Origin of the sequence: Agrobacterium sp. O3.4 (genome assembly GCF_041414895.1) — a bacterium.
GTDB lineage: Bacteria > Pseudomonadota > Alphaproteobacteria > Rhizobiales > Rhizobiaceae > Agrobacterium > Agrobacterium cucumeris.
Genome location: NZ_JALPZP010000009.1, coordinates 1 through 57,671 on the forward strand (window position 1 = coordinate 1; position 57,671 = coordinate 57,671).

Consider the following 57,671-nt stretch of genomic DNA (forward strand, 5'->3'; position numbering starts at 1 on the left):
TCTCCTTGGCCAGCGCATCTACATCAACGCGCCGATTGGCATAGAGCATGCGGACCTTTTCGGGATCTGCCTTGATATCCCTTTCGTAAGCATCCGCCATTGCTTTCAGCGCCGACCCGGCGTCCGCCTTCTCGACAAGGGAGCCGGTTGCGGCGAGCGTTTCCACGAGCTTCTTGTGATCGCCAGCCTGCAGGGCTTCCACAATGGAAGTCTGCGAAAAATGACGCTCGCTGCCTGCAGAGTCAGCGCCTTGCATTTTCTGGTCATTCGAAGCCATATTTTTTTCTCCTGAGTCTTTGGTCGATCGTTTCTCTGAGACGTTTGAGGGGGCGTTCGTTGACGACAATTCCCAATTTGATCCCGGATCATCTTCCCGGTGCGGTATTGGACCCACTCGGCCATCAGTACCGATGATATGATCGACGTCCGCATACGTCGGTTGAACTGTGTTGGTGACCGAGGTTGCCAGTTTCAATCGTTCGAACAGGGAAGTGATATCTTCAACTTCCTCGGCAGAACTAACTGAGTGACGGGCCATTTTTTTGCGAGAATCGATTTCTTCCTTTGCCGCCGCTCGTTTCCGTTTCTCGATCGCTATCCCCAGGTTTGTTACCGTTGCGATCGTGACTTGGTGGCTTTCGTGGGCTGAGGTGTTAGCCGTCGATTCCGACCCGCAGAATTCCGGTTGCATTTGCTCTTCAGTCGTGATGACAGAAGACTGGAAAACTTCGAAGTCAATGGCGCTCGGGTAAAGGTCCGCGCTTTCCGGCATTTCCACATCCGATGTGGATGGTTCGTGCAGCTGGTTCTCCCCGAAGGAGCTTTCTTGTCTGCCTTGGAAGGAAAGCGGCGTCGTTGGAGAGATTTCCATCTGGTCGAGCGGCCTTAGCAAGTGCGCGTTCGAAACCGACGAGCGCTCTTGGAAGGCAGCAGGTTCGAGCGCTGGGAATTGAATGGAATTATTTGGCGCGCTTTGCTGAGTGAGCTTTGCACTGAGAGCCTCAACATTGTTTGCCACGAGGGGAGAAGCAATGACGTCGAGACGACTGCGATGCCTCGTCAGGCCGACATAGGTCAGCTTATCTGAAAGAGCACCATCACAGAGGAGAATGGCGTGATCAACTGTGGCCCCCTGACTCTTATAAATTGTAGCAGCATAGCCGTAGGTAAAACCCTTAAACTCGCTATCGGTCCAAGTGACGGTTCGTCCAGATCCGTCTAACCTTGCAGTAATGCGAACCCCAGCAGATGTGCCATTCTCAGCTCGGGAAGCTTCTGTGCTATTAAGTCCGACTACAGTTGCAAAAGTACCATTGCGGATGTCCGCTTGCAGACGGTTTTCGCTGAATATAATCCTGTCTCCCAAGACGAGATTAATCCTTTGCTGAACGCGTCTCGACGAACCCTCATCTATTCCAGATTCCGAACTTCCACTATCTATTACGCTTGACCACACACTCATTTGCTGGTCTTGCAATCCGGATTTGTCAACAAACCTCTGATGAAGAGCGATATTGGCGCGATTAACGCTCCTGTTGGAGTGTGCCATCACAAGACGATCATACACCGGATATCGGTCGCAAACTCTATTCATCTCCTCCAGCATGCGGTCAGTGATCTGGTCTGACGCCCTGACGTTTGAGCCGCTAGGAGGAGCATATACGAAATGGACGAGGCCCATTTGTTCGAGCGCTGTGAGATAGTGCCCGACGGCGCTCTTGGCATCGCGTCGTATGTCACGTCCGAGCTTTTCTGTTTCTATTCGCGACCGCGCGTCGAGCTGTCGAAGCGGCTGGACGAGTTCATAGCAGCCGGCTTGCTCCATAATAATCGGAAGCAGATCACCAGGTCCAACAGGGGGCAGTTGCCGATCGTCTCCCACACATATCAGTTTCGGCCTTTCGGTTGGGTGATAGGAAGTGGCATTTGCAACTGTCTCGATTAGTTGCGCGATCTCCTGCGTCTTGGCCATCGACATTTCGTCGATCACGACGATGGTATTTTTTCCGATGGTGCGGTCTTTCGCCTTGAAAGTCGTCGCGACGTCGCGAAGACCTTTCTCACGAAGCTCCTGGGCCGCCCGGTTGGTGGGTACGAAGGCAATCAACTTTATTTTCTCGGTCGGGAGCGCTTCCTCGTTGAACCTGTCCACCGCTTCGTTCAGGGCTCCAAGTACACTTGTTTTTGCGGAACCCGCTACGCCCACCATAGTGGAAGCTCGATTTCGCCTAGACAGATAATGTAATGCTCCTCTGAGCTCCGGTGTGAAAATGCCTCTATCGGCGACCATATCAACAATGGTTCCCGGAACGCCGAAGCTTTCTTCTGCGGAAAGATTGGTGACATGACGTACAGTATTCTGTTCCGCAGCTCTCAGCTCTGTAGAGGTGTAGAGAGGTTGGCCATCTGGAGAATCAAGCCGGGTCAGTTTGTCGCTTGCGACGACCTGTTGGAATAGCAGGTCGATTTCTTGTACCGGCCGTTTGTAGTGCGTGAGTGCCCGAGCCGCCGAAATCTTAAGTTGGTCTTGTCCGAAGCACGCATTGCGATTTGCGGCGTGGTTTACGACCCATTCCACAATATTGCTCTCGTCCAGCAGGTTACTGAACTGGCGAAGATCTGTCTGGAAGCGCGTAGGGACAGACGTGTCAACAGCAGCCATTCCGGGATCGGACATTACAATGTCGTCGGTTGGCATGCTTGCCACTCCTATTCCCCTCGCTTTCCAATCGTGTGTGATCAGCCAGCCAGGATGGAAAGTTCGGTAACGGTGCTGATTTCAAAACTCAATGAGCATCCGGTGCGGTCTCAAAGCCATTGAGGGGACATGGTGTTCATCAAAACCTAGAAGTCAGTTAGATGGCCCGCGTGGCTCCAAGTATATCTGAGGAAGAATTGAATTCCTTAAGCTCAGATGAGCAATCTTTCTATGGTGGATCGATTGCGAGGACTATAACTTGATATCAGGAACGCTTCTACACATGAAAAATTCAAAATCGCTACAAATGAAACTTTGGAAATGTTTACCTTTAAGGGTTACGGTTTGCAGTTTGTAATCATTAACGTTGGGTCGCTGGTTCGATCGAGCCTGTTCGTTGAAACGCGACTTTCATGCCTTTAGGCGAAGCGCGACAACAGTCCGCCGACGTCTGCGTGCTGAACCGTATGCTTCGAGATCTTCTCACCGCCACCTACCGACAATGATGTGACCAACCATGTCGCTCGGCTTAACTCAAGGAACACGAATATTGCACCTCTGTGCGGATTTCGGTCTTATTGTCGTAATGACTCTGGGAAGCTTCATGATCGTCTCCTGGAGCTTGATTGCACCCCGTGCGACCACACTCTCGCAGAGCGCTGGGCGCAGTTCACGCCTGCGGAAGTCCAGAGTGGCGTCAAGCTGGCGAGCGAAACCGGTCAGGTGCTGAAGACCATCGAAGGCTATATCGTCACGGTAAATCATGACGCGGACTCGAGCGCGACGTCGGCACGCGAACAGTCGGTCCGCCTTGCCGAGGTCAATACGGCAGTCAACCTGATAGACCAAATCATCAGCAGAATGCAGCGATGGCAAAGCGAGCAACGCGGCGAGCGCCTCGCGCGCGGGGTGAGGCCGCACGGCTTTGCGATCTCGTCGGCCGGTCGGACCTCTCGCCCGGTTTGCCTCCCCAGCACCGCGGATGGCGTCGGGTGTGACCAAGGCCATTGCCGACAAAGCTGCCGTCAAGCAGGTGGCTAGGCAAGAGTTCCGAGTTGCCCTCCCCGATCCGAACGGTGAACCTTTCGCACTCGGGGTGATTCCAAGAGGCTCGCCCACCGAACGAGAGGGGAGCGTCAGGACAGCCCTCGGTGATCGCGCCTCAGGCTTCATTCTTGCCCAGGGTTCGAAGAGATTTTTGCCGAACTCTCGGCACCCTCCTTAAGCGCCACACCGCTCAACTGCAAGCGCAGCGCCTCCCGGACGATCCAGGCGATCTTATCCGCGGCAATCTCGTAGCCGAGCCCGTCGGCGTGAATATTCGAAATGCAGTTACGCTCGCTGTCGCGCCGTCCTGCCTGGGGGCGGAAGGTGATGTAGGCACCCAGACTGTCAGGCACGCTTAACCCCGGTCTCTCGCCGATCAGGACGATTGCAACCTCCGCACCGAACGCCGCCGCCGCCTCGTCGCCGAATGCTACCCGCGCCTGTTCGCCCAAAATCACCGGGGCGACACTGAAGCCGCCAAGACGCTTCATGCATGCCTTGAAAAGCGGAACGGCATGACGCTCGACCGCCGAGGCGGAAAGCCCGTCCGCGATGACGAACGCGATGTCATGGCTATCCCCTGGCATTGGAAGATCGGCTGCAAGCGGCTGGCGACCCAGATCCGGGCGCGACAAGTAGATGGTACGATCCGTGGCGCAGGACCTGATCCGGATCGTTGATACCGGTGCAAGCTGCTTGGCGAGGGCGACAAAATCCACTTGACCGTGCACGGCGTCCCTGGCCTTCGCATGGGCCAGCTGGAAATCCAGAATTGCCGAGGTCGGCAACGCGTCGCCCGCTCTACCGAGTCCAATCCGGGCGCGTGTCGAATGGCGGAAGCGCTCAAACGGGTCTCGACCCCAACTCATGCGGACACCCCGTAGCTCAAGAGATTGCGAGAGAATTGGCCCGAGGCGCTGGCGGGCGCCAGCCGGCCCGAGTGATCAAGCATGCCCATGCGATTGAGCCAAGCCTCAAATTCGGGCGCCGGCGGACGATTGAACTGATGCCTGAGGCCGACAATATCGTGATAAGACAGGCTCTGGTAGTTAAGCATGACGTCATCAGCGCCGGGCACGGCAATCATGAAACTGACGCCCGCGACAGTCAATAGCACCATCAGATTGTCCATGTCGTCCTGGTCTGCCTCGGCATGGTTGGTATAGCAGACATCGACCCCCATCGGCACACCGAGCAGTTTTCCGCAGAAATGATCCTCTAGCCCGGCGCGAATGATCTGTTTGGCGTCGAACAGATATTCCGGTCCGATGAAACCGACCACGGTGTTGACGAGCAGCGGGCGGAGTTCACGTGCGACTGCGTAAGCCCGCACCTCGACCGTCTGTTCATCCACGCCGTGATGTGCATCTGCCGAAAGAGCGCTGCCCTGACCGGTCTCCAGATACATCACGTTGTTTCCGACGCTGCCGCGCTTCATCGACAGCGCGGCGTCATTGCCTTCCCTGAGAACGGCGAGATCGACGCCGAAACCATTGTTGGCAGCCTCAGTGCCGGCAATCGACTGGAACACAAGATCGAGCGGCGCCCCGGCCTCGATCGCCTTGATGGAAGTGGTGACATGAGTCAGCACGCAGGATTGGGTGGGAATCTCGAACCGCTCGCGCAGCCGGTCGAAAAGGACCATCAACCTGGTGCAGGCATCGAGGTTGTCGGTGGCGGGATTTATGCCGATCACCGCATCGCCGATTCCGTAGAGAAGGCCGTCGAGTGTCGAACCGGCGACGCCTTCTGGATCGTCGGTCGGGTGGTTGGGCTGGAGCCGGCTCGACAGCCTGCCCGGCAGGCCGATGGTGGAGCGGAAGGCAGTGACCACGTTACATTTACCGGCAACGGTGATCAGATCGTGATTGCGCATGATCTTGGAGACCGCCGCGACCATTTCCGGCGTGAGGCCCGTCGCAAGTGCTGCCAGCCTTTCGGTTGTCGCGTCGTAGGAGAGAAGCCAATTGCGAAACTCGCCGACCGTCATATGTGAAACTGGCGCGAAGGCAATTGGGTCGTGGCGATCGATGATCAACCGGCTGACCTCGTCGACTTCGTAGGGGATCAACAGATCCTCCAGGAATGTCTTGAGCGGCATGTCGGCAAGCAGGCAGCGGGCAGCGACCCGCCGCTCGTTGCTTGACGCTGCAACCCCCGCAAGCACATCGCCTGACTTGAGTGGCGAGGCACAGGCCATGACCGATTTCAGGTCGGCGAAGACATGGCGCTCGCGTCCAAGTATGATCGAATACATTTTATCTCCGCTCGTGGGTATCAGGCAGCCCATTTCTTGCGCAAGGGCGAAGCTACCTTCAAGATTGTAAGTCCAGCCCGAACTGGGCAGTGCGGGCGCCATGCCTCCTGAAAGCTATGCACGATCCATGCCACTCCTGGCTTGGGCGCGCGCGGTCCATTCATCGAAGGGCTTGTGCTCCTAAGGTGCCTCCGGACGATGCAAGCCGTGACCGAAGCATTTCGGATCCGCCATGGATCATGAGGCGTTCGGAACTCGATTGCCCGAGGCGGCTTCAACTGACCGTTTGCCCGGCCTTCACTGTCGAGGCTGCCTTTCCAATGAGCCTGGAGAGATAGCTGCCAACCGCAGCTTGGTCATCCGCGGCCACCAGGAGGTCATTTCTCACCTCTATCATGACATTTGGAATACCGTTCGCGATGCCGTGCTCGACGAGCGTGTGCGTGACCCCATCGGCTGGACCGTATGGCTGGTTGCGCATGACGACATACTTGCGATCGGCCCCTTCGAATTCCGCGAGAATTGCATCTGCGAGCGTCGTGTCGCTGTCGTGCAATATCCCGATCTCGACCTCGCGCTTCTTGCCGAAATAGACGGGGGTGAAACTATGGACTGTGACGAGCATCGTCCCGCGCCCCTGGGCCTTGCGAGAGGCGAGAATTTCGGACAGTCCATCACGAAAGGGTAGATAAATCTCGTTGATCCGCGTCAGGCGATCTGCTTCCGGCATGCTCTGATTTCCCGGAACGTCATAGATCTCGCTTTTGCCAACAATTGCAGACACTGCCTCCGGCGGGCGATTGCAGTCGTAAACGAGCCGCGAAAAGCGCTGGTAATAGAGGACCGCATCGAGAGATGACGAAAGATATCGTGCGAGTTCCAGGGCGCCCGGATCCCAGGCGATATGACTTGAACGCGCAGACGCATCAAGGCCGAGGTCGCCGAGTGAAGGCGGGATCAGGTGTGAAGCATGCTCGCATACGATTACAAACTTGCCGAGCGCGGCCTTGTTTTCGATCGCGATTGCAGACTCGCCAGGGGCGAGCAACGACAATTTACCCATAACAGTCTCCGTTGATATCCACACAATAACAACGAAAACAATAAAAGCAACATGATATCAACATTGCATAAAGTAGCCCTCTGTCGCGGTGGAGGTTTCGCCACGTCACGGCCCCTCGTTCGCTACGCCGATTTCTAACTGTTGCCGAAAACATGGGCAAAATGCCTGCAAAATATGCCTTTTTGTAAGGCAGATCCTCAGAGCATTTTATCCAATTCCCATCCTGTGCCGACGCTTGTGCTGTCAGCCGCGATCACTCTCATGGCGATTTTCTTAGCTACGGAAATTGAAAAACCCTCATCGGGTGTGTTGACAAACGCAAAATATCCACATAAATCCACATTCCAAGGAGATCGCAATCGTGGATTTTTCAGTTCTTTCGCTCAGCTCAGCAATTGTTTCCGGCAAGCTCACATCCGAAGCGCTCGTTCAGGAATGCCTGGCGCGCATTGCGCGGCTGAACCCCATCGTCAATGCCTTCAGCCAGGTGTTTGAAGAACAGGCCCTCAAAGAAGCGAGGGCCTGCGATCGCGAGGCAGCCGAAGGTCGGTTCCGTGGTCCTCTTCATGGTATCCCGATGGGCGTGAAGGACCTCTTCTTCGTGGAAGGGCAGCTATGCCAGCGCGGATCTCGTGCCTATAAGGATTTCGCTCCCAAGATGACGGCGCCGATCGTCCAGAGGATGATTGACGCCGGATCTATCATCATCGGCAAGACGACAACTACCGAAATGGGGTGGTCCGGTTCCGGCTTTTCCGAATTCTATGGCCCGACGCGCAATCCATGGGACCCCAAGCTCACAAGTGGTGGTTCGAGCTCGGGTTCGGGTGCTGCGCTCGCGGCCCGAATGGTTCCCTTCACATTGGGGTCCGATGGTGGCGGTTCCGTGCGCATCCCGGCAGCTTTCTGCGGTGTGTTTGCCATGAAGGGCTCGCTGGGGCGCGTTCCGGCTTGGCCCTGGAGCGCGACGGAGATGCTGTCCCACGCCGGTCCGATGAGCGTCACGGCAAAGGATAGCGCTTTCTTGTTCAATATTGCCAAGGGGCCCGATCCGCGAGACCATCAGGCGCTGCCGGACGACGGAGCAGATTACACTGAAACGCGATCGACAAAGTCCCTCCGGATTGGTTTTGCACCAAGCCTCTTCGGGTTCAAAGTCGCGCCGGAAATCGACCGGGTCGTGCGCGAAGCGGTCGATGCGCTCACCAAGGCGCTCACTATCGATGTTCGTTCGGTTTCCCCGGACTGGGAAGATCCGATCCGTATCTTCGAGACACTCTGGGTTGCCGGCCGGGGCGTCGCCTATGGGTCCCAGTCGGATCTTTCCGATTTTGGCAGCGGTTTCCGTGCGCTCGTCGAAGCGTCGGCACGCTACGATCTTAAGGATTATCTCTCGGCTGCGAAAGCGCGCGCGGAATTTGCTGGTCGCGTGCACGCACTCTTTGAGGACGTCGACCTGCTCCTCTTGCCAACCATCCCGGTCGAGCCGTTTGCGGCGGATCGGGAGGCGCCCGAAGGGTTCCAATCGCCCTCGGAAGTCCTCGCGTGGACGGGCTGGACGCCCTTTACATATCCCTTCAATCTTTCCGGCAACCCGGCAGCCTCGTTGCCTTGCGGCCTGACCGTCAACGGGTTGCCCGTTGGCCTGCAGGTCGTCGGCCGTCGCCACGCCGATGCGCTTGTCATGGCATTCTGCCAGCAGGCCGAGGACCATCTTTTCAAAAACAACAATCCTCCACTTGTCGTTGCTGGCGACAAGATGGGGTGGGGAACGCCCAGCAAATCAACTGTGGAGATGTCGTCATGGAGTTCAATAGAAGATCGCTCTTAAAGAGTTCGGCGCTTGCGGGCATCGCACTTGGCATGCCTATCCTCAATACTAAGTTCCTGGTCAACCCGGCCAATGCCGCGGAAAACAAGGTCCTTAAATTTCTCTCGGCCGAAACTCTGACCGGCAACTGGGATCCGTCTTCTCACACGACGCTGGCGCAGATCAACCTTGAGAGCTTTGTGTTCGGTTATCTAACCCGCGCACCGATGACGCCGGAAAAGCCTGACGAGCTCGTCATGGAACTGGCGACCGAGATGAAGCTGATCGACGAGCACACGCTCGAATTCAAGCTGCGCGAAGGCGTCACCTTCCACGACGGCAAGCCGTTCAGGGCCGAAGACGTCAAGGCGACATTCGAGTATGCAAGTCGCCCCGACCGACCGGCCGCCTGGTATCCCGGTCCCTGTGAAGTCGAAGTCGTCAGCGATTACGTCGCGCGCGTCAAGACCGACAAGGCCGGCTACCCCGCAAGCCTTTTCTGGTTCCTGTCCTCCTTCCTGCCGATCATGTCGGCAAAGGACGTCGCCGACCCGAAGACGCTCTCTGCCCGGCCGAACGGCACCGGTGGTTTCAAGTTCGTCAAGCAGGACGGCAACACGACCGTTCTCGAGGCCTTCGACAATTTCTACCTCGGCAAGCCGACGATTCCCGGACTGCATTTCAGCTTCGTCGGCGATGCGACGACCCGGACACTGGCGCTTCTGAATGGCGAGGCCGACCTTATCGAACGCCTTGAAGCCGAACAGGTCGAAACGATCGAAAAGACCGGCGGCTTCCAGCTTCACAAGGCGATCTCGGTCGAGAACAAGTATCTTTGGTTCCGTTGCTCGAAGCCGCCCTTCAACGACTGGAGACTGCGTCGCGCCGTGTGCCACGCGATCGACCGGTCGGTGATCGACGATATTCTCGGCGTTTCCGGTCACGCGTCGAACTGCTACGTGTCTCCGGTCAAGTTCGGCTATGTCGATATCCCGAACTATCCGAAGTTCGATCCGGACCAGTGCCAGAAGCTTTTGGCGGAAGCCGGCTTCCCGAAGGGCGAAGGTCTGCCCGAACTCGAATACATCACGTCGGTCGGCTTCTACCCGAAGACCAAGGAATATGCCGAGGCCATCACGGCGATGCTTCAGGAACAGGGCTTCCCCGTCAAGCTCAACGTCATGGAAGTCGCGGCCTGGGGTGACGCGCTCTACGATCGTCCCGGCGGCGGGCCCGGTCATATGATCGACTGCGGCTGGTCGACGGGTTCGCCGGAACCCGATCTGGTGCTGAGGACCCATTTCCACTCGACGACGCACCGCATCTGCGGCATCCAGGATCCGGAAATCGATGCTGCCCTCGACAAAGAGCGCAACGCCTCAAAGCCCGAGGAACGCAAGAAGGTCATTCAGACCGAGCTGATGCCGTTGCTGGCGGAGAAGACGCCATCATTTTCTCTCTTCACGTCCGTTTTCATCCACGGCATGCGTGATGGCCTGAGTGGTCTCTACATCTACCCGAATGGTATGATGGACGCCAACAAGGCGACATTGGCCTGATCCAGCGCTGCGGCCACTGCCTGGCAGTGGCCGCCTTGGCCCCGACAGACTAGGGTAAGTACATGTTCCTTCTATCATTCCTGATGAGACGGCTTCTGCAGGGGGGCCTGATCATCCTTCTCGTCATATTCATCATCTTCACGCTGTTGCGTGTGGTGCCGGGTGACCCCGCGCGCCTTATCGTCGGCGGCATGGCCCCTGATGCGGTCGTGGCGATGAAGGCAAAGGAACTTGGTCTCGATCGGGCCATCCCGCTGCAATTCGTCTCCTATCTTGGCCATTTGGCGACCGGCGATCTTGGCACGTCGTTCGTCAGGCCGAAGAGCGGGGCGAGCCTGGCCGGCTCGGCCTATAACGACCCGACACGCGAAGAGCGGGCGAAGGTCCTAGATCTCATTCTCGATACACTCCCGATGACCCTGCAGCTCGCAGCCGTCGCACTGGTCATCGCGTTGCTCGTTGCTGTTCCGCTCGGCCTTGCCGGCGGGCTCTATCAGGGTCGCTGGCCCGACAAACTCGCGCTCGCATTGGGGTCGATCTTCGTCTCGACCCCGAACTTCTGGCTGGGCATCGTGCTGACGCTCTTTCTGTCGGTGAAGCTCAGGCTTCTGCCCGCGATCGGCTACAACGGCTTCGAATACACCATTCTGCCCGCGATCGTGCTCGCGGTGGAGATTGCGCCGTTCATCCTGCGTACGTTGACCGTTTCTGTCGCTCAGGTGTTGCGCGAAGACTTCATTCAGCTTGCTGCTGTTAGAGGCCTGAGCCGCGGGCGCACGATCTTCTCGCATGTGCTGGGCAATTCCGCGGTCCCGTTGATCAACTTGCTGGGTGTGCAACTCGGCATGCTTCTGGGCGGCGTCCTCGTGGTCGAGTTCATCTTCGACTATCCGGGCCTTGGGCTCCTGACGATCAATGCCGTTCAACAGCGCGACTTTCCGCTCATCCAGGGCGTCGCGATCTTCATTTCCGTGATGTTCGTGGTGATCAACATCCTGGTCGATCTTATCGCGATGACCATCGATCCGAGACTGGAATACTGAGATGACCGATATCGTAGAATTGAGCGCCACCGAGCGCACCGTCGTCAAGCGCGGCACCACACCGACCAGACGCATGTTGCAAATTGCCGTGGGGCGCCTCGACTTTCGCATTGGCCTCATCGGCTTCGGATTGCTGCTTGGACTTGCGATTCTCCTGCCATTTGTCAGTTCGGTTGATCCGCTCAAGATGGCCTACAGCCACAAGTTTATTCCGCCATTCCCTTCCGAGGGCTGGCAATGGCCTTATGTGCTCGGTACCGATCAACTCGGCCGTGACGTTCTGATGCGCTGTCTCGTCGGACTGTGTTATTCGCTGTTCATCGGCGTGACGACCGTGGTTCTGATGTTCATCGTCGGCTGCAGTCTCGGTCTTCTTGCCGGTTTTCGTGGTGGTTGGCTCGATACGGTCATCATGCGGCTGACCGATGCTCAGCTGTCAATTCCGATGATCATTCTTGCCATCACCATTCTCGGCGTGTCACGCCCGACCGTGCCTGCGATCATCCTCGTGCTTGGCCTCTCCGGCTGGCCGCTCTATGCCCGCGTCGCGAGATCCGTGGCGCTCGGCGAACGCAATCGCGGCTATGTTCTCGGTGAGAGGGTTCTCGGTGCCTCGGACCTTCGCATCATGCTGTTGTTTGTGGCGCCTGTCGTTCTGCCTCCGATCGCCTTCGTCGCTGTGCTCGATATCGCCCGCATGATGATCTTCGAGTCGATCCTCGGCTTTCTCGGTCTCGGGGTTCAGCCGCCGACACCGACATTCGGCAACGTGATCGCGGATTCACGAAAGTATCTGCTGAACGCATGGTGGATCGCGACGATGCCCGGTCTGTTCCTGCTGATATCGCTGACCTGCCTCAATCTGATGGGTTCGGCGTTGGAGCGCGCGCGCAATGCGGTTCTGAGAGGGGATGCGTAAATGAGTGATCCAATCCTAGCTGTCTCCAATCTCTCGGTCGATCTCCTGCGGGATGGCGGCAAACGGCGCATCGTCGACAATGTGGACTTTGCGCTCCAGCCAGGCGAAGTTCTCGGCCTCGTCGGCGAAGCCGGATCGGGCAAGTCGGTGCTGGCGCGTGCCATGGTGAACGCCATTCAAGCACCGCTGGAAATCTCTTCCGGTCAGGTGATTTTTGAAGGAAAGGACGTCCTCTCCCTCGATGCGCGGGGTCTTCGGTCGATCAGAGGAAACCGCATTGGCTTCATCGGTGCAAACCCCATGGGTTCGCTTGATCCGAGGCTGCCGATCGGCCATCAGATCGTCGAGAAGCTTCGATCTGTCCGGCCTGATATCGGTAAGGCGGAAGCGAAGGAAAAAGTTCTCGATCTCCTTGGCCGGGTGCATATTCCCTCACCGCGCTCTCGCTTCCACGAGGCGCCCTTCCAATTCTCCGGCGGTATGATGCAGCGCGTGATGATTGTCGATGCGCTCGTTTCCGAGCCATCGCTTGTTATCGCCGACAATATTACGCAGCCGCTCGATGTAACGGTCGCAGCCCAGATTATCCGGCTTATCGACAGCCTCAGGCAAAGCCTCGACACGGCGTTCCTGTTTATCTCTTCGTCGTTACCGGTGGTGTCACAGATTGCCGAGCGAACGCTCGTCATGCAAGGCGGCCGCATCGTCGAACGGGGCAAGACTGCCGATATTGCTGCCAACCCGCAGCAAGCCTATACGCGCGCCCTCCTCTCGCGCATTCCATCGATCTGGAAGAACGTGTCGGCGCCGGAAGCAAAAGACGGTGAGGCTGTCCTGACCGTCGAAAATGCAACCCGAACCTATAGCGTGCGCCGGCGCGATGCGTTCAATGCCTTCAACGAAGTCAAGGCGGTTCGGGACGTGTCCTTTACCGTCAAGGCGGGTGAAAATTTTGGCATCGTCGGGGAAAGCGGTTGCGGCAAATCCACGCTTACGCGCCTGCTTGCCTGGCTCGAACAGCCAAATGCCGGTCGCATTGCGTTCCTCGGGAAGAACCTCTCGAGTCTCTCTGCTCGTTCGTTGACGGAGATGCGCAAATCGTTCCAGCTTCTGCTGCAGGACCCCTATGGATCGCTGCCGGCGGGCATGTCGATCATACGCATGATCGAGGAGCCGCTTCTGATCCACGGCGTCGGCCGGCGTGATGCCGAGCAGCGCGCGCAGGAGGCCATGCGCGAAGTCGGCCTTCATGCGGACCTCGCCGAACGATTGCCTGTGGGGCTTAGCGCCGGGCAGCGCCAGCGCATCAACATTGCTCGAGCCCTGGTGCTGAAGCCGCGCCTCTTGATCCTTGACGAGACCTTGTCGGCGCTCGACCAGGTCGAGCAGGCCGAGCTCCTCGATCTCTTCAAACGGCTCCAGGCGGCACACGGGTTTTCCTACATTTTCATATCTCACGACCTGGCGCTGGTCCGTCGTATCTGTCACCGCGTGGCGGTCATGTATCTAGGGCGCATCGTCGAACTGGCTGACAACACGACGCTTTTTGAACATCCGCACCACCCGTATACGCGGGCGCTGCTGAGCGCCATGCCGACGCTGGAGGAAAACCGTTTCCCGGGCGCGCAATATCTGCTCGATGGCGAGCCCCCGAGCCCCATTCATCTTCCGGTCGGCTGCTCGTTCCGTTCGCGCTGCCCGCGCGCGCAGAGCGACTGCGAAAAGACCGATCCGATGCTTGTGGGTTCTGATGGCGGGAATTACGCAGCCTGCCTGCATCGGCATGAGGACGAGGCGGTCCATGTCCAGTGAGATCCGCAAGGAGATCATCCTGGAGCGTCTCGGCCGTGATCAGCGCGTCAGCGTTGTCGAGCTTTCAGCAGAGTTCGGCGTTTCGGGCGAAACCATTCGCCGCGATCTGAAGAACCTCGAAGCAGAAGGTGCTGTGCGCCGCGTGCATGGCGGCGCAATTCCAGCCGGCCGCACAGCCGACACGCCGATTACCGAGCGCATCAAGCTCAACTCGACTGAGAAGGATGCGGTTGCCGGCGTGGCGCGCAACCTGATCAATGACGACTGTGTGATCTTCCTCGATACCGGCACGACGACGCTTGCGCTCGCGCGCCGGCTGATCGGCTTCAAGAAGCTTCGGCTCTACACGAATTCCCTGATGATTGCACAAGCCGCCTGCCAGCATTTCGGCGTCAGCGTGCACGTGACGCCTGGAAATCTGCGACCGGTCGAGCAGGACCTGGTCGGCTATGACACGCTATCCTACATCCAGCAGTTCCACTTCGACATGGTCTTCATGGGTGCCGCGGCAGTCAATGTCGAATATGGCTTCATGGACTATGAAGAAGACGAGGCGCGAATCCGTCAGATCCTCATAAAGCGGTCCTCGCGAAGCGTCATGCTGGCCGATCATTCGAAGTTTGGAAGGGTCGGCAATGTGATCACCGCTCCCTTCGGGCAAATCGGTGCGCTTGTGACCGACCGGCGTCCGCCGGAAGACATCCTCGGCGCCGTTCGGGCAGAAGAACTGGAGATCATCCATGCTTGACGCGGCGACGACACGGCGGACGGATTTCGATGCGATCTTCGACCGAATTTCTGCCATCGGTGCTCATCCCGGAGCGGGAGTGACGCGCCTCGCGGCGAGCGCCGAGGACGGCATGGCGCGAGGTGTTTTTGCCGTGTGGATGGAACAGGCAGCCGTCCAGATCGCGAATGATGCGATCGGCAATCAGTTTGCCTGCTTCGATTGGGCCGGTCAGGATGCGCCCTGGATTTTTGCGGGCTCGCATCTGGACACCCAACCCCGAGGCGGTCGTTTCGACGGCACCTTGGGTGTCCTGACTGCCGGACAGGCCGCGCTCGCTATTCACGCCGAGGTGCAACGCGGACTGTGCAAACCGCGCTACAACCTCGCGGTGGTCAACTGGACGAATGAGGAAGGCGCCCGCTACCAGCCGAGCCTGACCGGCAGCACGGTCTTCTCCGGCGCATTGGCGCTTGGCGATGCATTGGAACTACGCGACGGAGACGGCGTATCCCTCAAGCGCGCGCTCGAGGCCATAGGCGTCAGCGGCAGTTCGGGAATTGTTCCCCCTCCCCCGAAAGCCTATGTCGAGCTGCATGTCGAGCAGGGACGGAAACTTCTCGAAGCGGGCCGAAAGATCGGCGTCGTCGAAGGAACCTGGGCGGCGCGCAAGAAGACCGTCCGCTGGATCGGCCGGGCAGCGCATACGGGTCCGACGCCGATGGCCGATCGCCGAGATGCGCTTCTCGCCGCAGCAAGAGGAATTGCCGCCTTCGAAGCAGTCGTCGCGGCCAGCCATCCCCTCCTCCACCGCTCCGCTGCGCGCCTCGTGGTCGAGCCCAACTCGCCGAACGTTGTCGTCGACCGGGCGACTGTGTGGTTCGAGCTCAGGGGGCCTGACGTGGCCGAACTCGACATGGCAGGTGAGCTCGCCCTTGCCGCGCTCGAAAAGGCGGCAGCCGAAACCGGCACGCAGCTGGAAATCGTCGCCGATACTTTGCGCGATCCCGCCAGCATGGACAGGCGGTTAATGGCACTCGTCGATCGCACGGCACGTTCTTGCGGTTTCGAGCCATTGACCATGCGTTCGGTTGCAGGCCACGATGCTGTCGCCTTGCAAAACAGTGGTATCCCGTCGGCGCTGATCTTCATTCCGAGCGTCGATGGCATCGCCCATCATCCCGACGAACTGACCGAGCCACAGGACGTGCAGGCGGGGCTGGCGGTGCTGACCGCCACGCTTCGCAACATCATTGAGGGAGAGTTCCATGCAGGATGATGCTGCAGTTCAGGCTGCGCTCGACGCGGTCGGCCTTTCCGGCGCCACCCTCTCAGCTCCGATTGGCGGAGTGGTGTCGCCCATTCACCGCGGCGTCGAAAATCTCTGCTTTTTCGCAAGCAAGGCGGATCAGCCGCGGGTTTTCGTCAAACGTCTCCACGATGACATGTCTCGGTTTGTTGCCCTGAACCATGTGGCGGAGGCCAGCCGCAAGGCAGGCGAACTGGGCATTGCCCCGCGGCTCATCCATGCCGCTCCCGAGGGCGGCGTCCTGGTATTCGAAGCGCTTGGCGAGGAATGGGCGTGGGGGCATGCCGATGTCCTTCGCCGCCCGCGGGTTCTCGAAAATCTTCTGACGGCAAAACGCAGCTTCCATCAGGCTGAGAGGCTTGGCGAAACGCGCAGCGTTTTCGAGCTCGTTGCCGCCTACCGGCAGCTTGCCGAAGGAGCGGATGTGATCTTGCCAGCACCGGTATTCACCGTCTCTGCTGCCGTCGAGCGCATTGCCGGCGCCATCGGCGCCGCAGGTGTCGATACGGTCCCGTGCCACGCGGACGGCATCTCGTCGAACGTCATGGTCGGACCGGACGACGGAGTTCGGCTGGTCGATTTCGAGTGGGCGCGCCAGGCGGACCCCGCGTACGATATCGGAACCGTGCTGGCCGAACTCCTCCCATTCGATGGCGAGGCGCTGCTGGCCATTGAAATCGCAACCGGAAAGCCGGATGCGAGCGTGCTCGCGCGGGCACGCCTTTATGGAGCGGCCGACGATCTCATGTGGGCGCTTTGGGGCTTCATCAATGCCGCACGCTCGCCGCGCAAGCATGTTGAATTCTTCAAATACGCCGAATGGCGGCTTCTGAGAGCCCGCACGGTCATCGAAGGACCACGCTTTGAAACATGGCTGAAACAGGTCTGATGGAGAGAGCGATGAGACTGAGATTGGGTGAAGGCGCATCGCAGGCCGAGCAGGCGATCGAGCAGGCCATCATAGCCGTGGCGGACTGGCGAGGCCTCGAGGTTTCCTACGAACCAGTACCCGGGGGCATCAGCAATCCCAACTGGCGGGTTTACGTCGAAGGTGCGCCGCACAGCTTCTTCGTGAAGATACCCGGCGCTGGGACCGAAATGTTCATCGACCGGAGAACTGCCAACGAAGCCGGCCGCAGGGCGCACGAGGCGGGCGTCGGCGCCCGGATCATCGAGTTCTTCCCCGAAACGGGGGTCGAGGTGAGTGAATTCGTCGAGGGGCTCAGAACATCGACAAACGCCGATTTTCTTGATCCTGTCATCCGCCTCAACGGTCTTCGTGCGCTGAAGGCCTTCAACGACACCGCACCGCTTTCGCAGCGAAAGACCACCTTCGACATGATCGACGAACATTTCCAGCAGGTCCTGGAGCTTGGCGGCGATTTCCCGAGCGACTTCGGCTGGATGAATGCGCGCTATCGCGAGGCGCGAGCTGCGCTCGAGGCATCGGGTCTCGATCTCGCGCCCTGCATGAACGACACACTGGCCGGCAATTTCCTCCTTCATTCCGATCGCCGGGTCATGCTTGTCGATTTCGAATACGCCTCCACCAATGATCGGGCGGCGGAACTCGCGCTTTGGTTCTGCGAGATGTGCTTCTCGCCGGAGACCGAAAAGGAACTGATCGAGGAATATTATGGCCGGGCGGATCCGGGCGTTCTGGCGCGGATCGCTTTGTTCAAGGCTCTCGTCGACCTCAAATGGTCGACCTGGGCGATGGTGCAGAACGAAGTCTCGCGTCTTGACTTCGACTTCTTCAAATATGGGTTCTGGAAACATATGCGCGCGCGTTTCGCAATGAGCAATTCGCTGTGGCCGCAATGGCTGAAGGCGGTCTGACACATGCAAAGCACTGAAGAGGTGATCTCTCCCGATTTTCTTCGCCGCCTCGCGGCAGTTGCCGCCCGCGAGACATTGCCCCGGTTCCGGTTGCCGGGAGCCGTCGTCAACAAGATTGCCGGCGGGTTCGATCCGGTCACCGAAGCCGACCGCGAAACGGAGAAAGCGCTTCGAGCGCTTATCCGTTCGGAATATCCCGATCACGGCATCCTGGGCGAAGAGTTCGGCAATGAAGGCGCGGATGCGGGCCTGGTCTGGGTCATCGATCCGATCGACGGAACCAGGTCGTTCATATCAGGTATCCCGCTCTGGGGCACGCTTGTCGGGCTGACCAGGGATGGTGATGCGGTGGCCGGCATGATGGCGCAGCCTTTTATCGGGGAATTGTTTTATGCGACGGGCAACGGCGCATACTACGAGGGCCAGCACGGACAAACGCGGCTCGCAACCAGCGCGACGAAGAACCTTGCCGACGCGACGCTCTTCACAACGACGCCGGCGATCTTCGAAGCCGACCGGAGAGCAAGCTACGACCGGCTCGAAAAACAAGTGCGGCTCGCGCGTTACGGGACCGATTGCTATGCCTATTGCATGCTTGCGGCAGGGCAGATCGACTGCGTCGTGGAAGCGGGCCTCTATCCCTACGACATCGTTGCCCTCATTCCGATCATCGAGCAGGCCGGCGGCGTCGTGACGGACTGGGACGGGGGACCGGCAGAAAATGGCGGCGGTATCGTGGCGGCGGCAAATTCCTCCCTGCATGCGCAAATCATGGCTTTCCTGCACGGGGATTGACCACGGGGCTTCCTCAGACGGCGGACACCGGTCTGACGCTTTCGGTATGGTCAACCGTGGATGATTTCGAGGTCGCCCCTTTTGGCGGCCGCCAATATATTTGCCGGGGGACGTTGATCGGTGACCAATGTGTTAACGCTGGAAAATGCGGCGGTAATGACATTGCCCGTCTTGCCGCACTTGGAATGATCGGCCAGCATGATGCTTCTGGCCGTCTGCTTCAGCAGAGCCTGGCGAATTCGCGCTTCATCCTCTTCATAGTCCATGAAGCCATACTCCGCCGCGATTGCCGCCGCACCCATAAAGACCATGTCAAAGTGGAATTGCTGGATGTAGGACAGCGTATCATAGCCGACCAGATCCTGCTCAATCGGGCGGAGATTTCCCGGCGTCATTTGGACCCGGACGCCGAAATGCTGGCAGGCGGCTTGCGCGATCATCAGGGAATTGGTGTAGAGCCGCAGCTTCTTGAAGCCAGTCAGGTGGCGCGCAAGGGACAGGGTGGTGGTGCCTGTGTCGAGGAAAATGGCGCAGTCGTCGGTTATGAGGTTGCGCGCCATCTGCGCGACCGCGTCCTTTTCGAGCGCATTGAATCTGATGCGGTCGGTAATCGGCACATCCGCGGTTCGGCCGGCCGGTATAGCGCCTCCGTGAACGCGCCGAACGGCTCCCTCGGCCTCCAGATCCTTCAGGTCGCGCCGAATGGTTTCACCCGAAACACCGAACTCTGTCGAAAGCTCCAGAACGCTGACGCGTTGATCACGATCGAGTCGTTCGAGAATGACTTCTTTGCGAACTTCACTCGACATTGACAGCTTCGTCCTCGGGTCGGTGCGGGGGTCGACAGCAACGCTGATGCTGACAATCCCTTAAAGCGGCAGATCTATCTCGCAAGCCTTCGGAAAAGGTTGCGAGATGCTTGTAAGGATGACGGTGAACCGGGAAGTCGACGACGTTGTCCTTGGATTTGTGTATTTATGTGGTGTTTGCGGATCTTTCAAACAAATTACGCGATCTTCCACCGCGCAATGACCATCCCGCCCGCGCGAGAATCGCTGCCTATGTGATCAGCAACGCGCTTGCCTTCCATACAAAATGAACCCTTCGATCGAAATCCTGGTCCGGAGTGAATGCGATTCTGTCCCTGCTCCATGTGGGAATGTTGGAATATTGAGGGCATATCACCGGAGAATTGAGCTAAAATCCACAAAAGCAACATCTGAAAACCTCAAGGTTCTTGAGGGCGTGCCTAAGCAACATATTGAAAATAGAAAGAAAGTTATGACCCGTAACGGATTTTTCAGAACTGTCGTCGATGATGATTAGCAACTGTTTGACTCGAAATGGATTCAAAATGCAGATTTTCCACAATGCTTTGCAATTGTCCCACCGCATGCGATCCATTAAGGCCAAGTTTGCCGTGGTGATCATAGGGACAGCGATCGTCTCTTGCGCGTCTGTCGGAGCATTGAGCTACCAGATCGGAAAGAACGGTTTGATCGAGGCGAGCAAGATCCGCCTTGAAGCGATTGCAGCCAATCAATCGAAGGCGCTCCGGGCCTATGATGAACGGGTCGAGCAGACGCTGACCGAGATCGCGCAGAGCCAGTCGCTCGGAGAGATGACGGAGCAGGCCGGAAAGGCCATCGCAATGTCTGATGCCAAGATAAGGGAGGCGTTCCAGGACATGTCGAAGAGCCCCGCACAAAGAGCGGCTTTCGACGGATCGACCGTCAAGATGCTCTATGCCGTCAAGCATAGCTCGGTGCATGGGCCACTCTTCAGCGCCTGGAAGAATGCCGATCTCAGCGATATCTTCGTCATCGATAACAATGGCCAGGTGGTCTATACGGTCACCAAGGGACCCGAGTTCATGGCGGCCGTCCAGGATTCGCAGAATGCCGCCCTGAAGTCCCTGTTTGCCTCATCCATCGCCGGACCGGCCGACCAAGTGTATCGGACGGGGTTCGTTTCGTTCAAAAGCGAGGAAAGCGATGTTTCGGCTTTTCTTGCCAAACCCCTTGCCAACGTTGTCTGGGGCTCTGTCGTCAAGCGCGGCACCGTCGTGATCCGTATCGCGCCGGCAAAGCTTTTGGCGCTCATTTCGCCCGAGGGCTTGGGACGGAGCGTCGACGAGGCGTTTCTGATTGCCGCCGACGGCACCTTGAGAGCAGGCAACGTCGCAGCGGAAAATGGAGTGCCGCCGGAGCTGCTCAAGGCCGCGAACGAGCAGAAGAATGGCTCCGTCTTCGCTGATGGGGCCCATGGTTCAAATTTTTACTCCTACGTCCCTGTCACCCTCTTTGGTCAGCCGCACCTTCTCGTCATCGGCCAGAGCAAGGCTAATGTCGTCTCCTCGGCAAACGAGCTTGCAAAGTGGGCCGCGCTGACCGCTCTCGCCGTCCTTTTCGGAATGGGTATCGTCGGGTACATCTTCTCCTCCCGTCTTACGAAGCCGCTCGCGGACATCACAGGCCTGATGAACCGCCTGAACAATGGCGATCAGGCAATCGAGATCCGGTCCGTCTCGCGTTCTGACGAAATCGGCATCATGGCGCGGGCGCTCGAATCCTTCCGCCAGGGGGCAGTCGACAAGGTGCGAATGGAGGAGGAGGCGATCCAGCGTAACCGTCAGATCGAAGAGGAAAGGCAACTCCGCGAGACGGACAGGGAAAAAAGCGCGGCCGAGCTGGAACATGCGGTCTCGGCACTCGCCGCCGGCCTGAAGAACCTGGCCGACGGGCGGCTCGATCATCGCATTGCGACTCCTTTCGCGCCCTCCCTCGACCAACTGCGGAAGGATTTCAACGGCTCGATGATGCGGCTGCAGGCGACGATGCGCCAGATCCGCGACAATGTCGAAATGATCCAGGGCAATGGCAACCAGATGGCCGAGGCGGCCGAGGATCTTGCCAAACGGACTGAGCAGCAGGCTGCTTCGCTCGAAGAAACGGCAGCCGCCGTCGACGAGATCACCGTCACGGTTCGCTCGTCGGCGGAACGTGCCAAGGATGCCGACCAGATCGTCCGCCAGGCCAAGCAGAGCGCCGACGATTCAGCCATCGTCGTCAACAATGCGATCGATGCGATGGGCCGGATCGAAGAAGCCTCCCGCCAGATCGAGCAGATCACCGGCGTCATCGACGAGATCGCCTTCCAGACCAATCTGCTGGCGTTGAATGCCGGCGTCGAGGCGGCACGCGCCGGCGATGCGGGCAAAGGCTTTGCCGTCGTTGCCCAGGAGGTGCGTGAACTGGCGCAGCGCTCCGCCAAGGCGGCCAAGGAGATCAAGGTCCTCATCAACAAGTCGACGGCCGAGGTCAATACCGGCTCGCATCTGGTCCAGGAAACCGGTTCGGTCCTTGCGAAGATCAGCTCGCAGATCGTCACGATCAGTCAGCATGTCGAGACGATCGCCCGCGGCAGCCACGATCAGTCGAGTGCGCTGCAGGGGGTCAACTCGACCGTCAATCAGATGGACCAGATGACACAGCACAATGCGGCGATGGTCGAGGAGACGACGGCCGCGAGCCGCGAACTCGCCTCCCAGGCTGACGGCCTGTTGGCGCTGGTCCAGCACTTTCAAATCGGAGGCGAAGATGAAGCGGCGTTGGCCCACAGTCGGGCGGCGTGATTTGCCGCAGTTGACATCGATTGACGCGGCGTCCCGTTCTTTCAAGGCCTCTTCTACGGCCGGTCCCGCGCATGTCGGGCTGGGATGGTGGCGGTGAACCCAGCCGCCACCACGGTCTTCAACTTTCCACCATGAAACGGGAGATGAATGGCAGGCTTGCAGCACCGACGGCCTTCGGCGTGTTCAATATGCCGCTCGGCATCACGGTCACTTCGGGAACCAGCTTTTGCAGCGAGACGCAGATGTTCCGATAGACGACATTCGGCACGAATGAAGAAACGATCACCGCTTCGAGCTCGACAAATTGCGCGAGCGACTTGACGATGCCCTGCATCTTTTCCGCCAGTTTGCCTTCCCATTCGAGAACCAGACTGTTCTCCGGCCATGGTGCGAGCGGCTGCCACAGGTGATCCGTTGGCGCGCCCACGGCGGTCAATACGGATTCCAAAGATGCCACGCCGACATCGAAACTGACCACCGAATTGCCGTGGTGGATCTGGTGGTTCAAGACCAGGCGGCTGTGGAGGTTCGCGCCGATATAAAAGTAGAGATAATCGGAAAACGGCTTGGCGACACCGAACATGCTTTCGCCGCTGGCCGCAGCCGTAATGTCGTTCTGCACGAACACCGAGTAGCCGGTAAGCTCCTCGACTTCCTTCTGGAGCGAGTCGAAGTAGGCCTTTTCCTCACGCCCCTCCGAAGCGCTCGACGGAAGCGCAAGGCCAATGCCGGCTAGACGCTTTTGAGCATTCTTGGGGACGATGTTCACCGCCTGACGAATGGTCTCGATGAACATTGTCTGGTTGCTGTCGCGTTCGGGCTGCGGATTAGGCAATTGCATATGATAGCGAACGGCGCCGGCAAAATCGATCAGAACGACGTCGGTACGCTTCAGGCCGACACTGATGCCGATCGAAAAGGCCCCTTCCGGATTGAGGGCAACCGGAACGGTCGGAGGCCCGACCCGTCCCTTCTGGGCTTCCCCCTTCGCAACCAGTCCTTCCTGCTCCAGCGACCTGACCAGCACCGAAATAGTCTGGGCTGAAAGGCCCGTCCGTTCGCCGATCTCCAATCGGGTGATCTCGCTGTTCTGAAGCAACAGCGACAGCAGCAGGCGCTCATTGTAACTGCGCACGCTGACCGCATTCAGGCCGGTTGCCCGATCGGCAATACGCAAGGGATTGGGTGGTGCAAAACGCATATCAGGCATCAATGCAATCCTCTTGGAGTAAGGCATAAAGATGTACTGGCATCCATTCGTAACGTCGCTGCGGCAATATCATCATCTCCAACCGATCGCCTCGACTTCCCTGGCGAGCGCCGTTCCCAAGGCTTCATGCGCTTCCCGATTGATGTGAAAGCCATCGCGCGGATCGCAAGCCGCGACGGTGGCGGCGTCAAAAAAATGTACTTCGAGCGAATCGGCAATGATTTCGAATTCGAGGGCGAGACGCCGGGATTTCTCCTGGGCGCCGAAAAATATGGGTTCCCATTCCTTGATATCGTCCAGCATCGGCGGTGGAGCAACCACCATGATTTCGGGGGGCTTGCCGGCCGGACCGGGCGCCAGCTCCCGGATATCGTAGACCAGGCAGCCAATCCCCATCGCCACTTCGGAGGGAGGCTGGTGGAAACGGGCTTTCAGGTCGTTCGTCCCGAGCATGATGATGACGAGATCGAGGATTGCGTGGCTCATGAGGCATGGCCGGAGGTAGGTTCGGCCATTCTTCATCGGGCCTTCGATCGGATCGTCTCGAACCGTCGTACGGCCGCTCAAGCCCTCCTCGACCACATACCACTTGCTTCCAAGCTCCCGTCTCAAAACGCCTGGCCAGCGCTCGTCCGGCCCATATCGATCGAGCGGCGAGCCGCCCGGAATCTGGCCATGCGTATTCGAGTCGCCGTAACATAAGACTGACCGCATTTCCTCCCCACCTTTATGGCAAATCATAAAGACGCATGAACATTCAACGGCGATTATGGCCTTTGTCGATCCATGGTGCAAGTTTATTGATATTCATTCAGTCTGAATAATTATTGACAGCCGTTTATCCGTGTGGCATTTCTATGAATGGGAGAGCAAGATTTTCCAGGAACTGAACATAGCCAGCCCAGTCATCCAATGGCTTTGGCCCGCGATTAAAGCCGCTTCAGCGGCCTGGATAAATGTGTCTCCGTGGCAATGGAGATCCGACGTCGAGAGGACGACGGTGTTTGAGCAAGGGAGGAAATCTCGTGAACGGCTATGTGAAATCTATCCTCGGGGCTACGCTTTTGATGGCGTCGACCGCGGGCCCGCTATGGGCGGATGAAGTCAAGTTTATGGACGGCATCACGCCGAAGGCTGGCGACAATCCGCAGACGGAAGCCGGGAAGTACAAGAAGGACTGCGGCTGGGTTATCGGCATGAGCGATTTTGGCGTCAACGCCAACACTTGGACCGTTCAGGTTGCTCACGAATCGGAAGCGGCGGCCGCAGCCAACAAGTGCATCAAGAAGTTCATCCTGCTCGACGCCGGCTTTGACCAGAAGAAGCAGGTTGCCGACATCGAAGACCTGATCGCCCAGAAGGTCGACGCGATCATCGTGCAGCCGGTCACCTCCACCTCCGCAAACGCCTCCATGAAGAAGGCGATTGCCGCCGGCATCCCGGTCATCGTTCATACCGGTCGCGTCGAAACAGAAGACTACACGACCGAGATCCAGGGCGGCGCCGAGCACTTCGGCAAGGTCATGGGCGACTGGCTCGTCAAGACCGTCGGCGATAACGGCAAGATCTGGGTTCTGCGCGGTCTCGCCGGTCATCCGGAAGACACCAACCGCTATAATGGCCTTCTGGAATCCCTCAAGGGCACGAACGTGAAGATCGTCGCCGAAGAGCACGGTGACTGGCAGTACGACAAGGGCAAGAGCGTTTGCGAAACGCTTTACCTGAACAGCCCCGATGTCGATGGCATCTGGTCGTCGGGTGCCGACATGACGCGCGCCTGCGTCGACGTCTTCAAGCAGTTCGGCGCCAAGATCCCGCCGATCTCCGGAGAAGGCAACAACGGCTTCTTCGGCCAGTGGATCCATGACGGCTTCCAGTCGATCTCGGCTGAATATTCGCCGGCCCAGGGCGCCGAAGGCGTGCATGCCGCTGTCGCACTGCTGGAGGGCAAGCAGCTCTACAAGCACTACGACTACAATCCTCCGGGCTGGGACCTGGAGAAGGTCAAGAAGTATTACCGCGACGATCTCTCGGCGAACGTCTGGTGGCCTTCCCAGCTCTCCGAGGACGACCTGAAGAAGTATTATACCAAGAACTAAAATAGCCTCCCAAGGCGCATCCGCCGGTTTCATTCCGGAACCGGCGGATGGTGACCGAGCGGAGCTGCATGGATTGGGAGGAACGAATGGCCAACCTTATAGAAATGTCGAACATTTCAAAGTCGTTTGGCGGAAGTCTGGCACTGGATAGAGTGTCGCTGGAGCTCTTGCCGGGTTCCGTCCATGCCCTGATGGGCGAGAATGGCGCTGGCAAATCGACGCTCATGAAGATCCTCGCGGGCGTTCACCAGCCTGATAGCGGCGAGATCTTCAAGAACGGACACAAGATCGCCTTCCTCAATCCGAAAGAGGCGCTCGACTTCGGCATATCGACGGTCTTCCAGGAGATGACGCTTCTGGCGAACCTGACGATCGCCGAAAACATGTTTCTCGGGCGCGAGCCCGTAACGCGCTTCGGCACCGTCGACTACAAACGGATGAATGCCGAAACCGGAAAGGCGCTGAAAGAGCTGTCGCTCGATCTTGATCCGCGGACGCTGGTTTCGAACCTCACGATTGCCGAACGGCAATTCGTCGAAATCGCCCATGGCATCAAAGCCGATGCCTCGATCTTCATTCTCGACGAGCCGACCGCCGCACTCAACGCCGCTGACGTCGAGATCCTCAACAAGCATATCCGCCGACTGCGCGATGCGGGCAAGGCCCTCGTCTACATCTCGCACCGCATGGATGAAATTTTCCAGATATGCGACACGGTCACGGTTCTGAAAGACGGCAAGCTGATCGGCACGCGCCCGCTTTCGGAAATGACGCCGACATCGCTGATCGCAATGATGGTCGGCCGGGAATTGAAGGACCTTTTCCCGGCAAGGAACGCCTCGGCAGCCTGCGAACCGATGCTCGACATCAAGCACTTCAAGATCGGCGCTTCGTCAAAGCCGTTCTCACTGCATGTTTGCAAGGGTGAGATCGTCGCACTTGCCGGGCTCGAAGGACAGGGTCAGCAAAAACTCCTCCGCTCGCTGGTCGGCAAATTCCAGCCGTTTTCCGGCACGATCACACTGAACGGAAAATCGCTGGCCTTGCCCGTGCCGAACGAGAACGGTGTGCGCAAGCTGCAGCAGATGGGCGTGGGCTTCATTCCTGAGGACCGCAAGGAGGAAGGCTTGTTCCTCAACCTCCCGATCGCGCACAATATCGAGATCGCGCTCCATTCGGCACGAGCAGGATTTTCCCCCGCGAAGAACTATCGCAAGCTCGTTGCCGACACGATCAAGCGGCTCAACGTTCGCACGATCAATGCGTCCGCGCCCGTCGGCGCGCTCTCCGGCGGCAATCAGCAGAAGGTCCTGCTTGGCCGCTATATCGCCGCCAATCTCGACATCCTCCTGATCGAGGAGCCGACGCGCGGTGTCGATATCGGCGCCAAGTCTGAAATCTACAAGCTGCTTCGCGACTTCACGCAGAACGGTGGGGCCGTGCTGGTCCTGTCGAGAGAAACTGTCGAGCTCATCGGCCTTTGCGATCGCATCTATGTCGTCCATGGCGACACGGTCGTTGCCGACATGCCCGCCGCCAAGGCGACCGAGCACGACATCCTCGACGCCGCCTTGAGCGCGTGAACGCCAACAGAGAACCAATCCGATGACCAAGACCCTCACAAGACTATTCAAGGGAAATCAGAGCCGCCAAGGTCTCTGGATCGTTCCCCTGCTGATCACGATCGTTCTCAGCATCGCTCTGATCATTCAGACGGACCAGTTCCTGAACCGGGAAAATCTGTTCAACCTGGTCGCGCAGGCAATGCCGCTCGTCATCACCGCGGTCGGTCAGCTGTTCGTCATCCTCGTCGGCGGCCTCGACCTGTCCGTCGGCTCGCTGATCAGCTTCACGACGGCCATCCTCGCGCTGGACGCTCCGGGCTACATCACGATCCCGGCAGTCTTCCTGCTGGCGGCCCTGCTCGGCCTGACCAACGGCATCGTGATCACTCGTCTCAACGTCCATCCGATCATCGCGACACTGGCGATGCAGTACATCGTCCTCGGCGCTGCGCGCATCTTGCGTCCGGTCTCCGGCGGGACCATTCCGGATGTCGTCATCAGCTCGGTCTCGGGGTCGTTCCTCGGCATCCCCATGCCGATATTCTGGGGCATTTGTGTCGCCCTGGTCGCCTGGAAACTGCTCTACGGCTCGCGGTTCGGCCTGCATCTCTTCGCGATCGGCGGCGGTATTGCCAGCGGCGTCGAAGACGCGACGCGCAACTTCGGTGTTGCCGACAAGCGCAACGTCATCCTCGCCTATGTTGCCTGCTCGTGCTTCGCAGCCCTTGCTGGCGTGTTCCTGGCCGGCCGCATCGTTTCCGGCGATCCAAATGTCGGGCTTCTCTTCGAACTCGACGCGATCACCGCCGTCGCCATTGGCGGCACGCAACTCTCCGGCGGCGTCGGCAGCCTGCAGGGAACGATTATCGGAGCCCTGGTACTGGCGCTCCTCTCCAACGGCATGAACCTGGTCAACGTTTCGCCGTTCATTCAGACGGCGATCAAGGGCGGCATCCTGCTCCTTGTCGTCGGTTTCCAGACACGCAAGAAGATGGGGCTCTAAGATGTCAGCCTTCGCAAAAAATCCCGCAATTCAGCGAATGCTTAAGATTGCGCCCGCCTATTATGTCTTTGCATTGCTGCTGATCGTCCTGTGGGTCTCGCGCCCGCAGATGCTGAACGCAAATGTCATGGGCATCTTCATTCGCCAGGTCGCCCCGCTCGGCGTCCTCGTTCTCGGGCAGTTGCTCGTCATGCGGGTCAAAAGTATCGACCTCGCCGGCGGCGGCGTCATCCTGCTCGTCAACTACTTCATCTCGTCCGGCCAGTTTCCCGGAATGTCGGCGACCGGTTTCGTGCTGCTCGCGCTCTTCACGGGCACCGCGATCGGGCTGTTCAACGGTTTCATGGTGGGCAAGCGCCGCGTCTCGGCTGTTATCGTGACGCTTGCGGTCAGCATCATCCTCGTTGGTGCCGTGCAGTTCCTGTCGAGCGGCAAGCCGCCGGGTAACGTGCCGAGCTACTTCAACGATATCTATAACGTCAAACTCGGCCCGCTGCCCCTCCCGGTCCTGTTCTGGGTGGTGCTGACCACGCTGCTGTCCCTGCTTCTGTCGAGAACGGTGTTCGGCCGTTACGTGACCTCGGTCGGCGCAAACGCGGAAGCAGCGCATTTCTCAGGCGTACCCGTCGAACGCACCGTCGTCGTGGCGCATACGCTGGCAGGCCTGATCGCCGGCATCGCGGCTCTCGTTCAAACGGCTTCGATCGCAGTCGGAAGCGTTCGCGTCGGCCTGGATCTGCCGATCCTTTCTGTTGCCGCAACCATTCTCGGCGGCGTGGTCTTCGGCCGCGGCGAAGGCGGCGTCTGGGGACCGTTCTTTGGTGTCCTTTCGTTCGCGCTCCTCTTTGTCGTGATGACGTCGTTCGGCGTCAGCGACTCCGGGAAGCTCATCGCGCAAGGCCTCATCATTCTCCTTGCGGCCATTTTCTACGGCCTCAAGGCGCGTACCAACTAGTCGTCATCGGAGGAGTAATGACATGGCAGAAAGCCGCTCGATATTGTGTTTTGGGGACTCACTGACATGGGGATGGATTCCGGTACCCGAGTCGTCGCCGACACTCAGATACCCCTTTGAACAACGCTGGACCGGCGCAATGGCCGCAGCACTCGGTGACGGCTATACGATCATCGAGGAAGGCTTAAGCGCCCGCACCACGAGCGTCGAGGATCCGAACGATCCCAGGCTGAACGGCAGCGCCTATCTGCCGATGGCGCTCGCCAGCCACCTGCCGCTCGATCTCGTCATCATCCTGCTCGGCACCAACGACACCAAGTCGTATTTCCGCCGCACGCCTTACGAGATCGCCAACGGCATGGGCAAGCTTGCGGGACAGGTTCTGACTTCGGCCGGCGGCATCGGCACGCCCTATCCTGCCCCGAAGCTTCTGATCGTCTCGCCGCCGCCGCTCGCTCCCATGCCTGACCCATGGTTCGAAGGCATGTTCGGCGGTGGCTACGAAAAGTCCGTCGAACTTTCAAAGCAGTACAAGGCGCTCGCCAACTTCCTGAAGGTCGACTTTCTCGACGCCGGCGAGTTCGTCAAGACCGATGGCTGCGATGGCATCCATTTCTCGGCTGACACGAATATCACGCTCGGCCAGGCAATCGCAGAAAAGGTCAAGGCGATTTTCTCTCAAGAGGCGAAGAAAGCTGTGGCCTAGCAGCGTTCCGTCGCCGGCCGCCAGGCGCCATCCTCCCAGGCGGCTGGCGGTCCTTTTCCGCAAACAAGATTTGAGGCTCCCATGACCGGCTATGTTCTGGCGATCGACCAGGGGACGACGTCCTCCCGAGCCATCGTTTACGGCCCCGATGCCCAGCCGATCGCGATCGATCAAAAAGAGATATCACAGTCGTTTCCGAAGTCGGGTTGGGTCGAGCACGACGCCACCGAAATCTGGGATTCTGTTGTTGAGACCTCCCGTACCGCTCTCGCGCGAGCCGGCATCGAGGCGCGCGACGTTGCGGCGATCGGCATCACCAATCAGCGCGAAACCTGCCTCATCTGGGAGCGGTCGACGGGCAAGCCGATCCATCCGGCGATCGTCTGGCAGGATCGCCGCACCTTCGGCGCATGCGAGGTCCTTCGCGCAGACGGGTTTGGCCCGCTGATACAGGAAAAGACCGGCCTTCTGCTCGATCCCTATTTCTCCGCCACCAAGATCGCCTGGATCCTCGACAATGTCGACGGCGCGCGGCGTGCGGCCGAGAATGGCCAGCTGCTGTGCGGCACGATCGACACTTATCTCACCTGGATGCTCACCGGCGGCGCCGTGCACGCGACGGACGCCACCAACGCGTCGCGCACCTCGCTGTTCGATATTCGTCAGAATCGCTGGGACGACGAATTGCTGGGCGCCTTCAGAGTCCCGCGGGCTCTCTTGCCCGAGGTCAAGGATTGTGCCGACGATTTCGGCCAGACGGTTGCCGCCCATTTCGGCGCTCAAATTCCAATCCGGGCGCTCGCGGGCGACCAGCAGGCGGCTCTGCTTGGTCAGGCCTGCCTGAAGCCCGGAATGCTCAAATCGACCTATGGCACGGGCTGCTTCGTGGTCCTGAACACCGGCGATCAGATCGTCAGATCGTCCAATCGTCTGCTGTCGACCATTGGCTATCGCCTCAATGGCAAAACGACTTATGCACTTGAGGGTTCGATCTTCATGGCGGGTGCCGCGGTTCAATGGCTGCGCGACTCCCTGAAGCTCATCAAGGCGGCCGACGAGACGGGCCGTCTCGCGCATCTGGCCGACGAACAGGAAGACGTTTACCTGGTGCCGGCATTCACCGGGCTCGGCGCGCCGCACTGGAATTCGCAAGCCCGTGGCGCGATTTTCGGCCTAACGAGAGGCACGGGGATCGCCGAGCTTTCGCGGGCGACGCTGGAATCCGTCTGCTACCAGACGCGCGATCTCCTCGAGGCGATGGCCTCCGATTACCCGATGGACGTCAGGGGTGCGACCCTGCGCGTCGATGGCGGCCTGTCGGGCAGCGATTGGGCCATGCAGGCGCTGGCCGATTGCCTCGGAAGCGTCATCGAGCGGTCGCAAAGCCAGGAAGCGACAGCTTACGGAGTTGCGGCACTCGCCGGCGCGCAAGCGGGCGTCTGGCCCGATCTTCAGACCTTTGCCGCGAACTGGAAGGCAAAGCGCAGCTTCACCCCCAACCTCAACACTGACGAGCGGGCGCGACGCTATCGGAAATGGCGCGCCGCCGTTGCAAGCACGCTTTCCTATGCGGCAACGGCGTGACGTTACGGGAGACCGACATGGCAGATAAGATCCACGACCTGTTCGTAATCGGCGGCGGCATCAACGGTTGCGGGATCGCGCGCGACGCGGTCGGTCGCGGCTATTCGGTCGCGTTGGCGGAGATGAACGACTTTGCATCCGGCACATCATCGGGTGCCACCAAGCTCATCCATGGGGGCCTGCGTTATCTCGAACATTACGAGTTCCGGCTGGTGCGTGAATCGCTGATGGAGCGCGAAGTGCTCTGGGCGATGGCGCCGCACATCATCTGGCCGATGCGCTTCGTGCTGCCCTACCAGAAAGGCGGCATCCGCCCCGCGTGGCTGATCCGGCTCGGGCTCTTCCTTTACGACCATCTCGGCGGCCGCAAGCTGCTGCCGCCGACGGCGGTACTCGACATGCGCCGCGACGAGGCGGCCAAACCGCTGAAGGCGCTCTTCTCCAAGGCGTTTGAATATTCCGACGGCTGGGTCGACGATGCCCGCCTCGTGGTGCTCAATGCCCGCGACGCCAGCGACAAGGGCGCGCTGATCATGCCGCGCACCAAGGTTGTCTCGGCGCGGCGCGAGAACGGGCTCTGGACGATCGAGACGGTGGATACGGTCTCCGGGATCGCGGCGGTTCACCGCGCACGCATGCTCGTCAATGCGGCCGGTCCCTGGGTCGACCATGTGATCCGCGGCGCCTTCGGCAAGAATGAGGCGCGCAACGTCCGTCTCGTCCAAGGCAGCCATATCGTGGTCAAGAAGAAGTTCGAGGGGCCGCGGGCCTATTTCTTCCAGAACCCCGACAATCGCATCATCTTTGCCATTCCCTATGAGGACGAGTTCACGCTGATCGGCACCACCGATCGCGACTTCAGCGGCGATCCGAAGGACGTCAGGATCTCGCAGGAGGAGACGGAATACCTCTGCAAGGCGGCGAGCGAATATTTCAAGGAGCCGGTCAGGCAGGACGATATCGTCTGGACCTATGCAGGGATCCGCCCGCTTTTCGACGACGGCGCCACCAAGGCGCAGGAGGCAACCCGCGACTATGTGCTGAAGCTTGACGGCTTCGTCGGCAGCGAGGTCAACAGGGCTCCGCTCCTCAACGTCTTCGGCGGCAAGCTCACCACCTACCGGCGTCTGGCAGAGCACGCGTTGGAGAAGATCGGTGAGGCGATCGGCACCAAGGGGGCTCCCTGGACGGCCAAGAGCCATCTGCCGGGCGGCGACTTTCCGGTTCAAGGCTACGAGGCGGAGGTCACCAAGCTTCACAAGGCCTATCCATTCCTCGCCGCTTCGCATGCGCGCCGGCTTGTCCGCCGCTATGGCACAAGAGCATCCGTCCTTCTCGGCACTGCCGGGAAAATCGAGGATCTCGGCCGGTTGTTCGGGTCCGATCTCTACGAAGCCGAAGTGCTCTACCTGATGGCGCACGAATGGGCGCGCACGACGAATGACATTCTCTGGAGACGCTCGAAGAAGGGACTGCATCTCAGCCACAGCGAAGTGGCCCTTCTCGACCAATTCATTTCTGAGATCATCCAGCGGCAGGTTGCCGCGCAGTGAGATTTTTCGGCGGGCCGTAGCGCATCGATCATGCCGGCCGGCCGCCTGACATTTGAGGAGTTTTGATGTCGGACAAGATTTATCCGGTCACCAAACCGGTGGAGAGCCATGCGCTGATCAATAAGGCCGAGTACCAGGAATGGTACGAGGAGAGTGTCGCTAGCCCCGAGCAGTTCTGGGGCAAACACGGCAAGCGCATCGACTGGTTCAAGCCTTACACCCGCGTAAAGGACACCTCTTTTACCGGGGATGTCTCGATCAAATGGTTCGAGGACGGTGAGACCAATGTCTCCTACAACTGCATCGACCGGCACCTCGCAACAAACGGTGATCAGGTCGCCATCATATGGGAAGGTGACGATCCATCGCTCGACAGGAAGGTCACCTACCGCGAGCTTTACGAGCACGTCTGTCGTATGGCGAACGTCTTGAAGAAGCACGGGGTCAAGAAGGGCGATCGTGTCACTATCTACATGCCGATGGTGCCGGAAGCGGCCTATGCGATGCTCGCCTGCGCCCGCATCGGCGCAATCCATTCCGTGGTGTTTGGCGGCTTCAGTCCCGAGGCGCTGGGTGGCCGCATCGTCGATTGTGAATCGACCTTCGTCATCACCTGCGATGAGGGCCTGCGCGGCGGCAAGCCGGTTCCGTTGAAAGCCAATGTCGACAAGGCGATCGACATCGCCGCGCGCGGTCATGTCATGGTCAAGAACGTGCTCGTCATCCGCCGCACCGGCAGCCCGCTCAGTTGGGCGCCGGGCCGCGACCTCTGGCATCACGAGGAAGCAGCCACTGTTTCGGCCGACTGCCCGCCCGAGCCAATGAACGCCGAGGATCCACTGTTCATCCTCTATACTTCAGGCTCGACCGGCAAACCGAAGGGCGTTCTCCACACCACCGGCGGCTATCTCGTCTACGCCTCGATGACCCACGAATATGTCTTCGATTACCAGCACGGCGATATCTACTGGTGCACTGCCGACGTCGGCTGGGTCACGGGACACTCCTATATCGTCTACGGACCGCTCGCCAACTGCGCAACGACGCTGATGTTCGAGGGGATCCCGACATTCCCCGATGCCGGCCGGTTCTGGGATGTGATCGATAAGCACAAGGTCAACATCTTCTATACCGCCCCGACCGCAATCCGTTCGCTGATGGGCGCCGGCGATGATTTCGTCAAACGATCCAGCCGATCCAGCCTGTGGTTGCTTGGCTCGGTCGGCGAGCCGATCAACCCCGAAGCCTGGGAATGGTACTATCACACGGTCGGCGACGGGCGCTGCCCTGTTGTCGATACCTGGTGGCAGACGGAAACCGGCGGCATCATGATCACGCCGCTGCCGGGTGCGACCGACCTGAAGCCAGGCTCGGCCACTCGGCCCTTCTTCGGCATCAGGCCGGAGCTCGTCGATGCCGAAGGCAAGCTCATCGAAGGGGCCGCCGACGGCAATCTCTGCATCGCCGACAGCTGGCCAGGTCAGGCGCGTTCCGTCTATGGCGATCACAAGCGCTTCATCCAGACCTACTTCTCCACCTACGAGGGCAAGTATTTCACCGGCGACGGCTGTCGCCGTGATGCCGACGGCTATTATTGGATCACAGGTCGCGTCGACGACGTCCTCAATGTCTCCGGCCACCGGCTGGGGACGGCGGAAGTCGAGTCCGCCCTGGTTTCGCATCACCTCGTGTCCGAAGCCGCTGTCGTCGGCTATCCACACAACATCAAGGGCCAGGGCATCTATTGCTATGTCACGCTGATGGCGGGCAGCGAAGGGTCCGAGGAGTTGCGCCAGCAGCTGGTCAAGCATGTCCGCGCGGAAATCGGCCCGATCGCGTCGCCTGATAAGATCCAGTTCGCGCCGGGCCTGCCGAAGACCCGCTCGGGAAAGATCATGCGCCGCATTCTGCGCAAGATCGCCGAGGACGATTTCGGGTCGCTCGGCGACACCTCGACGCTTGCCGATCCCGCTGTCGTCGACGATCTGATCGTCAACCGCCAGAACAGGGCCGAGGCGGCCTAGACCGAAGGAAAGGACTATCCCATGAGACTGATCCTGATGGGCCCGCCCGGGTCCGGCAAGGGGACCCAAGCCAAGCGCATCTGCGAAAAGCTCGGCATCCCGCATCTATCGACCGGCGATATCCTCCGGGCCGAGGTCAAGGCGGGAACGCCCCTCGGTTTGGCGGTCGCGGCCACCATGGCAGCCGGCGGGCTCGTTTCCGACGATACCGTCTCGGCGATCGTCGCCAACCGGATTGCCAGTCCGGAAGCTCAGCGCGGATTCGTACTCGACGGGTTTCCGCGCACGATTTCGCAGGCGGCGTCGTTGGATCAATCGCTCGGGGAGCATTCCCTGACTGCTGTCATCGAGCTCGTCGTCCCGGAGGAAGAACTTTACGACCGCATCTGCCGAAGGGCGGCAGAGTCTGCCGGCGCACAACGCGCCGATGACAATGCGGCGACATTGGAACTGCGCCTCAAGGCGTATCGGGCCGAGACCCTTTCGGTGAGCGAGTTCTACAAGGGTCGGTCGCCCTACTTTCAGGTCGACGGCCTCGCCGTTCCCGAGGAAGTGACCGCCCGGATTCTGGAGATCCTGGAGTCGGCCGCGGCCGAATATTCCTGAGACATTACTAATTCGAGATCAATTTTACCGGATATTCATTCACTCAGAATAATTATTATGGGACCTCGTTATCTTGGGTGGAGAATCATGAGCATTCATTTTGACTTCCTGCTGTTGCGCGGACCGATCCGGACTAAAATCTTTTGTCTGCTGACGCCGATACTGATCGGCATCGCAGGCTTGAGCCTCGTCAACTATCTCTCAGGCAACATGCTGAATACCCAGCTCGCGAGCAGTTCGAGCGGGATGGTCACGCTGTCTGCGATCAAACAAGCCCAGGACGGGATGAACTCCTTCCTGCTCGAGGCGACCGAGGCCAAGCGCGATGCGCTGAAGGCGCTGCTCGCAGACCAGAGCGCTAAGATATCGACGAGCCTGTCCTTCGCTCAAGAGCAGGATGAACGGCAGAGCCTGGTTGCCGCCGGGACGATTGCCGAAGAGGTCTCCAGGACGATCGACGGCCTCTGGGACATGCACAGCGACGAGAGGAAACTGCGGGAAGGGATTTCCAGCGATCTCGCAACCCTGTCGGATGTGCAGTCCAAACTGCAGACCTATCTGAACATTCCCGCCGATCAGGCGGCAGCACAAGCGGCGACCGCCGAAACGCTGAACAAGATCAATTCCATGAACTACGAACTTCGGATCGCCGCTTCCGACTTTCTGGGTGGAATGAACGACGATACCCTCAAGAAGGTGAAGGGCCGTCTCAAGGGCCTGGGCTTCTATCTGGGCAAGGTCAAGGAACAGCATGCCGCCAACGGTCCTATCCAGGAACTGGCCAGCAAAGCCATCGACGTGATCGGCGGGACCTCGGAGAGGTTCGACCAGCTCCTCGTCAAGGTCGGAGAACGTGACGCCGCCTTCAAGGCTGCGAGCGCCAGCATGAATGACGCCTGGAACAAGATCCTTCTATTCGCCGACATCCAGCGCGGCCATGCCTCCGCGGCCCAAGACCAGGCGCAAACCATATCCTTAGTGACGACCGTGATCGCCCTGCTCTTCGGCTGCGTCGCCGGCTATCTGCTGCTCAGAACCATCAAGTCTCCGATCGAAGCGCTCACGGCCTCCATGAAGGCGGTTGCATCAGGCAAGCTCGATGAAAAGATCGGCAGCGTCGAAACGCGCGACGAGATCGGCGAGATGGCAAGGGCGCTTGATGTCTTTCGCCACAACGCGCTCGAAAAGATCCGCGTGGAAAATGAGGCGGAACAGTCGAGGTCACTCGCGCGCCAACAGCGCCAGGAAGACGACCTCCGCAAGACCCGCGATGCGGCTGCCATCAGTAACGCTGTCGAGGCGGTTGCATCCGGCCTGCACAAGCTGGCGAGCGGCGATCTGACCGTGACCATCGGCCGTCCCCTCGATGGTGAGCTCGATCAGCTTCGGCAGGACTTCAATGCCTCGATGCTGCACCTGCAGGCGACGATGCGCCAGATCCGCGACAATGTCGAAATGATCCAGGGCAACGGCAACCAGATGGCCGAGGCGGCCGAGGATCTTGCCAAACGGACTGAGCAGCAGGCTGCTTCGCTCGAAGAAACGGCAGCCGCCGTCGACGAGATCACCGTCACGGTTCGCTCGTCGGCGGAACGTGCCAAGGATGCCGACCAGATCGTCCGCCAGGCCAAGCAGAGCGCCGACGATTCAGCCATCGTCGTCAACAATGCGATCGATGCGATGGGCCGGATCGAAGAAGCCTCCCGCCAGATCGAGCAGATCACCGGCGTCATCGACGAGATCGCCTTCCAGACCAATCTGCTGGCGTTGAATGCCGGCGTCGAGGCGGCACGCGCCGGCGATGCGGGCAAAGGCTTTGCCGTCGTTGCCCAGGAGGTGCGTGAACTGGCGCAGCGCTCCGCCAAGGCGGCCAAGGAGATCAAGGTCCTCATCAACAAGTCGACGGCCGAGGTCAATACCGGCTCGCATCTGGTCCAGGAAACCGGTTCGGTCCTTGCGAAGATCAGCTCGCAGATCGTCACGATCAGTCAGCATGTCGAGACGATCGCCCGCGGCAGCCACGATCAGTCGAGTGCGCTGCAGGGGGTCAACTCGACCGTCAATCAGATGGACCAGATGACACAGCACAATGCGGCTATGGTCGAGGAAACGACGGCCGCGAGCCGCGAACTCGCCTCTCAGGCCGACAGCCTGCTGGCCCTGGTTCAGCAATTCAGGATCGAAGGAAATGCACGAGAATTTGGGTTCTCAAACGCCGAGGAGTTGTCGCACCAAAGACCGGCCAGCCAGAGCGCGGCGTGAGGTCGCCACCGAATTACATTGGCCGGACAGAACTGCGTCTGAAGCGGAGTAACGAAATCGGATCTCACTGGATTTACGAGACAGGTTGAAACATCGACATGACAATCACACCGGACATAGAACTTGGCGCTTATCTCCACGAGACGAAAGTCGATCCTGCCCTGGCAAGCTTGGTTGAAAGCATAGCAGCCTCAGCGATCGTTGTTGCCGATCACCTGAAGGAAGCAGCCTTTCAGAACCATATAGGCAGCTCCGGCACGACGAATGTCCAGGGTGAAGATCAGAAGCTCCTCGATGTCCTGGCCGATCGTGTGTTTCGCGAAACATGCGGCGAGGCGGTCTCGCTTGCTGCCTATGTTTCCGAGGAGGCGGAGGAGGTCACGTGGTTGAAACCTCCAGCCGCTGGCGACCTCATCCTTTACGTCGATCCGCTGGACGGCTCATCGAACCTTGAAGTCAACCTTTCCGTCGGTTCGATCTTTGCGGTGAGTCAGGTCCAGGCGGACGGCGACACCAATGTTCTACGCAAGGGGCGAGAGTATCTCTGCGCCGGCTATGCCATCTATGGCCCCTCGACGCTCTTCGTTATCACATTCGGCCTCGGCGTGGTCGGCTTCACGCTGGATCCGTCTGACGGGCAATTCAAACTGACCAACGCGCGCATGCGCGTGCCGACGGAAACGACCGAGTTTGCCGTGAATTCGTCGCGCCAGCGTTTCTGGGATGAGCCGATCCGACGCTATGTCGACGAATGCCTTGCGGGATCGGCAGGGCCGCGCGGACAGGACTTCAACATGCGCTGGACCGCCTCGATGGTGGCCGACGTCCATCGCATTCTGACCCGCGGAGGGGTGTTTCTCTATCCGGCGGACGAGTCCAATCGCCGCGCCGGCGGCAAGCTGCGCCTGATGTATGAAGCCAATCCCATGGCGTTCCTCGTCGAGGCGGCCGGCGGTGCAGCATCCACCGGAACCGAAGACATCCTTCGCATCCAACCACAGGCTCATCATCAGCGCGTGTCGGTGTTGCTCGGCTCGAGCAACGAAATCCAACGCCTGGTGCAATTTCACCAAATCCATCACTCGCAAGAGGAGATCGGCTCTTAAATGGCTCTCGTCACCCTTCGTCAATTGCTCGACCACGCCGCCGAGAACGGCTACGCCATCCCGGCTTTCAACGTGAACAACATGGAGCAGATGCTCGCCATCATGAAGGCTGCTGATCGTACCGACAGCCCGGTCATCATGCAGGCAAGCCGCGGCGCCCGAGCTTTTGCAGGCGACGCGACGCTGTCGCATCTGATCCGTGCGGCGATCGAGATGTATCCGCATATCCCGGTGTGCATGCATCAGGACCACGGCAATTCGGCGTCGACCTGCATGTCGGCAATTCTTGCCGGCTTCTCCTCGGTGATGATGGACGGTTCCCTCTCTGAAGATGGGCGCACGCCTCTCAGCTTCGAAAATAATGTCGCCGTCACGGCCAAGGTTTCGGAGATGGCGCATCTGGTCGGCGTCTCCGTCGAAGGAGAAATCGGCCATCTCGGCTCGTTGGAAAGCGGCCGCGGCGAAGCAGAAGATGGGCACGGCTTTGACGGCGAGCTCAGCCGCGACATGCTTTTGACCGATCCGGAAGAGGCTGCCGAGTTCGTGCGCTTGACGAAGGTGGATGCGCTCGCCATCGCCATCGGCACGTCTCATGGCGCTTACAAATTCTCCCGGAAGCCGGACGGCGACATCCTTTCCATCAAGCGCCTGAAGGAGATCCACGCCCGCCTGCCCGATACCCATCTCGTCATGCATGGGTCGTCGTCCGTGCCCCAGGAATTGCAGGAACTGATCAACGCGCATGGCGGCGAGGTCAAACCGACCTATGGTGTTCCGGTCGAGGAAATCCAGGAAGGCATCCGCCACGGCGTTCGCAAGGTGAATGTCGACACCGACCTTCGATTGGCGTTCACGGGGGCGATCCGCCGCGTCTTTGCCCTTCATCCCGGGGAGTTCGATCCACGCAAATACCTCGCCCCGGGCATCGAGGCGATGGCAGCGGTCTGCGGCGACCGATACGAGCAGTTCGGCGCCGCCGGACATGCCTCCGCCATCAAGCCCTTGCCGCTTGCCGAGATGGCGAAGCGATATAGCCACTAACCGGGGGCAAGAACTTGAGTAACACTCCCCGCCGGCTCATCGTCGGCAACTGGAAAATGAACGGGCTTACGGCCGATCTCGCCGAGATCGAAAAGGTCGCCTGGAACATCGGCGAGCTGAATGCGGATGTGGCTATATGTCCTCCGGCAACGCTCCTGCAATCCGCCGTGAGGATAATCGCCGGAAGCCGGCTTCTTCTCGGTGCCCAGGATTGCAGCGCTCAGGAAGCTGGCGCCCATACCGGCGACATATCCGCCAGGATGATCGCCGATTCCCGCGCCCGCGTCGTCATACTCGGTCATTCCGAGAGGCGGCAATATCAGGGCGAGACGGACGCGATGGTCAGGCGCAAGGCCGAGATTGCGGTGAGCGCCGGCTTGATGCCAGTAATTTGCGTCGGTGAGACAGAAGCGGAGCATCTCCGCCAGGAGACGCTTACTGTCCTCAAAAACCAGCTGCAGGGTTGCCTGCCCGCCGAAATGAACGAGCTCGCCTTGGTCATAGCTTATGAGCCGGTCTGGTCGATTGGGACCGGTCGGCTGCCCGAACAAAGCGAAATTCTCGCCGCCCATGCCTGCATCCGATCCAGTCTGATCGATGCCTATGGATCGATCGGTGCACAGCTCAGGATCCTCTATGGTGGATCCGTCAAACCTGAGAATTCGGCCGAGATTCTTGCTCTTGAAAATGTCGACGGTGTTCTGGTCGGCGGCGCCAGTCTGCGCGCGGAAAGCTTTCTTCGGATCTGCGAGGCAACCGGGAGGTAGGTCACCAGTCGTTCCGCTGCGGAAGTCAGGGGCAAACCCATCGGGCGGATCGTTCGCCCTGTTGCTCGAGGATGAAAATAAACACCAACGAAAGCAGGTTGGTCATGGAACATTGGATGCTTTCGCCCATCGAAAAGACCTGCCTTCGATGGGTGTCGATGGGAAAGACTGTTGATGAAATCGCCCTGCTCCAAGGCAGAAGCGTCATTGAAATCGAAAGCTATCTCGAGCAAGCGCTTGCTGCACTCGAGGCGAGTTCGATGCAGGAGGCTCTCGAGAAGGCAAGCCTTTCGGAGCCCGACTGATGTTGGCCGCAGGGCGGCGAGCAGCAAACCCACGACCTTTCAACGACAGGGATGGCGATGAAATGACCAATCATGTGAACAATCAGAGCAAGGCCAAAGCGCCGAGCCCGATCGATGTCGAGGTGGGAGCAAGCGTGCGCGGAATGAGCCAAAGCACACTCGCCGAGGCTTTGGGCGTGACGTTCCAGCAAGTCCAGAAATACGAGAAGGGCACGAACCGCGTCGGCGCGAGCCGTTTGCTCAATGTCGCCACTCTGCTCGGTGTGCCGGTGTCGTATTTCTTCGACAGCCAGAGCCGTGATGGAAAACCCGATGGGCTGACAGGCACCGGCGCCGAGATGGAGCTCAGCGCCTTCCTCGATACCGACGAGGGGCGAGACCTCAACGTCGCCTTCGCCAGGATAGCAAGGCCGGCACTGCGCCGTCAGGTCCTATCCCTCGTCAAGGCCATGGCCGCGACGGATGTAAAGGGTTCCCGCGGGAACGCCTAGTTTGGTGCCGCTCCGGTTATGCGGCGAAACTCAACTCCTGGAGATGCCCATTGCAGCATGCTGCACTCCGACATGGCAACATCGCGCAGGCCGGCCCGGTTGGTCAGCTGGATCGCGATCACGTGTCTTGCGTCGGGGACAGCCATTACATCGTCGGCCGGTTCCACGCCTGGAAAGGAAAGTGCCATTCAGCCCTGAAGCTGGCGTTCGATGGCGCGCCAGACGCTTATTTGCTTTACCTGCCCCTATCCACCACGCCTGGGACACGTTCGGGGGCACTGCGCCTTTCGACGGCACAGGCAGTTGGTTTTCTGGAGGATCTCGCTCAGTTCGATGAGCTGACCCCTCATGAACATTCCAGCTATATCGGCCTCTCCTTCGCAAAGTCGGCGATGGTGCAACAGGTCAGTGAACTCTTGGATGGGCCTGTCACGGCAGACCTTCATTTCGACCGCATCGTCGATCTGACCACCGAGAAGGGTCTGCGGCTGGCCGCACTCGGCCATCTCGTATGGAGCTGTCTTAATCTTTCCGACGCGGATCGATTGGCGCCGGCTGCCATCGAGCGGCTGTTTGAGTCGACGATGATCGCACTTCTGGAGGTTGTTCCCAATAGCTACATGCCGCGGCTCGAGCGGCCGGTCTCGCCGGCGGTGCCCCGGCAGGTGAAACGGGCGATCGAGTATATGCATGCCAACCTGTCGCAACCTCTCACTGTTGCGTCGATAGCCAGCGAGACCGGTACGAGCGTCAGAGCATTGCAGGTCGCCTTCCAGCGGTTCAAGGGCACAACGCCTTTGGGCTATCTCAAAACGATCCGCCTCGAAGCAGCGCGCCGAGCGCTGGTCGACGATACCGGCTCGCGGTCGATCGCCGACGCGGCACGCAGTGCAGGGTTCACCCATATGGGGCGGTTTGCGGCCGTCTACTATCAGGCTTTTGGCGAAACGCCGTCGGAAACGATCCGGACGAGATAGATTGCCAGTCAACGGCAATGTCGAAAGCGGAAACCATCTTCGTGTTGCGGAAGTCAGCCGCGAAACTGGCATGGTATGAAATGCGTGCGCGAACCGTTCATCTCCCCCGGAAGCAGCCCAATCCCGCTCTTTTGTGATGGCGTCCTGGCCCGGCGCCGGATCTTCCACGATCAACCCGTTAAGGGTCCGCTAGCAAGCTGCGGCCGCTTCGGCTTCGCCTCGCGGTGATCGCGCCCGTCGCCGGGCCTTTTGAGGAGCCATCGAGCGGGATTGGCCCGCTCCCGCAGGAGCCTCTTATATGTCGCACGATCTTTCCCTCGCTCAGTCCCACGCCTTCCAGCTTTCCCGCGACCTGATGGTCCCGGTCACCGTCTTCGAAGTCGACGGCGAATATGGCGTCCTCCCTTCTGACGAGATCGACGCCGGTGACGCCCTTGAGATCGTCAATGAGTTCTTCCCCTGGCCGGCTCATTGAGCCGGCCGCCAGTGCCTTCGGCGTGCCGCTTGCGCGCGGCAGGCCGCAAGGGAGGCTGCGCCGCGGCCGGGTATTGCATGATCCGACAATTGTCAGCCGCGCCCTTGCGGCCTTTGCTCTTCGCGGCGGGTGGAGCGCGCCTGCGAAGCGACGGGCAAGAAAGGCAATGAGGAAAAGCATGGACAGAAAGGAAATAGAGGCGCTGCGCGACCAGGTGAGCTGCGCGGCTGTTCTTGAGCAGGCGGGCTTCGCCATCGATCTAAAGGAGAGTACCCGGCGGGCGGTGAAGTTCCGCCGGTCGGGCGAAATTATCATCGTCACCCATGACGGTCGCGGATGGTTCGATCCGCTCGGCGATGCGAAAGGCGATGTGTTCGGACTTGTCGAACATCTCGATCATGTTGGCTTTCTCGAAGGCGCCGGAAGGGTCGCCGGCCTTGTTGGTTTTGCGATCACGGAGCCGGAATGGCAGGCGCCGAGGCCTGACCGAGACCTCGATCTTTCTTTACCCGAGCGTTGGCAGGCACGCCGCCGGCCGTGGCCCAGCTCGTCGACATGGGCTTATCTGAACGGTGAGCGCTTCCTTCCTGCCACTCTGCTCCGAGCCACGATCGGGCAAGACCGTCTGCGGGAAGGCCCGCAAGGCAGCATGTGGGCAGCGCACACCGACAATGCCGGAGTTGTGACCGGCTGGGAGGCGCGCGGTCCTGAATATCGGGGATTTGCCTCCGGTGGAACGAAGGTCCTCTTCCGTCTGGGACCGGACCCAGCGTTGCGCCTGGCCGTGACGGAAGCTGCGATCGACGCCATGAGCCTTGCCGCCATCGAGGGGCTGCGCGATGGAACCGTGTATCTCAGTACCGGGGGCGGATGGTCGCCGTCGACGGAGGCGGCGCTTCGGCAGATGGCCTCGCGAGCAGATAGTCTCCTCGTCGCCGCGACAGACGGCAATCCGCAAGGAGAGATGTTTGCCGAGCGCTTGCGGGCGCTCGCGGATACCGTCGGCTGCGACTGGTCGCGGCTCCGCCCGCCCGAGGAGGATTGGAACGAAACCCTGAAAATCAGGGAGAAAGAAAAGAGGGAAAGGAAGGAAGGCGGCGTGCCGCATTCGCGCCGCCCGCGTCAAGGGAAGCTTCGCCCGGGCGAGCCGGCCCTTGACCCGGCCGGTCGCGATGCCGGCGGCCCGGGAGGTGTCATGAAGGACTGAAGAGGATGGCAAGGTCGGAAGGACAGTGCCGCACTTCGGTCCGGAACCATCTCCAAGGAGCCGCAGATGTATCCCTCTCCCGCAATCCGCAAGGTCTTCCACGGCGTTGCCTCACGCCAGCAAATGTTCCGGATGTTCGATCGGCACGCTCAACGTCCGAACCGTTGGGACGGTGACGCCTCGCTCCTCTATTCCGGCGAATGGTTCGAGATCGCCGAGACCGAGCACGACTATATGTTCGAGATCCTGCCACCGCTCTGGATCCGCGGGTCGATGTTCGCCATGCGCGAGTATCTGACGGGTTCGGTGACATCAGTGTTCTTCGCATTGCGCATCGATGGTGTCATCCGACATTTCCACGGCTATTGCGATCTATCGGACAAAGGCGCCGTCGAGCGCATGCGCGTGGCAATCATCGAGCGTGAGAGCCGGCCGGTGCGCGCCATGACGCGCGAGGAACGCCTGGAGCATATCTGGAGCATCACGGCGGACGACTATCGTGGCTATGCCGGCGATCGCTGGGACGAAGCTGCGCGCGGCAAGCGCACGATCATGCTCTACGGCGGCGCAGTGGGCAGCACTCTGAAACTGCTCGACGAGCTGACCGACGACGAGATCGCGGCGAAGCTGCCGGTGCAGCTGCGCCACCTCCCCTCGCCGATTGCCGCATGAGGGAGGCACACTATGCTTTCCTTCCCGCTTACATCCGTCCGCGAGGTCGTCGCCCGCAGTCGTGCCGACGCCGAAGCCAATGGCGGCTTTCGTAACCCCTACTACGGCCTGCGCCCTGGCAAGGACGAGAAGCCCGGCCTCTGGCTCGTCGGCGACCAAGGAGTCTACCTCCTGTCGAACGGCAAGCTGCCCGATGGCGCCAAGCCTTTGGTCGTTTATGCCGAGGAATGCGATCCCCGCACCAATGACGACTGGTTCGCAGTCAAACGCCGGACATTCGGCGGCGATGACGGAGTCGATTTCGTCGATGCGGAACAGCTCGAAGCGATGATGGCGGCCGCGCCGGAGGCGACGCACCTGCGTATCGCATTCCTTCAGGACTCGATGCAGCTCTTCCTGGTCGCGAAGCCCTAGGCAATTCGCGACCAGTCCGGCCCGTTTGGCCACCTATCCCAAACCCTTGAGCTCCCTTTAATCCCCGCAAGTGCTTCCCGCGGGGTGATGACGCTCGCCATTTTCCGAGGAAACCTCCATGAGCAACGATCCCTTCACTCTCGACATGTTCGGCAGCAGCGCGCTGTCATCAGGCCTCGGCCTGGGCGTCACACCGTTCGGCGGCTTCGATACGGTCGCGGCCAACGACGATGACCCGGAACCGACGCCGCCCTCTCCCTCCCCGGCCTTGCCGGCCGCGGCGATAGAACGTCCGGCGCCCCGGCGCCAGGGCAACCGGTGCAACTTCTACCTCGACGATGCGGATCGGGGCTTGGCCGGATCCTGGAAGGATCGCGCTCGCGCCAATGTTGCGGCGATCCTGATCGCGAACAACATCGAGAAGCAGGATCGGCCAGCCAACGCGAAGGAGCAGGCGCAACTCATCCGCTTCACCGGCTTCGGCGCCAGCGAACTGGCGAACGGTATGTTCCGCCGCCCCGGCGAAGTCGATTTCCGGGCCGGGTGGGGCGAGCTCGGTGGCTCGCTCGAAAGTGCCGTTTCAGATGCCGACTACGCGTCGCTCGCCCGCTGCACGCAATATGCCCATTTCACGCCGGAGTTCATCATCCGGGCAATCTGGTCGGGCTTGCAGCGCCTGGGCTGGTGTGGCGGCCGCATGCTCGAGCCGGGTATCGGTACGGGCCTGTTTCCGGCTCTGATGCCGGCGGCCTTTCGCGACAGGACCTTCGTCACCGGCGTCGAACTCGATCCCGTCACGGCCCGGATCGTCAAGCTGCTGCAGCCTAAGGCCCGCATCATCAATGGCGATTTTGCGCGCGCCGATCTGGCGCCGATCTACGATCTCGCCATTGGCAATCCACCCTTCTCCGATCGCACCGTCCGGTCTGACCGGACCTATCGCTCACTCGGTCTCAGGCTGCACGACTACTTCATCACCCGTTCGATCGACCTGCTGAAGCCCGGCGCGCTCGCCGCGTTCGTCACCAGTTCCGGCACGATGGACAAGGCCGACGCGACCGCGCGTGAGTACATCGCCAAAACCGCCGACCTGATTGCCGCGATCCGATTGCCGGAGGGGAGTTTCCGCCGCGATGCTGGCACGGATGTCGTGGTCGACCTTCTGTTCTTCCGCAAGCGCAAGGTCGGCGAACCGACAAGCGATCTGTCATGGCTCGATCTCGAGGAGGTGCGGCCCGAAAGCCAAGACGAGGGCGCAGTTCGCGTGAACCGCTGGTTTGCAGAGCATCCTAATTTCGTCCTCGGCGATCATGCCCTGACCTCCGGACCGTTCGGCGAGACCTATACATGCCAGCCACGCGCTGGCGAGGACCTGCAGGCGGCTCTAAAGAACGTCGTTCGCCTGCTGCCTGAAGGCCGCTATGACGGTGAGCCGACCGCAATCGACGTCGACCTCGAGGACGAGCTCGGCGAGATCATCGATCTTCGCCCCGGTGACGCCAAGGTCCGTGAGGGTAGCTTCTTCATCGATAACAGGCACGGCCTGATGCAGATGGTGGACGGCGCACCCGTGGAGGTCAAAGTCCGCAAGGGGCGCACCGGGGACGGCATCCCGGAAAAGCACGTCGGGATCATCAAGAAGCTGATCCCAATCCGCGACGCGGTGCGTGAGGTGCTGAGGGCCCAGGAGCAGGATCGGCCGTGGCGTGATCTGCAGGTTCGCTTGCGCATCGCCTGGTCGAGCTTCGTGCGTGATTTCGGTCCGATCAACCACACCACCGTCTCGATCAGCGAGGACGAGGAATCCGGCGAGGTGCGCGAAACGCACCGCCGTCCAAACCTGCAGCCTTTCCTCGACGATCCCGATTGCTGGCTGGTCGCCTCGATCGAGGACTACGACCTCGACACCGATACCGCAAAACCGCGCCCGATCTTTTCCGAACGGGTCATCGCGCCGCCTGCGCCGCCCGAAATCACCAGTGCGGCGGATGCGTTGGCCGTGGTGCTCAACGAACGTGGCCGCGTCGATGTCGAGCATATCGCCGAACTGCTGCACAGACATGCCGATGCCGTCGTCGACGAGCTCGGCGATGCGATTTTCCAGGATCCCGCCGATGGCTCCTGGCAGACGTCGGATGCCTACCTCTCCGGTGCGGTCCGCACCAAGCTTGGTGTCGCCGAAGCTGCCGCGGCACTCGATCCAGCCTACGAGCGTAACGTCCGCGCGCTTCAGGCAGTCCAACCCGCCGATCTTCGCCCGTCCGACATCACCGCACGTCTCGGTGCGCCCTGGATTCCGGCCAGCGACGTCGTCGCCTTCGTGAAGGAGATGATGGGTGCCGAGATCAGGATCCACCATATGCCGGAATTGGGCAGCTGGACGGTGGAAGCACGGCAGCTTGGCTACTGCGCCGCCGGCACATCGGAGTGGGGCACCAGCCGCCGTGATGCCGGCGAGTTGCTCGGCGACGCGCTGAACAGCCGTGTTCCCCAGATTTTCGATATCTACAAGGATGCCGGTGGCGAGCGGAGGGTCCTGAACGTCGTCGATACCGAGGCGGCGCGCGACAAGCTGCAGAAAATCAAGGAAGCCTTCCAAAACTGGGTTTGGACCGATCCGGATCGCACCGACCGGCTGGCGCGGGTCTATAACGACCGGTTCAACAACATCGCGCCTCGAAAATTCGACGGATCGCATCTGAAACTTCCCGGCGCCTCTGGCGCCTTTGTTCTTTATGGGCACCAGAAACGCGGCATCTGGCGGATCATCTCCTCCGGATCGACCTATCTCGCCCACGCCGTCGGCGCGGGCAAGACGATGACGATGGCGGCCGCGATCATGGAACAACGACGTCTCGGCCTGATCGCCAAGGCGATGCTGGTCGTCCCTGGTCATTGCCTGGCGCAGGCGGCGCGGGAATTTCTGGCACTCTATCCCAATGCCCGGATCCTCGTCGCCGACGAGACCAACTTCACCAAGGACAAACGGCTTCGCTTTTTGAGCCGGGCAGCGACCGCGACCTGGGATGCGATCATTATCACGCACTCGGCCTTCAGGTTCATCGCCGTGCCGTCCGCCTTCGAACAACAGATGATCCACGATGAGTTGGAGCTCTACGAGGATCTGCTGACCAAGGTGGACAGCGAGGACCGCGTGTCGCGCAAGCGCCTCGAGCGACTGAAGGAAAGCTTGCAGGAACGGCTGGAAGGGCTCGCGACCCGCAAGGACGATCTGCTCACAATCTCCGAGATCGGTGTCGACCAGATCATCGTCGACGAGGCGCAAGAGTTCCGCAAGCTTTCCTTCGCGACCAACATGTCGACGCTGAAGGGTATCGACCCGAACGGCTCGCAGCGCGCCTGGGACCTCTATGTGAAGTCCCGGTTCCTCGAAACGAAGAACCCGGGCCGCGCGCTGGTGCTCGCCTCCGGCACGCCGATCACCAACACACTCGGTGAGATGTTCTCGATCCAGCGCCTGCTCGGCCACGAGGCTCTCGCCGAGCGCGGCTTACACGAATTCGATGCCTGGGCGTCCTGCTTCGGCGATACGACGACCGAGCTGGAGATCCAGCCGTCCGGCAAATACAAGCCGGTCAGCCGCTTCGCGAGCTTCGTCAATGTGCCCGAACTGATCGCCATGTTCCGGGCTTTCGCCGACGTCGTCATGCCGGCGGATCTCCGCGAATACGTCAAGGTGCCTGATATCTCCACCGGCCGACGGCAGATCCTGACCGTCAAGCCGACGCCGGCGTTCAAGGCCTATCAGCAGATCCTCGATGCCCGCATCAAGGCGATCGAGATGCGCGAGGGACCGGCTGAGCCCGGCGACGATATCCTGCTCTCGGTCATTACCGACGGTCGCCATGCGGCGATCGATCTCCGCCTCGTGATACCGGCCAACGACAATGAGGAGGACAACAAGCTCAACCTCCTCGTCCGCAATGCCTTCCGCATCTGGCAAGAGACGAGCGACGATACCTACGTCCGGCCGGACGGCAAACCCTTTGACCTGCCCGGCGCCGCGCAGATGATCTTCAGCGATCTCGGCACGATCAACGTCGAGAAGACCCGCGGCTTTTCCGCCTACCGCTGGATTCGCGACGAGTTTGTGCGGCTGGGCGTTCCCCCGTCCGAAATCGCCTTCATGCAGGACTACAAGAAGACCGAGGCCAAGCAACGGCTCTTCGCCGACGTGCGCGCCGGCCGAATTCGGTTCCTGATCGGATCGTCGGAGACGATGGGAACGGGCGTGAACGCTCAAGCGCGGCTGAAAGCGCTGCATCACCTCGATGTGCCGTGGCTGCCGTCGCACATCGAGCAGCGCGAAGGCCGCATCGTCCGGCAGGGTAATCAGCACGATGTCGTCGACATTTTCGCCTATGCGACCGAGGGCAGCCTCGACGCTTCCATGTGGCAGAACAACGAGCGCAAGGCCCGCTTCATCGCCGCCGCGCTCAGCGGAGATACTTCGATCCGCCGGCTCGAAGACTTCGGTGAAGGGCAGGCGAACCAGTTCGCCATGGCCAAGGCAATCGCCTCCGGCGACGAGCGGCTGATGCAGAAAGCGGGTCTCGAAGCCGATATCGCGCGACTGGAACGGTTGCGCGCCGCCCATGACGATGACCAGTATGCGGTGCGCCGGCAGATGCGCGATGCCGAGCGTGACATCGAGACGTCGACCCGCCGCATCGGCGAGATCGGCCAGGATATCGGTCGGCTCGTTCCGACCGCCGGCGATGCCTTCGCGATGACCGTGCTGGGCAAGCTTCACCATGAGCGCAAGGAAGCCGGTCGCGCGCTGATGAAGGAGGTTCTCACGCTCCTCCAGCTCCAACAGGAGGGCGAGGTTCACCTCGCATCTATCGGCGGTTTCGATCTTGTCTATGAGGGAGAGCGCTTCGGAAAGGGCGACGGCTATCGCTACGCCACCACGCTCCAGCGCACAGGCGCCGCCTACGAGATTGACCTTGCGGTCACAGTGACACCGCTCGGCGCCATCTCCCGCCTCGAGCATGCGCTCGACGGGTTCGAGGAGGAACGCGAGCGTTATCGCCATCGCCTCGATGATGCGCACCGGCGGCTCGTCTCCTATCGCTCGCGCGAAGGCGGCACTTTCGCCTTCGCCGACGAACTTGCCGAAAAGCGCCGACAGCTTCGTGACGTCGAGGACGCTCTTGCCGCCGCGTCAGTTCAGAACGACGCCGCCTCGGCGGAGTCTGCTTGAATGGAATCGCGGTTTTGATGCGACGCAGCATTTGCATAGCTGCATTGCACAATATTTGCTTTCCTTCCGACCGAAATTTGAGCATAGTGCTCACAGCTGATGCACATGGCGGTTTTCCTCCCAGTGCCGCCGCAGCAGCTGTTCCCCTCTGGAGGTTTAAATTACCTTCATACCTATAGGGCCCGAGTTTTCTCGTGGCCCTCTTTTTTTGTCCTGATTTCCGTTCATCGAAGCGACCCCTACGACGGTCATCCTCGTCGCGGTTTTCCCCCGCTCAGGTAATCACCTCGACGCGCTCCATCTTTTCGATCAGCCGCCCGCTCATATCCTCCGGGTCGTTCAGGACGGTCACGAAGTCGGAGAGGCTCGGATTCTTCAAACCGACTTTGTAGATCGCAACCCCGCTTCGACATTCTCGTCCATGGCCTTCAGCCCCTCGAAATGTCGGGAGGCCTCCTGCCAGGCGAGCCCCAAAGTCTCGGTGAACGCAAGGATCTCGTCTGTTCCCGGAACGACCTGATAGGCAAATATCTCTTTTGTATCGTGCATCGAAACCTCCTTGAGCTGCGACAGCCTAAGGCGCGTTTCCGGTTGCTGTGAACTATCAAAAGTGTGAGCGGCAGTTTCCGGAAGGAGGGAGGACAAAAAGAAGGAAGAGGGAAAAGAAACCGGTCGCAGATCGGTCTTCCAGTCGCCGCTTGCGCTCAACCGCCGCCTGCGCATCCCGGCCACTCGTCCCGCGCAGGGCTGTTAGCCCCGCTCGGACATCGCAGCAGGGACGCTCGGCCGCAGTTGCGCCGGGCCGCCCGCCCCGCGGTCCGGGAGGTGTCTTCGAAAGAAACGAAGACAGGAAGGACCGGCAAGCGAGCCGTGTCCCGCATCTCGGAAGAGGAAAATCCCATGCACATCATGAAGGTCGATCCGCGCTCGTTGAAGGACAACCCGGACAATACTCGTCAGTCGAAATCCACCCCGCAGGCTGATGCGCTGCTGCTCGCGACCATCAAAGCCGTCGGCATCATCCAGCCGCCCGTCATCTTTCCGCAAAGCGATGGCGGAAACGGCTACGTCATCGAAGCCGGCCATCGGCGGACCCGCATGGCGATCGCCGCGGGCCTTGAGGAAATCGAGGTTCTCGTGGTCGAAGCCGCTAACGATAATGGCGCCATGCGGTCCATGGTCGAGAACATCGCCAGGGAGCCGCTCAACCCCGTCGACCAGTGGCGCGGCATCGAACGCCTGATCGCACTCGACTGGACCGAGGAAGCGATTGCGGTCGCACTTGCCCTCCCCGTCCGGCAGATTCGCAAGTTGCGGCTGCTCGCCAATGTCTTTCCGGCGATGCTCGACCAAATGGCGCTCGGCGACATGCCGAACGAGCAGCAGCTTCGAACGATCGCGGCGGCACACCTCGATGAGCAGAAGGAAGTCTGGAAGGCGCAGAAGCCGAAGAAGGGCCAGCCTGCCACGTGGTTCCAGATCGCCAACGCGCTGAGCAAGACCCGCATGTACGCAAAGGATGCGAGCTTCGGCGACGATCTCAGGGAAGCCTATGGCATCGAATGGATCGAGGATCTGTTTGCCCCTGCCGATGAGGACAGCCGCTACACCACCAACGTCGAAGCCTATCTCGGCGCCCAGCAGGAGTGGATGACCAACAATCTGCCGAAGAAGGGCGTGATCGCCGAGGTCACGCAATGGGGTGACGTAAAGCTGCCGCAGAAGGCCAGCCGCGTTTATGGCAAGCCAGGCAAGGGCGACCACACCGCAATGTACCTGGATCGGAACGGCAAGGTTCAGACCGTGCATTACCGGATGCCGGAGGAGAAGAAGACGGCGGGCAAGAGAGCGGTCGTTGGAGGTGGTGCCACCGCTGGCGACGATGTGATCGACGCGCCGAAACAGCGTCCGGATGTCACGCAAAAGGGCCACGACATGATCGGTGACCTCAGGACCGACGCGCTGCACGAAGCGCTCGCTCGCGCGCCGATCGAGGACGACACGCTGACGGCGCTCCTCGTGCTCGCCTTCGCCGGCTTGAATGTACGGGTCGACTCCGGGGCAAACGACACCGTCTTCGGCACGAAGCGGTTCGCTCGCCATGCGGTTCGGTTGCTCGACTCTGACGGTAAGCTGTCCTTCGAGATCGACACGTTGCGGGTTGCCGCCCGCTCGATGCTGGTCGATGTGCTCTCTTGCCGCCGCGGCATGTCGAACAGCGGGATCGTGTCACGTATCGCCGGCGAGGCCATCGGCGCCGATGGATATCTCCCGAACATGGGCACCGAAGATTTCCTGCTTTGCCTGTCGCGGGCGGCGCTTGAGGCGTCGTGCAAGGACACCCCGGTTCTGCCGCGCCCGAAGGTCCGCGAGACCCGCGCAGCACTCGTCGAGCACTTCAAGGAAGGGCACTTCGTCCACCCGGCAGCCCTGTTCGCGCCCGATCCGAAGGAACTTGCCGACCTGATCAAGAAAGGCGAGATCGTCGAAGAGGAGGACAGCGTCACCACTGAAGAAACGAGCGATGGTCTTGGCGAACTCGCGGACGACAGCGCCGCCGGCGAGGCCGCCGAACTTGACGCCCCCGATCCGGAGGCCGACGACGGGGCTCCTGACGAGGACGAAACCGCCTACGGCATTGCGGCCGAATAGCCTCCCTTCCCTTCTCATCCGATCGACAACCGCCGCCGGCCATCACCGGCGGCGGCTTCGTTTCCATGAACCGCAGAATTCCAAGGAGATGTCTTATGTCTGCGTCCCTGATCTACGACCTCGCCCCGATCGGCTCCATCGTCGCCTGGTCCGACGGCAGCCCTCGGCCGCCCGAGCGTTTCAAGAAGAAGCTGGCGGCCTGGCAAACCCGCAACAGCAAAGGCCGCCTGATCCGCAAGGAGGGTCCGCGCCAATCCGGAAATTACGCCTCGCCCGGGCATTTCACGCTGCATGAGGCTGATTTCGGCGGAAAGAATACCGTCGTCATGCGCATTCACCGAACCTTCGGTCTCGATTCCGATCTCGCCTTCAAGGTTCTCGAACGCCCCGCACTCGGTTCTATCCGCCTCTTCGATCGCGCCGGTGCGAACGCGGAGCTTGTCCATCTCGCCGGCAATCACGAGGCGGCGGTGGCCTGGCTGAAAGAGCATGGATACCCGAATGCCATCCTCGAAGAGGTGACCGCCGACGAGGTCGCGGCGGCTCATGTCGAAGGGAGGGTTGCCGCATGAGCACGCCCGATCTTCAACACGACAGGGTTCCTACCGCCGACGACTCCGCGGTGAAATTCGGCGTCAGCGCGGACGGCTTTCCGGTCGCCCGGATCGCCGATACCTTCCTGGCAATGGTGCCGGCGCGCGATGGCGCCAGCTTCCTCGCGAGCGCCTGGCGCCTCACTCGCCCGCTGTCAGAGCTGACGCGGGAGGATTTCCACGGTCACGAAGGGCGCCTCGAAGATGAGACAGCGTTCCGCGCGCGCGTGTTCGAGACCGCGCGGCACAGCCATGAACTATCCGCGCTCGGGCGGATCCAGAGCCGCATGGCAGCGACTACGCCATGGGGTCTGTCGCAGCTCGCGACGATCTACGCCGAGGGGATCGTCTCCCATATGACCGCCGGTCATGGCGGGTTTCATCTGTCGGCCGAACGGAATGCCCGCGTCCTTCCGATGCTGCGAAAGTCCTTGCCCTGGTACGAGGAGGACGCAGAATGGGCGATTGTCGCCCTCACCTTCCCAGATCTCTTCACGTCCTACGAGCGCAAATGTGCCGATGAGACGATCCGCAATAGCTGGCCGTCCGCCTGGGAGGCGATCCACGGCCGCGAACTCCAGCCCGGCCAATCCTGGACAAAGGACCGGGAAGCCTTCGAGCGCAAGCATGCCGGCGACTGGATCGTGATCTCCGCGATCTTTTCCAGCCGCCATGCCGACATGACGGAGGTCATCGCCACGCGAGGCGGCCGGCGCGATGGGCGGGTGGAGGAGATGCGCTTTCTCGTGCCCCGCGCCGAGTATGCCGCGCGCGACCGCTTCGGTTTCGTCATCGATCCTGACCGTCATAATCCCTGTGACGGTCCTTCCAGTTTTGTGGGGTGGCAAGGGAGGGATGCGTGATGGCTGCAATGCCAATCCACCATGCGCAACTGGCGCGTATGGAAGAAGCGCGGCGGCAGACGCAGCGCCAGCTCGAACTGATCGATCGCCAGGTCTTGCGCCGGATAACATCGATCCTGCCACAGCTCGCGCGCCGGCAAACCGGATATCGGCGCGGAAAGGCGCCGGATACGGGCTTCTTCCTCGAACGTTATCGCAACAATCTCGCCGCCCTGACAGCGGAGCGTCAGCCGGAAGTTGACGCGCTGACACGAAAGTTGGCTCGGCAGGATGCAGCGATAGCCGCCTTTCGCAAACGGTTCGAACCCGTTGGCGACGCGGCTCAGCCACGAGCGGAGGTCTAGCGACATGGGTACGATCGGAGACCTCGAACGGAGCGCCGGCATTGGGCCATCGTCCGCGGAACGCACCGCGTTCTGGCAGCAGTTCCACCACCTCAACGGAAAGGCGTGCCTCGACGCGGGCGTTGCGGAGCTTAAACGAATGATCGCCGCGAGGGAGGAACAGGCTGACGTTGCCTCGAGTAAGCAGCGCGCTGTTCCGAAGCGCGAAAGACTTCCTCCTTTGAGCGGTGAACAGGAAGCCGCGCTCCAGGCCTATGCCGCAAGACACGGGCGTCGCTGGAAGAGCATCCTGAACAACGTCTGGATGGGTGGCGCGCCCTATGACGATGGCGGGACACTCCGCGGTCTTCGAAACACGCACGGTCCGAGCTGGCTGCAATATTATCGGCTGCCCAAGCCGAAACCCTCGGCCGAGACCATCATCGCGCCAATTGAGCGTGCGGCGAGTTCGGGAAGTGACGACGTATAGCGTCCCGGCAGCCATCTTCCTTTCAGTACCTGGTTGGACCAGACCCCGTGCCGATTTGCCCTTCGGTTTTGCTGCGGTCTGAACCAGCGGCCGTTCGCTTCAAGGCCGCTATCCGCGCCGCCCGGCGGCCGGAGGCGCCGTCCCTCACGGAGCAGGCTTGCGGGCCTCGCAGGGCAGGATGCCCCGCTTGCCCGCAAACCGGCTCCGCTCAGCCTGTCGTCTCCGGACCTTGAAGCGCCCGTCTTCCGCCGGTTCGGGGCGACCGCACCGAAGGGCAAATCGGCACGGGGCCGGAGCCGCTTCGAGGTTGAAAGGAAGAAATCATGGCAAAGCCCGCTACCTCCCCTCGTCAATCCGCTCGCGTCGTGGCTCTGCGCAAAGGCGCAACCGTCGAAATGGTCCGGCTCACATGCCCCGACAGTGCCCAGGCGCTGAAGATCGCCGAGAGCTTCGGAACCGCGATCGTCGACAGCGACGGAATCCGCGATCTCCATGAGCGTCTGATCTCCGAGACGGCCGATGCTCTGAGCGATGGTCTCGGCGAAAAGGCCATGCAGATCCATCTGCAGCGGATCGTCGGCGCCTTCGTCGGCTCGGCGCACGGCGCAGGCCAATTCTATAGCCGCGCCGTCACCGAGGCACGCGATGCCACGGCCAAGGCTGCCAACGACGCCCGCGACGAGGACCTCGACGGCCCTGTCGGCTACGACAGTGCTGCCCAGCGCAGACGCGAGTTTGCCGCCGACATGGGCGTGCAGGCTCATGCGCTTCGGGTGGCCGCGGAGGGCGCCGTTGCAGCCTACAAGCAAATCGTCGGTGAGGCCTGGAAACCCTTCGATCGGCCCGTCGAAAACCCAGGTCACTCTCTTGATCGCAAGGCGGCCGAAGCACAGATGTCGGCCTTCGACTGAGCGCTTTCGGGCGGGGCTCCGGCCCCGCCTTTTTCCATGTCGGGAAGCAAGCGTGCCTACGGCCTTGGAAAAGGTCGCCCGATGATCTACATTATTTTCGAGATTTATCTACATGGAGACGACCCATGCCGATCAACGTCAACAATCCGGAAGCGGACGCGCTGACGCGCAAGTTCGCCGAAATGGCCGGCGTCGGCATTACCGACGCCATCGTCATTGCCATGCGGGAGGCGATCGAGCGTCGCAATCGCGCGGAGACGCCACTGCAGACTGCTGCGCGGCTGCGGGAAAAGCATGGGGTCGCGATGAGCGACGACGTCCGCAAGCCTCTTCCTCCTGAAGCCTTCGACGAAATGTGGGATGACGCCTGATGTTCGTCGATGCCTGCGCCATCATCGCGCTTCTCTCTGATGAGCCGGAAGCGGCGCGCGTCTCCGACGCCGTTGCTTCTGCCAGACATCCCTTCACATCTCCGGTCGCCATTCTCGAAACAGTCCTCGGCCTTGCACGGCCCGACAAGTTCAATCTTCCAGTGCCCGCGGTCGAAACGATCGTGATGGAATTCCTCGAAGCGCGGGAAATCGAGATTCGCGATCTTCCGCCCGCATCCGAGACGACGAGGCTCGCCCTTGTCGCTGCTCACCGCTATCGCAGCGGCCGCCATGGCCTGAACCTCGGCGATTGCCTGCATTATGCCTGTGCCAAATTCCATGGCGTGCCGATCCTCGCCACTGCGGATGAGTTCAGGTCGACCGACCTCGAAACAATTCCTTGAATCTCCTGAAGCAGTGACGCCGAGATCGGCCCGTCGCGAACCCGTCCGGCTTTTGGTCCTGGCGGAGCGAGGCGTTCGGGCAACGGCTTCGCCGTCCTCCACGTCCGTTCCGGCCTTTCGGTGCCCTCACCCCTTTCCGCTCCGCACTTTGGACCGCCGTGACGGGGTCGCGATCGGCGCGACCTCCTTGAATTGGAGGTTTGAAATGAGCAGGAAGGACGAAGGCCAGCGGGCCGACATCTACACGCGGATCACTGACAAGATCATCGAGGATCTGGAGAAAGGAGTTCGCCCATGGATGAA

Annotated in this window: 48 protein-coding genes and 3 pseudogenes (1 of these 51 running past the window's edge); 41 read left to right on the forward strand and 10 right to left on the reverse strand. The window is 60.4% G+C overall.

Going from position 1 to position 57,671, the window contains the following annotated elements:
- The 5 genes and pseudogenes from M0412_RS24485 to M0412_RS24505 form a co-directional block, all read right to left on the reverse strand.
- The coding region (locus M0412_RS24485; protein WP_371338340.1) for an ATP-dependent RecD-like DNA helicase at positions 1 to 2,698 on the reverse strand (2,698 nt) is incomplete at its 3' end.
- A 422-nt stretch (positions 2,699 to 3,120) separates the two neighbouring features.
- A pseudogene (locus tag M0412_RS24490) lies at positions 3,121 to 3,249 on the reverse strand (IS110 family transposase); the annotation flags it as partial.
- 618 nt (positions 3,250 to 3,867) lie between these two features.
- On the reverse strand, positions 3,868 to 4,614 hold the full coding sequence (gene eutC / locus M0412_RS24495; RefSeq protein ID WP_012475942.1) for an ethanolamine ammonia-lyase subunit EutC: 747 nt from the start codon (positions 4,612 to 4,614) through the stop codon (positions 3,868 to 3,870).
- Positions 4,611 to 6,002 (reverse strand): ethanolamine ammonia-lyase subunit EutB, encoded by a 1,392-nt coding sequence (locus tag M0412_RS24500; protein ID WP_012475943.1) that lies wholly within the window; start codon positions 6,000 to 6,002, stop codon positions 4,611 to 4,613. Before M0412_RS24500 ends, eutC begins: the two co-directional genes overlap by 4 nt.
- Positions 6,003 to 6,276: 274 nt before the next feature.
- Positions 6,277 to 7,065 carry an N-formylglutamate amidohydrolase gene (locus M0412_RS24505; protein ID WP_012475944.1) on the reverse strand — a complete coding sequence of 263 codons (789 nt, stop codon included), beginning with the start codon at positions 7,063 to 7,065 and terminating at the stop codon, positions 6,277 to 6,279.
- A gap of 361 nt (positions 7,066 to 7,426) precedes the next feature.
- Between M0412_RS24505 and M0412_RS24510 the strand changes: the two genes are divergently transcribed.
- From M0412_RS24510 to hisN, 10 genes are all read left to right on the forward strand, one after another.
- Positions 7,427 to 8,896: an amidase gene (locus tag M0412_RS24510; protein WP_202048391.1), complete on the forward strand. Its 1,470-nt coding sequence runs from the start codon at positions 7,427 to 7,429 to the stop codon at positions 8,894 to 8,896.
- Positions 8,869 to 10,434, forward strand: a complete 1,566-nt coding sequence (locus tag M0412_RS24515) for an ABC transporter substrate-binding protein (RefSeq protein WP_012475946.1) — start codon at positions 8,869 to 8,871, stop codon at positions 10,432 to 10,434. Before M0412_RS24510 ends, M0412_RS24515 begins: the two co-directional genes overlap by 28 nt.
- Before the next feature lie 62 nt (positions 10,435 to 10,496).
- A complete protein-coding gene (locus M0412_RS24520; protein WP_077768150.1) occupies positions 10,497 to 11,477 on the forward strand; it encodes an ABC transporter permease in 981 nt (326 codons plus the stop codon).
- 1 nt (position 11,478) lies between these two features.
- Positions 11,479 to 12,396 (forward strand): ABC transporter permease, encoded by a 918-nt coding sequence (locus M0412_RS24525; protein WP_012475948.1) that lies wholly within the window; start codon positions 11,479 to 11,481, stop codon positions 12,394 to 12,396.
- Positions 12,397 to 14,208: an ABC transporter ATP-binding protein gene (locus tag M0412_RS24530; RefSeq protein ID WP_077768149.1), complete on the forward strand. Its 1,812-nt coding sequence runs from the start codon at positions 12,397 to 12,399 to the stop codon at positions 14,206 to 14,208. It abuts the gene before it with no gap.
- Entirely contained in the window at positions 14,198 to 14,956 is a 759-nt protein-coding gene (locus M0412_RS24535; RefSeq protein ID WP_161596387.1) for a DeoR/GlpR family DNA-binding transcription regulator, read from the forward strand. The genes M0412_RS24530 and M0412_RS24535 overlap by 11 nt, the downstream gene beginning before the upstream one ends.
- Positions 14,949 to 16,214, forward strand: coding sequence for a Zn-dependent hydrolase (locus M0412_RS24540; protein WP_012475950.1), 1,266 nt, complete (start codon positions 14,949 to 14,951; stop codon positions 16,212 to 16,214). Before M0412_RS24535 ends, M0412_RS24540 begins: the two co-directional genes overlap by 8 nt.
- Positions 16,204 to 17,133: a phosphotransferase gene (locus M0412_RS24545; protein ID WP_012475951.1), complete on the forward strand. Its 930-nt coding sequence runs from the start codon at positions 16,204 to 16,206 to the stop codon at positions 17,131 to 17,133. Before M0412_RS24540 ends, M0412_RS24545 begins: the two co-directional genes overlap by 11 nt.
- Before the next feature lie 11 nt (positions 17,134 to 17,144).
- Positions 17,145 to 18,083: a choline/ethanolamine kinase family protein gene (locus tag M0412_RS24550; protein WP_077768147.1), complete on the forward strand. Its 939-nt coding sequence runs from the start codon at positions 17,145 to 17,147 to the stop codon at positions 18,081 to 18,083.
- 3 nt (positions 18,084 to 18,086) lie between these two features.
- The gene (gene hisN / locus M0412_RS24555; protein WP_012475953.1) at positions 18,087 to 18,878 is read left to right on the forward strand and encodes a histidinol-phosphatase; all 792 of its coding nucleotides are present in this window, start codon (positions 18,087 to 18,089) and stop codon (positions 18,876 to 18,878) included.
- Positions 18,879 to 18,928: 50 nt separating this feature from the next.
- On the opposite strand, the gene M0412_RS24560 is transcribed toward hisN, so the two are convergent.
- Complete coding sequence (locus M0412_RS24560; protein ID WP_269703988.1) at positions 18,929 to 19,495, reverse strand: DeoR/GlpR family DNA-binding transcription regulator; 567 nt, start codon at positions 19,493 to 19,495, stop codon at positions 18,929 to 18,931.
- Positions 19,496 to 19,528: 33 nt separating this feature from the next.
- Positions 19,529 to 19,687, reverse strand: a pseudogene (locus M0412_RS24565) (DeoR family transcriptional regulator); the annotation flags it as partial.
- 1,430 nt (positions 19,688 to 21,117) lie between these two features.
- On the opposite strand from M0412_RS24565, the pseudogene M0412_RS24570 reads away from it, so the two are divergent.
- A pseudogene (locus tag M0412_RS24570) lies at positions 21,118 to 22,512 on the forward strand (methyl-accepting chemotaxis protein); the annotation flags it as partial.
- 118 nt (positions 22,513 to 22,630) lie between these two features.
- Here M0412_RS24570 and M0412_RS24575 read toward each other — a convergent pair.
- Positions 22,631 to 23,722 carry an ROK family transcriptional regulator gene (locus M0412_RS24575; protein WP_234888140.1) on the reverse strand — a complete coding sequence of 364 codons (1,092 nt, stop codon included), beginning with the start codon at positions 23,720 to 23,722 and terminating at the stop codon, positions 22,631 to 22,633.
- 72 nt (positions 23,723 to 23,794) lie between these two features.
- The gene (locus M0412_RS24580; RefSeq protein WP_012475956.1) at positions 23,795 to 24,463 is read right to left on the reverse strand and encodes an SGNH/GDSL hydrolase family protein; all 669 of its coding nucleotides are present in this window, start codon (positions 24,461 to 24,463) and stop codon (positions 23,795 to 23,797) included.
- A 326-nt stretch (positions 24,464 to 24,789) separates the two neighbouring features.
- Here M0412_RS24580 and M0412_RS24585 point away from each other — a divergent pair, with 326 nt between their 5' ends.
- The 21 genes from M0412_RS24585 to M0412_RS24685 all read left to right on the forward strand — a co-directional run bounded on the left by M0412_RS24585 (position 24,790) and on the right by M0412_RS24685 (position 50,761).
- Entirely contained in the window at positions 24,790 to 25,821 is a 1,032-nt protein-coding gene (locus M0412_RS24585; RefSeq protein WP_161991478.1) for an ABC transporter substrate-binding protein, read from the forward strand.
- A gap of 86 nt (positions 25,822 to 25,907) precedes the next feature.
- Positions 25,908 to 27,404, forward strand: coding sequence for a sugar ABC transporter ATP-binding protein (locus M0412_RS24590; RefSeq protein ID WP_077768141.1), 1,497 nt, complete (start codon positions 25,908 to 25,910; stop codon positions 27,402 to 27,404).
- 22 nt (positions 27,405 to 27,426) lie between these two features.
- Positions 27,427 to 28,389, forward strand: coding sequence for an ABC transporter permease (locus M0412_RS24595; RefSeq protein ID WP_012475959.1), 963 nt, complete (start codon positions 27,427 to 27,429; stop codon positions 28,387 to 28,389).
- A 1-nt stretch (position 28,390) separates the two neighbouring features.
- Positions 28,391 to 29,344: an ABC transporter permease gene (locus M0412_RS24600; RefSeq protein WP_012475960.1), complete on the forward strand. Its 954-nt coding sequence runs from the start codon at positions 28,391 to 28,393 to the stop codon at positions 29,342 to 29,344.
- 22 nt (positions 29,345 to 29,366) lie between these two features.
- On the forward strand, positions 29,367 to 30,050 hold the full coding sequence (locus M0412_RS24605) for an SGNH/GDSL hydrolase family protein (RefSeq protein ID WP_012475961.1): 684 nt from the start codon (positions 29,367 to 29,369) through the stop codon (positions 30,048 to 30,050).
- A gap of 81 nt (positions 30,051 to 30,131) precedes the next feature.
- Positions 30,132 to 31,634, forward strand: coding sequence for a glycerol kinase GlpK (gene glpK, locus M0412_RS24610; protein ID WP_012475962.1), 1,503 nt, complete (start codon positions 30,132 to 30,134; stop codon positions 31,632 to 31,634).
- A gap of 17 nt (positions 31,635 to 31,651) precedes the next feature.
- Positions 31,652 to 33,187, forward strand: coding sequence for a glycerol-3-phosphate dehydrogenase (glpD, locus tag M0412_RS24615; RefSeq protein WP_077768140.1), 1,536 nt, complete (start codon positions 31,652 to 31,654; stop codon positions 33,185 to 33,187).
- A gap of 65 nt (positions 33,188 to 33,252) precedes the next feature.
- Positions 33,253 to 35,211, forward strand: a complete 1,959-nt coding sequence (gene acs, locus M0412_RS24620) for an acetate--CoA ligase (RefSeq protein ID WP_077768139.1) — start codon at positions 33,253 to 33,255, stop codon at positions 35,209 to 35,211.
- Positions 35,212 to 35,232: 21 nt separating this feature from the next.
- Positions 35,233 to 35,817, forward strand: a complete 585-nt coding sequence (locus M0412_RS24625) for an adenylate kinase (protein ID WP_012475965.1) — start codon at positions 35,233 to 35,235, stop codon at positions 35,815 to 35,817.
- An 87-nt stretch (positions 35,818 to 35,904) separates the two neighbouring features.
- Positions 35,905 to 38,079: a methyl-accepting chemotaxis protein gene (locus M0412_RS24630; protein ID WP_202048392.1), complete on the forward strand. Its 2,175-nt coding sequence runs from the start codon at positions 35,905 to 35,907 to the stop codon at positions 38,077 to 38,079.
- A 98-nt stretch (positions 38,080 to 38,177) separates the two neighbouring features.
- Positions 38,178 to 39,185: a class 1 fructose-bisphosphatase gene (locus M0412_RS24635; RefSeq protein WP_012475967.1), complete on the forward strand. Its 1,008-nt coding sequence runs from the start codon at positions 38,178 to 38,180 to the stop codon at positions 39,183 to 39,185.
- The gene (fba, locus tag M0412_RS24640) at positions 39,186 to 40,226 is read left to right on the forward strand and encodes a class II fructose-bisphosphate aldolase (RefSeq protein WP_012475968.1); all 1,041 of its coding nucleotides are present in this window, start codon (positions 39,186 to 39,188) and stop codon (positions 40,224 to 40,226) included.
- Between the two features lie 14 nt (positions 40,227 to 40,240).
- The gene (gene tpiA / locus M0412_RS24645; protein WP_077768138.1) at positions 40,241 to 40,993 is read left to right on the forward strand and encodes a triose-phosphate isomerase; all 753 of its coding nucleotides are present in this window, start codon (positions 40,241 to 40,243) and stop codon (positions 40,991 to 40,993) included.
- A gap of 104 nt (positions 40,994 to 41,097) precedes the next feature.
- Complete coding sequence (locus M0412_RS24650) at positions 41,098 to 41,298, forward strand: LuxR C-terminal-related transcriptional regulator (RefSeq protein WP_077768137.1); 201 nt, start codon at positions 41,098 to 41,100, stop codon at positions 41,296 to 41,298.
- A 62-nt stretch (positions 41,299 to 41,360) separates the two neighbouring features.
- On the forward strand, positions 41,361 to 41,789 hold the full coding sequence (locus tag M0412_RS24655; protein ID WP_077768182.1) for a helix-turn-helix domain-containing protein: 429 nt from the start codon (positions 41,361 to 41,363) through the stop codon (positions 41,787 to 41,789).
- A 50-nt stretch (positions 41,790 to 41,839) separates the two neighbouring features.
- A complete protein-coding gene (locus M0412_RS24660) occupies positions 41,840 to 42,766 on the forward strand; it encodes an AraC family transcriptional regulator (protein ID WP_077768136.1) in 927 nt (308 codons plus the stop codon).
- 298 nt (positions 42,767 to 43,064) lie between these two features.
- A complete protein-coding gene (locus M0412_RS24665; RefSeq protein WP_162854299.1) occupies positions 43,065 to 43,241 on the forward strand; it encodes a hypothetical protein in 177 nt (58 codons plus the stop codon).
- A 178-nt stretch (positions 43,242 to 43,419) separates the two neighbouring features.
- Positions 43,420 to 44,448 carry a DUF3991 and toprim domain-containing protein gene (locus M0412_RS24670; RefSeq protein ID WP_077768135.1) on the forward strand — a complete coding sequence of 343 codons (1,029 nt, stop codon included), beginning with the start codon at positions 43,420 to 43,422 and terminating at the stop codon, positions 44,446 to 44,448.
- Positions 44,449 to 44,514: 66 nt separating this feature from the next.
- Positions 44,515 to 45,120 carry a DUF1419 domain-containing protein gene (locus M0412_RS24675; RefSeq protein ID WP_012475973.1) on the forward strand — a complete coding sequence of 202 codons (606 nt, stop codon included), beginning with the start codon at positions 44,515 to 44,517 and terminating at the stop codon, positions 45,118 to 45,120.
- A 12-nt stretch (positions 45,121 to 45,132) separates the two neighbouring features.
- The gene (locus tag M0412_RS24680) at positions 45,133 to 45,534 is read left to right on the forward strand and encodes a DUF3085 domain-containing protein (RefSeq protein WP_012475974.1); all 402 of its coding nucleotides are present in this window, start codon (positions 45,133 to 45,135) and stop codon (positions 45,532 to 45,534) included.
- A gap of 118 nt (positions 45,535 to 45,652) precedes the next feature.
- Positions 45,653 to 50,761: a DEAD/DEAH box helicase family protein gene (locus M0412_RS24685; protein WP_012475975.1), complete on the forward strand. Its 5,109-nt coding sequence runs from the start codon at positions 45,653 to 45,655 to the stop codon at positions 50,759 to 50,761.
- Between the two features lie 375 nt (positions 50,762 to 51,136).
- Here the strand turns inward: M0412_RS24685 and M0412_RS24690 are convergent, their stop codons facing one another.
- Entirely contained in the window at positions 51,137 to 51,310 is a 174-nt protein-coding gene (locus M0412_RS24690; protein ID WP_236771566.1) for a hypothetical protein, read from the reverse strand.
- 351 nt (positions 51,311 to 51,661) lie between these two features.
- Between M0412_RS24690 and M0412_RS24695 the strand changes: the two genes are divergently transcribed.
- From M0412_RS24695 to M0412_RS24735, 9 genes are all read left to right on the forward strand, one after another.
- Positions 51,662 to 53,413, forward strand: coding sequence for a ParB/RepB/Spo0J family partition protein (locus M0412_RS24695; protein WP_012475976.1), 1,752 nt, complete (start codon positions 51,662 to 51,664; stop codon positions 53,411 to 53,413).
- A gap of 95 nt (positions 53,414 to 53,508) precedes the next feature.
- On the forward strand, positions 53,509 to 53,985 hold the full coding sequence (locus M0412_RS24700; RefSeq protein ID WP_077768134.1) for a Nif11-like leader peptide family natural product precursor: 477 nt from the start codon (positions 53,509 to 53,511) through the stop codon (positions 53,983 to 53,985).
- A complete protein-coding gene (locus M0412_RS24705; protein WP_012475978.1) occupies positions 53,982 to 54,869 on the forward strand; it encodes a hypothetical protein in 888 nt (295 codons plus the stop codon). The genes M0412_RS24700 and M0412_RS24705 overlap by 4 nt, the downstream gene beginning before the upstream one ends.
- Positions 54,869 to 55,213: a hypothetical protein gene (locus tag M0412_RS24710; protein WP_012475979.1), complete on the forward strand. Its 345-nt coding sequence runs from the start codon at positions 54,869 to 54,871 to the stop codon at positions 55,211 to 55,213. The genes M0412_RS24705 and M0412_RS24710 overlap by 1 nt, the downstream gene beginning before the upstream one ends.
- Before the next feature lie 4 nt (positions 55,214 to 55,217).
- Positions 55,218 to 55,682 (forward strand): hypothetical protein, encoded by a 465-nt coding sequence (locus M0412_RS24715; RefSeq protein ID WP_012475980.1) that lies wholly within the window; start codon positions 55,218 to 55,220, stop codon positions 55,680 to 55,682.
- A 323-nt stretch (positions 55,683 to 56,005) separates the two neighbouring features.
- Positions 56,006 to 56,593: a hypothetical protein gene (locus M0412_RS24720; RefSeq protein WP_012475981.1), complete on the forward strand. Its 588-nt coding sequence runs from the start codon at positions 56,006 to 56,008 to the stop codon at positions 56,591 to 56,593.
- A gap of 125 nt (positions 56,594 to 56,718) precedes the next feature.
- Positions 56,719 to 56,964, forward strand: a complete 246-nt coding sequence (locus M0412_RS24725) for a type II toxin-antitoxin system VapB family antitoxin (protein WP_077768133.1) — start codon at positions 56,719 to 56,721, stop codon at positions 56,962 to 56,964.
- The gene (locus M0412_RS24730; protein ID WP_077768132.1) at positions 56,964 to 57,368 is read left to right on the forward strand and encodes a type II toxin-antitoxin system VapC family toxin; all 405 of its coding nucleotides are present in this window, start codon (positions 56,964 to 56,966) and stop codon (positions 57,366 to 57,368) included. Before M0412_RS24725 ends, M0412_RS24730 begins: the two co-directional genes overlap by 1 nt.
- A gap of 205 nt (positions 57,369 to 57,573) precedes the next feature.
- On the forward strand, positions 57,574 to 57,671 hold the 5' end (the start) of the coding sequence (locus M0412_RS24735; RefSeq protein ID WP_077768131.1) for an ArdC family protein. 832 nt of this gene lie beyond the right edge of the window; only the first 98 of its 930 coding nucleotides appear in the window; the start codon lies at positions 57,574 to 57,576; its stop codon lies beyond the right edge, outside the window.

What these genes read in the sequence shown, in the direction of transcription:
- eutC (WP_012475942.1), bottom strand. Translation starts at nt 4,614, where the DNA reads ATGAGTTGGGGTCGAGACCCGTTTGAGCGCTTCCGCCATTCGACACGC.
- M0412_RS24500 (WP_012475943.1), bottom strand. Translation starts at nt 6,002, where the DNA reads ATGTATTCGATCATACTTGGACGCGAGCGCCATGTCTTCGCCGACCTG.
- M0412_RS24505 (WP_012475944.1), bottom strand. Translation starts at nt 7,065, where the DNA reads ATGGGTAAATTGTCGTTGCTCGCCCCTGGCGAGTCTGCAATCGCGATC.
- M0412_RS24515 (WP_012475946.1), top strand. Translation starts at nt 8,869, where the DNA reads ATGGAGTTCAATAGAAGATCGCTCTTAAAGAGTTCGGCGCTTGCGGGC.
- M0412_RS24520 (WP_077768150.1), top strand. Translation starts at nt 10,497, where the DNA reads ATGTTCCTTCTATCATTCCTGATGAGACGGCTTCTGCAGGGGGGCCTG.
- M0412_RS24525 (WP_012475948.1), top strand. Translation starts at nt 11,479, where the DNA reads ATGACCGATATCGTAGAATTGAGCGCCACCGAGCGCACCGTCGTCAAG.
- M0412_RS24530 (WP_077768149.1), top strand. Translation starts at nt 12,397, where the DNA reads ATGAGTGATCCAATCCTAGCTGTCTCCAATCTCTCGGTCGATCTCCTG.
- M0412_RS24535 (WP_161596387.1), top strand. Translation starts at nt 14,198, where the DNA reads ATGTCCAGTGAGATCCGCAAGGAGATCATCCTGGAGCGTCTCGGCCGT.
- M0412_RS24540 (WP_012475950.1), top strand. Translation starts at nt 14,949, where the DNA reads ATGCTTGACGCGGCGACGACACGGCGGACGGATTTCGATGCGATCTTC.
- M0412_RS24545 (WP_012475951.1), top strand. Translation starts at nt 16,204, where the DNA reads ATGCAGGATGATGCTGCAGTTCAGGCTGCGCTCGACGCGGTCGGCCTT.
- M0412_RS24550 (WP_077768147.1), top strand. Translation starts at nt 17,145, where the DNA reads ATGAGACTGAGATTGGGTGAAGGCGCATCGCAGGCCGAGCAGGCGATC.
- hisN (WP_012475953.1), top strand. Translation starts at nt 18,087, where the DNA reads ATGCAAAGCACTGAAGAGGTGATCTCTCCCGATTTTCTTCGCCGCCTC.
- M0412_RS24575 (WP_234888140.1), bottom strand. Translation starts at nt 23,722, where the DNA reads ATGCCTGATATGCGTTTTGCACCACCCAATCCCTTGCGTATTGCCGAT.
- M0412_RS24580 (WP_012475956.1), bottom strand. Translation starts at nt 24,463, where the DNA reads ATGATTTGCCATAAAGGTGGGGAGGAAATGCGGTCAGTCTTATGTTAC.
- M0412_RS24585 (WP_161991478.1), top strand. Translation starts at nt 24,790, where the DNA reads ATGGCGTCGACCGCGGGCCCGCTATGGGCGGATGAAGTCAAGTTTATG.
- M0412_RS24590 (WP_077768141.1), top strand. Translation starts at nt 25,908, where the DNA reads ATGGCCAACCTTATAGAAATGTCGAACATTTCAAAGTCGTTTGGCGGA.
- M0412_RS24595 (WP_012475959.1), top strand. Translation starts at nt 27,427, where the DNA reads ATGACCAAGACCCTCACAAGACTATTCAAGGGAAATCAGAGCCGCCAA.
- M0412_RS24600 (WP_012475960.1), top strand. Translation starts at nt 28,391, where the DNA reads ATGTCAGCCTTCGCAAAAAATCCCGCAATTCAGCGAATGCTTAAGATT.
- M0412_RS24605 (WP_012475961.1), top strand. Translation starts at nt 29,367, where the DNA reads ATGGCAGAAAGCCGCTCGATATTGTGTTTTGGGGACTCACTGACATGG.
- glpK (WP_012475962.1), top strand. Translation starts at nt 30,132, where the DNA reads ATGACCGGCTATGTTCTGGCGATCGACCAGGGGACGACGTCCTCCCGA.
- glpD (WP_077768140.1), top strand. Translation starts at nt 31,652, where the DNA reads ATGGCAGATAAGATCCACGACCTGTTCGTAATCGGCGGCGGCATCAAC.
- acs (WP_077768139.1), top strand. Translation starts at nt 33,253, where the DNA reads ATGTCGGACAAGATTTATCCGGTCACCAAACCGGTGGAGAGCCATGCG.
- M0412_RS24625 (WP_012475965.1), top strand. Translation starts at nt 35,233, where the DNA reads ATGAGACTGATCCTGATGGGCCCGCCCGGGTCCGGCAAGGGGACCCAA.
- M0412_RS24630 (WP_202048392.1), top strand. Translation starts at nt 35,905, where the DNA reads ATGAGCATTCATTTTGACTTCCTGCTGTTGCGCGGACCGATCCGGACT.
- M0412_RS24635 (WP_012475967.1), top strand. Translation starts at nt 38,178, where the DNA reads ATGACAATCACACCGGACATAGAACTTGGCGCTTATCTCCACGAGACG.
- fba (WP_012475968.1), top strand. Translation starts at nt 39,186, where the DNA reads ATGGCTCTCGTCACCCTTCGTCAATTGCTCGACCACGCCGCCGAGAAC.
- M0412_RS24650 (WP_077768137.1), top strand. Translation starts at nt 41,098, where the DNA reads ATGGAACATTGGATGCTTTCGCCCATCGAAAAGACCTGCCTTCGATGG.
- M0412_RS24655 (WP_077768182.1), top strand. Translation starts at nt 41,361, where the DNA reads ATGACCAATCATGTGAACAATCAGAGCAAGGCCAAAGCGCCGAGCCCG.
- M0412_RS24665 (WP_162854299.1), top strand. Translation starts at nt 43,065, where the DNA reads ATGTCGCACGATCTTTCCCTCGCTCAGTCCCACGCCTTCCAGCTTTCC.
- M0412_RS24670 (WP_077768135.1), top strand. Translation starts at nt 43,420, where the DNA reads ATGGACAGAAAGGAAATAGAGGCGCTGCGCGACCAGGTGAGCTGCGCG.
- M0412_RS24675 (WP_012475973.1), top strand. Translation starts at nt 44,515, where the DNA reads ATGTATCCCTCTCCCGCAATCCGCAAGGTCTTCCACGGCGTTGCCTCA.
- M0412_RS24680 (WP_012475974.1), top strand. Translation starts at nt 45,133, where the DNA reads ATGCTTTCCTTCCCGCTTACATCCGTCCGCGAGGTCGTCGCCCGCAGT.
- M0412_RS24685 (WP_012475975.1), top strand. Translation starts at nt 45,653, where the DNA reads ATGAGCAACGATCCCTTCACTCTCGACATGTTCGGCAGCAGCGCGCTG.
- M0412_RS24690 (WP_236771566.1), bottom strand. Translation starts at nt 51,310, where the DNA reads ATGCACGATACAAAAGAGATATTTGCCTATCAGGTCGTTCCGGGAACA.
- M0412_RS24695 (WP_012475976.1), top strand. Translation starts at nt 51,662, where the DNA reads ATGCACATCATGAAGGTCGATCCGCGCTCGTTGAAGGACAACCCGGAC.
- M0412_RS24700 (WP_077768134.1), top strand. Translation starts at nt 53,509, where the DNA reads ATGTCTGCGTCCCTGATCTACGACCTCGCCCCGATCGGCTCCATCGTC.
- M0412_RS24705 (WP_012475978.1), top strand. Translation starts at nt 53,982, where the DNA reads ATGAGCACGCCCGATCTTCAACACGACAGGGTTCCTACCGCCGACGAC.
- M0412_RS24710 (WP_012475979.1), top strand. Translation starts at nt 54,869, where the DNA reads ATGGCTGCAATGCCAATCCACCATGCGCAACTGGCGCGTATGGAAGAA.
- M0412_RS24715 (WP_012475980.1), top strand. Translation starts at nt 55,218, where the DNA reads ATGGGTACGATCGGAGACCTCGAACGGAGCGCCGGCATTGGGCCATCG.
- M0412_RS24720 (WP_012475981.1), top strand. Translation starts at nt 56,006, where the DNA reads ATGGCAAAGCCCGCTACCTCCCCTCGTCAATCCGCTCGCGTCGTGGCT.
- M0412_RS24725 (WP_077768133.1), top strand. Translation starts at nt 56,719, where the DNA reads ATGCCGATCAACGTCAACAATCCGGAAGCGGACGCGCTGACGCGCAAG.
- M0412_RS24730 (WP_077768132.1), top strand. Translation starts at nt 56,964, where the DNA reads ATGTTCGTCGATGCCTGCGCCATCATCGCGCTTCTCTCTGATGAGCCG.